This window comes from Chryseobacterium cupriresistens (assembly GCF_046614675.1).
Taxonomy (GTDB): Bacteria; Bacteroidota; Bacteroidia; order Flavobacteriales; family Weeksellaceae; genus Chryseobacterium; species Chryseobacterium cupriresistens.
Window position 1 is genome coordinate 519,045 of sequence record NZ_JBKKJT010000003.1, and the last position, 57,671, is coordinate 576,715.

A 57,671-nucleotide genomic window follows, 5' to 3' on the forward strand; every position below is an offset into this window, starting at 1 on the left:
AATCGTAAAACTAAAAAGATAACGGTTTCCTAGTGGCATCGGGTCTGTAAAGAGTGGTAAAAGAGTGTAGGTGGTCTTATCACCAAATTTAAAAGAACTCTGTTGCAGTCCGTCAAAATATACTACTTCAGGCATTGTACTCTGAGCTGTATATTGTTTTCCTTCTGCCTGTATTTTTAATGTATACGTTCTTCCGGGCGTACCTACAAAAGTAGTGGTCTTATACATTCCGTTTCCTGTATAGTGAAGTGTTTCAGTCTGGCCTGTATCATCGCTTAAAACCACCTGGGCTCCGGTTACTGCCGGATACTGATTAGGTTCTGAAAATCCAACGGACTTTGTGATTTTTACAGTATAAGGCCCTGACTGATTGGTTACATTGCCTTCAATAACAATATTCCCGCTCTGATCGTTCAGATCCAGGTTAATTTCCTTTTCACAGGAGGTTAAGGCGAAGAGGGAAACTATGATATAAAAAGTATTTTTCATGATTTAGAATTTGAAATTATAGGTGATATTAGGGACCCATCGGAATAAAGAGGTCTGCATGGCACGTGTTGTTCCCGGGCGGTCAGGATTGTCTTCAAAATTGATGGTATAAGCATTTTCTCTGCCGTACAGGTTGTAAATACCAAAGGTCCATGAACCGCGGAACCGCTTATTGGAACTTGGTTCGTAAGTAGCACTCAGATCCATTCTGTGATATGCAGGCATTCTGTCAGCATTTCTGTTGCTGTACTGGAAGACTGTTTGTCCGTTCAGCTCATATTTTCCGGTAGGGAAGGTAACTGCATTTCCGGTACTGTATACAAATAATCCTGAAAAACTCCATTTCGGATTAAGCTGATACGTTGCAACGACGGATAAATCGTGGGTTTTATCCATTCTGGCGTTATACCATTCATTATTATTGATTCCGTTGATCTTTCTTTCTGTTTTAGAAAGGGTATAGGAGATCCATCCTGTCAGTTTTCCGCTCTTCTTTTTGGCGATAAGTTCCAGACCGTAGGCTCTTCCTTTTCCGAACAGCAACTCGCTTTCTACATCAGCTCCTGTGTCAAAACCAATCTGAGCACCATTTTTGAAATCGATCTGGTTTTTCATGTCTTTATAATAGACCTCAGCGTTCAATTCGTAATTATTGTTGTTGAAGTTTCTGCTGTATCCTAAACTGATCTGATCTGCAATTTCCGGTTTTACCGTATAGCTGCTTCCTATCCACTGATCGGTAGGATTTCCACTGTTGCTGTTGCTTAAGAGGTGAAGATTCTGAGTGTTCCTGGAATAACCTGCTTTTACACTGCTCACTTCGTTGATGCGGTAGTTGGCGCTGATACGCGGTTCAATATTCACATAGGTTTTCCCGAATTTTCCTTTCTCTAAAAATTTACTGTCGGTTAGTACGCCATTCTCATAAGTATTGAATGTGTCACCTCCCAGTACACTGAACATGGAAAGCCTTGCTCCATAATTGATGGTCAGCTTTTCCGTTGCTTTATAATCATCATTAATGTAAACGGCATTTTCCCACGAGTATCTCGGATTTCTGGCAAAACTGCTCACGGTGGTACCGGAAGCACTGCTCGGAGTAAGGGTATGATAAATAGACTGCAGACCGAAACGTACAGAATGCTTATTTCCGGCAAACCAGGTAAAATCCTGCTTAAGATTCCAGTCACGGATTTTTGAATTTAAATCAAATACCGTATCATCATTTTTCAGACTGATCTTATAGTCATAATTACTGTAAATAAATGAAGTATTGGAGAATAGCTTACTGCTGATGATGCTGTTCCATCTCAAAGTGGCCGTCGTATTTCCCCAGTCTGTATTGAAAGTATCTCCCAATCCCAGAACATCTCTTCCAAAATACCCGGACAGGTAAATACGGTTGTTTTCGTTGATCTGATAATTGGCTTTCAGGTTCAGATCGTAAAAATATAATTTGTTGTCTTTATAATCTTTATTGGCTTTAAGAAAAAGATCCGCATACGTTCTTCTTCCCGAAACAATGAATGATGATTTTTCCTTTTGAATAGGCCCTTCCACACTCAGCCTGCTGCTGATAAGTCCGATTCCTCCGTTAACGTTATAATCTTTGTTGTTTCCGTCCTTCATTTTAACATCCAATACAGAAGAAAGACGTCCTCCGTATTGTGCGGGGCTGTTTCCTTTGATAATGCTGGCATCTTTCAGGGCATCACTGTTGAATGTACTGAAAAAACCAAGAAGGTGAGAGGCATTATAAACAGGAGCTTCATCCAGCAGGATCAGGTTTTGGTCGGTAGCACCTCCTCTTACACTGAACCCGCTGCTTCCTTCACCGTTACTTTTGATGCCGGGTAAAAGCTGTATGGTTTTCATGACATCTTTTTCACCAAAAAGTACAGGAAGTTTCTCTATATTTTTAATACTTAACGTCTCTGCTCCCATTTGAGCTGAGGTCAGGTTTTTATCCTTTTTGATACCGGTTATCACCACCTCATCAATGGCTTTTTCTACAGATTCTGATGGAAGCAGCGGAAGATCGAGTTTTATATTCTGATCTACATTGATCTTCTGCTCAAAATCCTGATATCCCGGGTAGGAAATAACCAGGGTATAATTTCCTTCGGGTAATGAAAGGGAATAAAATCCATATTCGTTGGCAACAACATTGATGCGGGGATCTTCGCTTACTTTTACAGAGACTCCGATGAGTAATTCTCCGTTTTTTTTGTCTTTCACGGTTCCACTTACGGAATACGTTTGTTGGGCCATTGCCAGTGTACTGAAGCAGAGCGCAGCGGTGGCAGCGGTAATTTTTAGAAAGGATGTTTGCATTAGTTTATTTTAAAGTAGTAGATCTCTTGTCTATGAGTTAATGTTTTGATGATGTTCAATGAGTTGGATGAATAGGGGATTTGTTACAGGTAACAAATTAATTATGAAATAAATCCATTGGAAAAGCAGACTTCAGGAAATGATAATGGCAAGGATAAAAGAGGACTGTCAGATAAAAAGCAGTATTATGCATTGGATATTAATTTATTGTTGTTTTTTTTGGTAGATTTTATTGAAAAACAAATTATTAACGACTGTTATTTAGTTTTTATTATTACCCGGAATTAAAAAAATACAAATAAGCTTTTACAAGACTGTACGATGCTATCTGCTTCTGAGCCGGCTTGGCAGGATATTGAATTTTCGTTTAAATGCTGATGAAAAATGTCTCGGATTTTTATAGCCGATATGATCAGAAATTTCACTGATATTCAGATCGCTGTCGAGAAGCATTTTTTTTGCCTGCTCCATTTTGAGATCATTCCAGAATCCGAAAACGGTAGTCCCGAAGAGCTCTTTGAATCCTTTCTTTAAAGTAAATTCGTTGGTTCCTACCAGATGGGCAAGATCATTCAGAGAACTATCTGCATTCAGGTTTTTTACAATATAATCCCTCACAGCGTACATTTTCTCTATATCTTTTTTCTGAAGAGAAGAAGATGAGGATTCACTGTCAAAAAACTGTTCAAGCTGCAACAGAAGAAGTTCATTTACTTTAGCTTCAAGATAAATTCGTTTGAAAGCCCCTTTTCTGTTGCAAAGAATGATGTCGTTCAGAATCTGATACATATCATGGGTGATGCGGTTATGCTCAGTCTGAATGAGAGATGAATTCTGCTTGTCAATCGAATTTCTGAATATTTCAAACAGTCCTGAATACTCAGGTAGAAATTTTTTAAAGAACTCAGGAGCAAGATTGATTTCGAATACATACATTTCCGGACCTTCGAATTCCATCCTGCCTTCCATATGATGGGCATAAATAATATTGTGCTGGTAGTTATCAAACACTATTGTTTTTTGAAAGTTACCCGAAATGGCTTTGCTTTTTCCTTTCAGGGTAAAATGCATTTCTACCGAATCAAAATCACTCTCAAGGTACAATTGAAGCGGTTTATTCAATACAATATTCCCAAAACTGATGTGGACATGGGTAAAGCTTATTTCGTGATAAAAACCATTTCCATAAGGAGGAGTCAGCTGGGTAATGGATTCCTGGATGCCTCCATCATCTAAGAAATAAGAGGAAGGATAATCCCGCTCCATAAGCATGTTTCCAAAGTTTTCATCATATAGCCGTACTGTCATTTCCTTTTGTTTGTTTGAATTTCCTTTTTACGGACTTTTTATTCCGTTTTACAGACCCTTTCTGTTGAATGTTTAGAGTAAGTTTGCACAAAGGTAATAATTATTTAGAATCATTCTTAATAATTAAATTGCTTTTAAATAAAAGAAAGAAATAATGAAACGATGTACATCTTATATACAATTAATTATTAAAAATTATGAAATATTCAGGTAAAATAAACTGGTCTTTTGCTGCAGCAATAGCAGTGTCAATATGTTGGATTATTGGTGATATTTACGTTGCCGGATTTGATCCGGATCCATCAGATTATCCTTTGTTTTCAAAAACCTATGCAGATCAGGTAAATCTGGAATTTGCAACTTTAATGCTGGAAGGTTCCACTCCGAGATTGATGTTTGGTGCTTTGATTGGTGCTCTTACGGGGCCTTTACTGCTTCCTGCTACGTGGCTGGTGTATCAGTTTTTCAAAGATACTCAAAAATGGTATGCAGTCTTTGTGTATTGGGTCTTACTGGCAGGAGCGGTTTTATCACCTTTAGGACATGCCGGATTCTTCTATGTTGGGGAGATTTATAAAGCAGTTTATCATACAGACTCTGCCTCTCACCCTTATCTTCTGGAGACGGGAAGAGGTTTTATGAAAATGCTTAACATTGCCTGGGGAACAGCTATTGGTGTACTGGCAGTCGGATGGATTTCCTTTGCTGTTTGTATTCTTTTCAATAAAACTCTGTTGCCGGGGTGGATGGCTCTGCTGACACCATTTGCCCTTACTTTGTTTATCATTCCTATAAAAAATCTTTTACCGCTTCCTTTTTCAGGATGGGTAGGAGGTGCCATATTCAATATTGCCTATCTGACATTTTTCAGTTCACTGCTTTTCTTTTTCAGAAAGAAATTGCTGAACAGGATTTAGCTATAAAAAATATGACTATGATCTTAACTTGAAATAAATGGAGAGGAAAGTCTTTTAAATCTTAGAATTTAAAGGCTTTTTTACATTAAAAACTATCTTTTTGGGAATATTGATCGGAATATTAACCTTATATTGGCTGGGAATTAAGCGGAAGAATATGGAGAATCTGAAAATTTGGTTAAGAAAAAATGCTTCTACGGCAGTACTTACCGTATTATTTATTATCGTTTTGGTGAATAAAGATGCAAAGGCATGGCTGATGAGGCAGGTGGCTTCCACCGGAATTCTCAATTCCAGCATATCAGAACCACAAAAAAAACAGAATAATGCAGCCAAAGTTTCCTATACCGGGCTGATGCTGAAAAATGAAGAAGGAAAGATTGTAGATACTTCTGCTTTACAGAATAAAGTGGTCTTTATTAACTTCTGGGCGTCATGGTGCCCTCCCTGCAGGGCTGAATTTCCATCTGTGCAGAAGCTGTATGATCAGTATAAAAATAATCCGGATATGGTATTTCTTACAGTAAATCTGGATGATAATGTCAGTCTGGGAAAATCTTATTTAAAAGAGAAAGGCTTTACGGTTCCTTTTCTTACACCGGCTGGAAATATTCCTGATATATTGTATAGCGGATCTTTACCAACCACTGTTGTACTGGATAAAAAAGGAGAAATCCGCATGCAGCATACAGGAGTGGCAGATTATAGCAAAGATTCCTTTTATAAGCAGATTGATGAACTGTTGAACGAAAAGCCATAATTTTTAATAATGATGATTCTCTTTATACTGCCTGTTCTTGCAGAAATAGAAACTGAAATCCTTAAAGAAAAAAGCACCGTGCAGAATTTTCCAAAGGTTATAGTATTTCCTTTCTCTGAAAGCTATAAAACGCTGGTTACTCAAATAAAAACAACAGAAATCTCTTCTGAGACCATTCTGTACAATTCAGTGGATGCAGTCAATGAAAATAAAGAATTTAACTTGCCGGAGTACTGGTGTTTTGCTGGCAACGGACAAGGTGACCGATGGTTTCTGGACAGGGATCAGAAGGTTTTTTTCTATGATCATGATGATGACGGGAAGCTGAAGCCGATGCATATTAATTTTGAAGAATGGCTGCAAATGGCAATCATTATCCGTCAGTTGGATCAATGTTTTGATCAATATGACCATATCACTGAGCCGGTTCGTCTGGAGTTCTATAAAACCCTGAATACGATTCATCCCACATTAAGTGATGTGTATCCGTTTACATTGTAACGCTGGTTTTATCAGCAATGAATGTAAATGTCTAAGTGAAAAAAGAATACTTTTACCATAAGAAACAGAATATGCTGCATCAGCTAAGAACCCATATTGAAAAAATAATTCCTCTTAATGATGATGAATTTGAATTCATATCATCCTGCTTTACTTATAAAAAATATAAGAAACATCAGTTTCTGGTACAGGAAGGGGAAACGGTTCCCTATAATTATTTTGTCCTGAAAGGCTTGCTGAAGCTGGTTTATTCTGACGAAACCGGAAAAGAACATATTGTTGGATTTGCCATGGAAGACTGGTGGGAAACAGATTTTCCCGCTTATTATCAGCAAACGGCAGCAACAATGTCTCTGGAATGTATTGAAGATACGGAAGTACTGTGTATTAAGCTGGACGATTACAGAAAACTTTGCGCTCAACTTCCAAAGCTGGAGCATTTCTTCCTTGAAAAAGCATATATGGGATTTATTACGGCTCAACAGCGTACCATTTCCATGATGACAACAGGAATAAAAGAACGCTATGAGCAGCTTTTGGAAAAATATCCTTCTCTTGTTCAGCGTGTTCCGAAATCTCTTTTGGCTGCTTATTTAGGGGTGTCCAGAGAAACCTTAAGCCGTCTGCCTCTGTAACGCTGTGATCAAACTCACACTATAATCGTGATCCGTATCACAGGAATTTGCTGTATTTGTTCTGCAATTTTGTACAGTAACAAATAACAAATTCAAGACAATGGAAAAAAAAACGGTTAATCCTTGGAAATGGCAGGATGAAAGAAGCTATTCACAGGCGGTAGAGGTAAAAAATGTGCAAAGTACTTTATATTGCTCGGGACAGGCAGCTATTGACCCCGATGGAACATCCAGTAATAAGGATATGAAATCGCAGCTGGAACAGGCTATTGCCAATCTGGAAGAAGTAATCAGTACTGCAGGATATGAATGTGGCGGTATTGTAAGATTAAATATTTATACAACTTCTACGGAAGAGCTTTGGCCACATTTTCCTATTCTTCAGGAGTGGATTGCCACACATGCAATTCAGCAGGCTGTAACGATGCTTGAAGTGAAAGGTTTGTTTGAAACTTTAAAAGTGGAGCTTGAAGCTACCGTCGTAAAATAAATGATCATTGAACTTAAAAATTAAACCTTCAAAATATAATCTGAAGGTTTTTTCTTACATTTATCTATACCAATTACAATATCCAAAAATCTTATGAATATCCAACTTTTTTCAAAAAATGCTTTAGTAGGAGGGGCAACCCAGGGAATCGGTGCCGGAATAGCTGTTGAACTGGCAAAATGCGGTGCTAATGTTACCGTTATGGCCCGTAATGAAGCCAAACTTAAAGACTTTGTTTCATCTCTGCCGGTTATCAATACTGATCAGAAACATGGGTATCTGGTAGCAGATTTTTCAGATTTTGAAAGTTATAAGAAAATTATAGGAGGATTTTTTTATGATCATTCGATAGATATTCTGGTGAATAATACCAATGGTCCTGAACCTGGTTTAGCACTGGATAAAAATGCCGATGATTATCAGAAAGCATTTGATTTGCTGTTTAAAACTGTTTGCGAAACAACATTATTGGCTTTGCCTCACATGATCCAACAGAAAAAAGGGCGTATTATTAATGTTTCATCACTTTCAGTAAAAGAACCGATCGGAAATCTGGCCTTGTCCAATTCTATCCGTTCAGCAGTAATTGCTTGGGCCAAAACGCTTTCCAACGAAATTGCACAACACAATATCACGATAAATAATGTCTTAACAGGATACTTTGATACTGAAAGAATTCAGAAACTGGTAGCTCATGAAGCTCAGCAAAGTGGCAATGCTGAAGAAGAAATAAAAAAGGCGAGGGAAAATAAGATTCCGATGAAAAGATTCGGACAGCCTGAGGAATATGGACATCTCGTGGCTTTTCTGGCTTCTGAATATTCAAATTATCTTACCGGAACAAGTATTCCTTTGGATGGAGGATTGAATAATACGTATTAAAACTTTACCATTTAGGAAATATAAATTCTTTTAAACCGCAAAAGTCACAAAAGTTTTTGAATTTGTTTCTAAGCTTTCTATTTTGAGTGTTAAAGTACACTTAAGTTATTTGAAATCTTTGCTTTACTTCTTCTTATATGAACTTTTTGCAGCATTGTTTTTTAACTTAATTAAACTACGCTAAGACTTTTATGACTTTTGTGGTTTGAGAATAAAATAAGGTAAATGTAATAAACCCTTTCCCCCAGTTGTCATATACATATTGGAAAATATGATATGAAAAACTGGTCTTTTAAAAAATGGAACACCGTACTGGGATGGTTCCTTTTCGCTATTGCGCTTATTACTTATCTTTCAACGATAGAACATTCTTTGAGTTTCTGGGACTGCGGGGAATATATTTCTTCAGCTGTAAAGCTGGAGGTAACTCATGCTCCGGGAGCCGCTTTATTCCAGATCGTGGGAGCGGCAGCGAGTATTTTTGCATTGGGAAATACTGAAAATTATTCTGTGGTGATCAATGCCATGTCAGCGTTATTCAGTGCATTTACCATTCTGTTGCTGTTCTGGACGATCACCCATTTTTTAAGACGGCTTTTGCATAGAGACTTTGAAGAGATTACAAAACATCAGGAAATCTCTATCCTTTTTGCAGGAGCTATCGGGGCCTTATGCTTTACCTTTTCAGATACCTTTTGGTTTTCGGCTGTAGAAGGTGAGGTGTATGCAATGGCTTCGCTGTTTATTGCGTTGCTGGTATGGCTCATTACAAAATGGGAAAACGAATATAAAGCGATTGACAGTGAGAGATGGATCATCCTTATTTTCTTTATCACAGGTCTTTCCGTAGGAGTACATATGATGTGTATGCTGGCTCTTCCGGCCATATGTCTGGTGTTTTACGCCCGGAATTATACCTTTTCGTGGAAAAGTTTTATCATAGCGAATCTTGTTACTTTGGGAACTCTTGCCTTCGTGTTCAAGATTATTTTCCCCTTGATTATGACCCTCTTTGGACAGCTTGAAATTTTCTTTGTGAACGGTTTAGGGCTTCCTTTCCATTCAGGGACAATTGCGGCGTTTGTTTTTATGGCCGCAATAAGTTATTTCTTAATTAAGTATGCTGGAAAAACAAAAAAGAAGGTATACCAGACTGTGGTTTTATCCCTTGTTTACATGATCATTGGTTTCTCCTGCTGGCTGGTGATTCCCATCAGAGCCAATGCGAATCCACCGATGAATCTTAATGATCCGGATACCGCGATCGGAATGAGAGATTATTATAACAGGGTTCAATATGGTGACTGGCCTACGATTTACGGGCAGAATTATACCGCTTTTCTCGACAAAAACGGGCTGGAAAAAGAGGATGACGGAAGTTATAAAAGAGACATCACCGGAGATATTTATGAAAAAGATGAAAAAACCGGAACTTACAGAAAAACCGGAGAAAGATTCAACTATGTTTTTAATAAATCTCACATAAGTTTTATGCCAAGGATGTTCAATGAAGATAAAGAAGTGATGGCTAATTATATCTCATTGTATGGAGCTCCTGATTTTACCTTCAATTACGATAATGAAGATGTGGCAGACAATCCTGAGGCTAAACGTATTTTTGAAGAACTGAGAGCAAAATATGAAGGAGATTCTATCACTGCAGAAGATTATCTGAAAGTAAAACCTTATGATCTGATTAAGGTACAGCGCCCTTCATTTGCTCAGAATATGGATTATTTTATTTCTTTCCAGAACGGATATTACTTTGTGCGATACCTGATGTGGAATTTTGTTGGAAGACAGAACGATCTTCAGGGACATATGGAAAATACCAACGGGAACTGGATTTCAGGATTTTCTTTTATTGATAATGCTCTGTTGGGTGATCAGGATCATATGCCTGCTCAATTTAAAAATGAAAGTACCGTAAAGTTTTTCTTTTTACCATTGATTCTGGGTTTGATTGGTTTCTTTTTCCAGCTGAACAGAGATTTTGGAAGATTTTATGCCATACTTTCACTGTTTATTCTGACCAGTGTGGGAATTGTTTTCTATACCGGAGTAAAACCGTTTGAAGTGCGGGAAAGAGACTATGCCATGGTAGGTTCATTCTATGCCTTTGCCTTGTGGATTGGTCTGGGAGCCGGAGCCATCCTTTGGCTGATTCAGTCCAAGATTAAATCCAATGCAGCCAACATTATACTGGGAGCTGTATTGCTGGGAATCCCTTTTATGATGGGATTCCAGAATTATACTTCCCATGACAGAAGCAAAAAAACGGCAGCCCGCGATTATGCCTATTCATTTTTACGTTCATTGCCTAAAGATGATATCATTTTTATTTATGGTGATAATGATACTTTTCCGGTGTGGGCTATTCAGGAAACAGAAAGATTCAGGGATGATGTGAAAACAGTCAACTTTACCCTTTTAGCCACTCCATGGAATATTGATCAGGTGAAAAGAAGAACCTACAATGCCATGGGAATTCCGGGTGAGCTGACCCATGAAGAATATAGAGACGGTGTCAATGATCAGGTGTATCTGATGAAAAAAGAAGATTGGGAAGGACTTTTCCAGATGCTGAAAGAACAGGGAGCGCCGGAAACGGCTTTCCAGGAGTTCAGAAAATATCTGACTCAGGATTCAATGATCCTGAAGGATGCTATAAAATTTCTGAAATTACAATCGTCCGAAAAAGATGAATTGCTGAAAATGTACTTCGGCGAACAACAATATGAAAAATACAATATTATTCCTGTCAGTAAATTTATTCTTCCTGTCAACAAAGAAAATGCCGTAAAAGCAGGAATTATTAAGCAGTCCGATCTTCCGGGTACTGTGGATCAGATTATAATCAATTATGAAGCGAATACCCTTTATAAAAGCAATCTGATGATGCTGGATATGCTGGCCAATTTCGACTGGAAGCGCCCGATAAGTTTCTCTTCAGGCGGAATGTATGAAAGCGAAAATATTTTTTATCTGGATGAATATCTGCAGTTTGACGGTTTCAGCTACAGATTGGTTCCCATTCATACGCCTCAGGGGCCTGATGGAGACAAAGGAAGGGTAGATGCCCAATCTCTTTATCAGGTGGTGAAAAATTTCAGATGGGGAAATTTTAAAGATCTGAGTATTTATTATGATGAAACAGCTACGTCAAATATTTTGGGCTACAGAATGTCGGTGAGTAGAGCTGTATCTGCACTTGTGGCAAGCGGGCAGAAAGCGAAAGCACTCGAGTTACTGGAACTTGCAGCAAAAGAAATTCCTGCTGAAAAATACAACGATCCACGTTCACTGAGCGCCATGGTTACCGGATATATTGTTGCAGGGCAGGAGCAAAAAGGTCTTCAGCTTGCAGAAATGCTCAAAAAAGGAATATTTGAAGAATATGATTATTACCAGAATCTTTCTCCTTCATTTAAAGCAATGGCGAAAAGACAGATGAGGTCCAAGCCGATGGAATATGCATTGGTGGTTTCTGCTGTTACTGAAGGCTACAAAAAGCTTGGGCAAAATGAAAAAGCACATGCGTATCTTTTAAAAGCAATGGAGCCTATCGACAAAAAATTCAATATCTTCATAAAAGGTCTGCAGCAGATGGGTAAAGAAAAAGCAATAAAAGAGTCTGAAAATGTACGCCAGATTGCTCCCTTTTATCAGTATCTGTTCAATGTTATGGAGCCCTTTGATTCCACCTATTCCAGGAAAAAAGAAATTGAGATTACCAATGTGATGATGAAAGTGACACAGTAATAATGAGTGATAAAGCCTTTAAGCATAATGTTTAAAGGCTTTTATTTAATTCAGGGTGTCCAATTTAATCTGTAAAATTCTGAATGGCTTTATTGCTCTTCCTTAAATCAGAAGGTCTGGATTGGGTAAACTCATGGAAGGTGTCGCTAAAGGCACTTATTGAGCTATATCCAACATCATCCGCTATTTCATTGATAGGTTTATCGGTATTTAAAAGCAGTTCGATGGCTTTAATGATTCTTAATGTTTTCAGGTACTGCAGAAAAGAAATGTCCATATCCGCTTTGAACAGGCGGGACAAAGAGCGTTCACTCAAACCAAATTTACTGCTTACATTAGTCAGAGTCAGTTTTTCTCCGATATTCCATTCCAGATAAGATACGATTTTCATCATCTGTTTGTTATGAGTGGCAGGAAGAATAATAGGTAATGGCTGTTGATGGGTTTTGGGAAGGATCTTTTTTAATGCTACCAGAAATTCAAAGTTTTCATCTCTTGCAGTTACATGCTTTTCATCCCATATTTCAGAATATTTGATCATCTGAATCAGCAGTTCGGATGCAGGGTATATTCCTAATCTGTTATAAAAAGGATCTGAAAAATCATCGTGGGCATAAAAATAAAGGGAACGCAGGACTGTGGCTGTATGTCCGATCTCTAAAATATGTTCCATTCCCTGCGGAATCCAGAAAAAGTGTCTTGCCGGTACCACATAGGTTCTGTTATCAATCGTTATATAGGCGATGCCGCCTTCCACATAGCTCAGCTGTCCTTTTGTATGCTTGTGAAAAGGAATCAGTTTTTCAGATTTTTCGTGCATGACAAATACACTTTTATCGTCTTTATCAATATCAGGAAGCGCAGCAATTAATCCCATAAAAATTTAAAATACCAATAAGAATACAAATATAATCATTTGGCCGGAATCATGTAAAAGTTGACTATTTTAGATAAATAAAATTTCCGGATTGCCAATAAATTTGCAGTGCAATAATTCAAAAATTCAAATGAAAATTTATGTCGCCGGATTGCTGATGTTTGGAGTTTTCTCCATCGTATCAGCGCAGACCGGCAGTCCAGCAAAGGATACCATACGACTCTCCCTGAAGGAAGCATGGCAGAAAGCGGAGGAAAACAGCCGCCATATCAGAATCAATACAATCAACGTAGACATTGCCGAAGCCGAAGTAAAAGACGCTAAAAGAGAGCGCCTCCCGGAAATAGAAATTAAAGGTTCTGCAGAAAAAGCTTCCAACATTCCTATCTATGAAAACGGAATCTTTTCCAAACCAACCCAGCATGAAGTGATTCATACGCTTTACAGAGCCGGAGCAGATTTTTACCTGAATATTTATAACGGAAACAAACTGAATCTTAAGATTAAGGAAAATCAAACGCTTCAGAAAATTAAGGATATCCGGAAAGAACAGTCCGTTTCAGATATTCACTACAAAACAGCATCACTTTATCTGGAATTACAGAAAACCTTAATTTTCAGAGATCTTATCAAGCAGGATATTGATGATCAGAAAACACAATTGAAAGAAATACAGACTCTTTATAAAAACGGAGTGGTTTTAAAAAGTGATGTTTTAAGGATTGAACTTGAACTTTCAAAACGAAAAATGGCACTGGTGACCATAGAAAATGATATCCTCATCGCCATGCAGAAACTGAATATTATTCTTGGAATTCCGGATGAACAGGTTGTTATTCCTGAAGCGCCGTTTAATCAATGGAATGAGAATACAACGTATGATGAATATCTGAAACAGGCATTGGATCATTCTTTTGATTACCATGTTTCTGAACAGCAGACAGCGCTGAGTATTATCAAATTGAAACAGGTAAAAGCGAATGTAAGACCTAAGGTAGGGATGTATGGCGAATTTTATTACGCCAATCCGCAGATTTTCCTTTATCCCTATAATCCTTATTGGTATTCGCTGGGAATCGTTGGAATTAAAGCATCATTTTCCATCTCTTCCCTTTACCACAATACCCACAAAGTAAAGGCAGCCCAGCTTGAATTTGAAAAAGAAGAGGAAGTGCACAGGGATACGGAGGATAAAGTAAGACAGCAGGTGAAAGAAGCTTATTTAAGGTACCAGGAAGCTTTGGAACAGATAAAAGTGGCAGAAGCCAATGTCGCTCAGGCAAAGGAAAATGCACGTATTATCAAAAATACTTACTTCAACCAGACTTCTCTTATTACAGAATTGCTGGATGCAGATATACAGCTGCTTCAGACAAAATTTGAACTGGAAGCGGCTAAAATTATGGCACAGAACAATTATTATTTATTACAAAATATTACAGGCGTTTTATAAAACAATGAAAAAAAAATACACTCCCACCGATAGAATGATCACGAAGATCACAGGATGGATTTCAGTTGTAATCGTTGCTGCACTTGCAGTGTGGGGCGGGTTTACCTTAAAAAATTATTATGCCTATGAGCAGACTAATGATGCGCAGGTTCAGGAATATGTAAATCCTATTATTTCAAGAGCCGGAGGATTTATTGTTGCCGTGAAATTTGAAGAAAATCAGGAAGTAAAAAAGGGCGATACTCTTTTAATTATTGATAACCGTGAATATGTCCTTCAGGAAAAACAGACTCAGGCAGCCCTTCAGAAAGCCCGTGCCCAGCTGAGAGTATTGGAAAGTACTACAGGAACTACAGAAAAGGAAGCTGCAGCAGCGATGGCCCAGGTGGATGCCAATAAAGCAAAAGTCTGGAAACAGCAGCTTGATTATAACAGGTATAAAAAGCTGTATGATGAAGAATCTGCTACCAGACAGCGACTTGAAGATGTGAAAGCAACACTGGATGTCAACGAAAGTGATTATAAATCTTCGCAGGATAATTATGCAGCTTCTGTATCCAAGATTAATGATATAAGGGCAGAAAAAGCCGTTGTTCTGGCAGAAATTGCAAGACTGGAAGCATTGCTGGACCGTCATAAACTAGACGTAAGCTATACCGCTGTTACTGCTGCTTATGATGGAAGAATGGGACGACGAACCGTAGAAGTAGGGCAGATGATTGATGCCGGAGAAACGCTGGCATTCATTGTCAATAATGAAACTGATAAATGGGTAGTGGCTAATTATAAAGAAACCCAGATCAGGGATATGCATATCGGCGATCATGTGAAAATTGTTGCTGATTCTTATCCGGACAAAGAATTCCAGGGAACGATTATTTCCCTTTCTCCTGCAACAGGTTCAAGTTTTTCTTTGCTTCCACCGGATAACTCTACCGGGAATTATGTCAAGATTGTACAGCGTATTCCTGTGAGAATAAGACTGGATGGGCAAAGAAGCCAGATTGATGTTCTGAAAGTGGGAATGAATGTAAATGTTTATGCTAATAAAAAGCATTCCAATGGCTAAAAGACAAATGCCCTATTTCAAAAAATGGGCTCCGGAATGGTTGGTGAAAATCATTCTTTTTTCAATGACACTTCCTGGAATTATTATCTTTTTTCTCCCTTTAGCCAATATAAATGCAGCAGCAGGATATTACGGAAGTGAGCCGGCAGACATTCAGTTTTCGGTAGCATTATTTTATGCCGGGTATGTAGGTTTTTATAGCCTGGAAAGACGATTTTTCAGTTTTCTGGCTGCAAAAGAATATTTTCTTCTTTTTACCACACTGCAAATTCTGGCCTGTCTGCTATGCTATTCTACCCGTGAAATTTATATCCTGTTTCCGGTGCGTTTTATGCAGGGAATGTTGTTTGCCGGGAATGTAAACCTGTCACTAACCCTTATTTTCACCCGGCTGAGCAGTGAAAGGGGCCGGGAGATCAGCTTTTCAGTGTTTTTCGGGATCTTAATTTGTGCTTTGCCGTTTAATAACCTTATAACCGCCGACCTCATAGATTCGTATAATTTTAATATTGTCTATAAAACAGCCATCTTCTCCTATCTTCCGGGACTTATTTTCCTCACCCTGGCGATGAGCAATTACAGAACCCATGCAAGATTTCATCTCTATAAACTCGACTGGCAGAGTTTTGGACTGTTCAGTACGATGCTGGTGCTCATAGGATATATAACCATTTTCGGGCAGGAATATTATTGGCTGGAGGATAACAGGATTTTGGGAAGTGTCATTGGAATTATTGTCCTGGGTGGAATATCAGTATTTCGCCAGCAGGCTATTAAAAGGCCTTATATTGATCTGCGTGTTTTCAGATACCGGAATTTTAAAGTAGGTCTGCTGATTCTTTTTGTGATGTATATATGCCGTTTTGCTTCAGGAATTGTCAATACCTATTTTGCATCGGAGCTGCATCTGGACCCATTTCATATTTCCTATATTAATATTTTCAATCTTACAGGGTTGGTTATGGGAGTCATTATTGCCTGCTGTATGGTTTTGCAGAAGAAAAATATACGGTATATCTGGGGACCGGGTTTTTTAATGCTGCTCATTTTTCATGCGGTCATGTATTATTCCTTTGATGTTCAGGCTGATGAGTTTAATTATTATATCCCGTTATTTATTCAGGGATTGGGTGTGGGATTGATTATGGTTCCGACGATTATCTTTATTATTTCGTCAGTTCCTGCAGCCATTGGCCCTTCTGCTGCGGCAACAGCATTAGCAATACGGTATCTTGGATTTTGTATCAGTATTGCCCTGATCAATTTTTTTGAACTGTTTGAGAAAAGCCGTCATTATAATGCCTTTCAGGATCATTTAAGTGCTGTCGATCCGGAAGTTAAAAGCTTTCTCCATCAGCAGACTGCTAAGCTTATTGCTCGCGGAATGCCGGAAGATAAGGCTGTTAAAGCTGCCAATAAGCTATTGATTGGCAGAATGAATGTTCAGGATCATGTCCGTTTTGCGATGGATTATTATGAAATGATGGTATGGCTTCTTGCCGCCTCACTGTTATTGATTTTCCTTTTCCCATATCTTAACCGCACTGCTCTTTATTTAAAATCACGCAGATTATCTCCTGCGTAAAGAGAATTTTAATGCTAATCATCGAAAAAGTATAGCTTGTAGCTAATTTTATAGTAGAGTGCTGAGACTGTCTGATAAGGCAGTCTCTTTTATTTTGATAAAGAATAGTAATTACTTCTGGCCGGAATTGTATGTTTTTTGTCATTGCAGACAAAATCCTTTCTTTCTACATTTGTACTCATACAGAACGAGATATGAAGAAAGAAGGGCGAAAAACAGGAATGAAAAATATAGTGCTTTTAGCATTGCCGGAGGTACAGCTGCTTGATATTGCCGGACCATGGGATGTTTTTACATCAGCAAACCGTTTTTTAAATGATAAACAGGATTCCGGTTATCATGTGTATCTGGTATCAGGAACTTCAAAAAAAATAATATATTCAGGTTCAGGAATGCCTTTATCATGCAGCCATACTATTTATGATATTGATTTTTCCGTAGACACTTTACTGGTAGCAGGTACCACGTTGAATGTGCTGGATGAGGTCAATCCGGATATTTATCATTACCTTCAAAATATAGCTCCCGACGTGAGACGAATGGGATCTGTCTGTGTAGGGGCGTTCATCCTTGCCAAAGCTGGTTTGCTGGATGGCAAACAGGTAACTACTCATTGGAAGTTCGCAGATACTTTACAGAAATCTTACCCAAAATTGGATGTGAATATTAATCCTTTCTTTATCCGTGACAGGCCATTTTATACTTCAGGAGGTGTTTCTTCAGGGATGGATCTTGCATTGGCTTTATTGGAAGAAGACTTTGGAAACCCTTTGGCGGCCGAAGTTGCCCGTCATCTCGTCCTGTATTTAAAAAGATCCGGAGCACAGTCTCAGTTTGGAAATGCATTGCCGGAATATGAAATAATGTCTCCTTTTACAAAACAAATCCGTGATTTATTGAAAGATAAGCTTGGAGAAGCTATTACGGTGGAGTATATGGCAGAGTTCCTGAACATGAGTGTCCGTAACTTTTCCAGGGTATTTGTAAAAGAGTCCGGAATGACTCCCGGCAGATTTCTCGAAAAAATGAGGCTGGATCAGGCTAAAAATATGCTGGAATATACTGATATGAGCATCGATATGATAGCGGATAAATGCGGCTTTAGTAATGCTGTTTCTCTCAGCCGCTTATTTCTTAAAAACATTTCCCTCTCTCCGGCACAGTACAGGAAGGCATTCAAGACTACAGGATAATAGCTTTTTCTTATTGATTTTACATAAAACTGGCAATCATCAATTGTCAGCAGGGAAGACCTGTGCCATGATCTGAAAATAATAATCTTAAATAATAAAATTATGAATCACGTACCAAACAGCAAGACAATGAATGTTGCATTTTTAATCTATGATCAGGTGGAAGCACTTGATTTAAATGGCCCTTTAGATGTTTTTGTTAAAGCGAATGTTCTGGAACCCGGCAGCTACAATTGCTTTACAGTAGGGAAAACAAAAGATCCGGTAAATATGGAGGCGGACACAATGGCTCTTATTCCTATCTACGATATCCATACATGCCCTCAACCGGATATGATTGTCGTTCCGGGAGCAAATCCTGAATACATTATGCAATATATTCAGGACAGGGACTTTCAGGAAACTGTTCTGAAATGGGTTGAAAATCATTATGATGCAGGAACAATAGTATTTACAGTATGTACCGGAAGTATGCTTCTGTCAGGGACAGAAATGCTTGCTGATTATGATGTTACTACGCATCATATGTTACTGGATGCCCTTGAACAGCATAATCCGGAAACCAATGTAATCCGGAATGTACGGTATATTGACCAGGGCAACCTGATAACTACGGCGGGAATCACAGCCGGGATAGATGCCGCTCTTTATCTGGTTGGTAAACATCTCGGACAGAAAACAATGAACACCATTATAGAGATTTTTGAATATCAGAATGTAAAATCTGGAAACTTAGCGTAAACGAGAATCTGTTGATTTGCAAATTTCGCCGATCAGAGATCGGCGAAATTTATATTTTAGATTGTGGTCTACTGACGAAAACTGAGTACTTTAATACAAAGAGGAATGAAACCAATTGATACCGCAATATAAACAGCAACCCGAATATAGTTAAGGGTTTTCCAAAGTGAAATTCTGGTTATGATTTCCTGTGAAACAGAAGTGGTGGATGCCAAGTTCTGAAACTGTATAATGTTCGGAGCAAAAAAAGCTAATGTCCAGGCTCTTACAGCTGCGTGAATAATGAGTAAAATCAAAAGCCAGTTCCTTACCGGATCAATTTTCCAGCAAAAAGCAATCGCAAGGATAAAGGTTATTTCATGCAAAGAGTGAAGGATGATCCAAAAAAACTTCAGGCTTACTCCATTTCCGTCCTGAAGCAGCTTCAATGTATCGGGTGGGGAAGAAGCCCATTTGGGTACAAAGAGGAGGGTTTCGAAAATCTGTGCCCCGTTCATAAGAAAATAAAGTAATGTTGTAATGCAAAGCCATATTTCTGCGCGGGTTATATAAGTAGCAGTTAAACTTTCCATGGTCGTGTATTGATTTATGGGTTATTTAAATGATCTGTTGTTTCTTTCATAAGAACTGTGGCTTCCCTGAAATAACGTTCAATAGTTTCTATTTCCTTTTTAGAAAAAGTGGAAACGAGTTTCATGGTTTTTTGCTGCAGCTCTTCAAAAATAGGACCGAGTAATTTCATGCTGTTTTCTGTATTCGGGATGATCATTACTTTTCTGCGGTCTTCTTTAATAAACTGTCTTTTAAGAAGTTCTTTTTTCTCCAGCCGGTCAATTAAACCCGTAACAGCGCCGGTTGTAAGACCTGTCAGCTTAGATATTTCACCTGCTGTTATGGATTCGTACTGCAGAATAAGTCCCAGATATTTATGATCTGTGCTGGAAAGCCCTGCTTTTCTGGCAATGGCCTCATGCATAAAGATTGAAGCGTCAGAATAGGCTCTGCTGGCTTCACGGAAATTTTGTATATTATTTTTAGTCATTAATTAAATTATTTTATAATTATCTTAGTTGCTAAGATATTATTGTTTTTTGATTTATCAAAATAAATTTTTTGCTCAAAAAATGATATTATCCGTCAGCTACTATTAATGCTGGGAATTTGAATTAAAAAAAATAACAGCGTAATTAATTTATAAACAGGTGTTTGACTTTTTTGTTGCAAATTTTATGATAAAAAAGCTTCAAATAATTTGGATTTAAAGAGGGTTTTCCTATCTTTGCAGTCCCTTAAATAAAGGGATTTACTTGAAAAAGTAAGTGGCCGACTCGGTAGCTCAGCTGGTAGAGCAATACACTTTTAATGTATGGGTCCTGGGTTCGAATCCCAGCCGGGTCACAATCTTAAAGATGCAAAAATAAAAGCATCAGAAAAACACAAAAAAACCTGCAAATTATTTTTGCAGGTTTTTTATTTATAGTGTTTGCTATAATGTTTCAAATGGCCGGTTATTATAAATTTGAATTAACTGACCCGTTTGATTGTTCTCGTTCTATTGCCATTGAAATCAGCAATATCTTTACTCTTCATTTTTGGGTTTAAAGTTTCTCCCTACTCCCTGACGGAGAAAAGTAATTTTTCCTTGTACTTTTTTTGCTTTTTCAAGGACCTCCAATGCTTTTGTTCTTTCGTTAACTTTGCCAGCATGTGTTATATTGTCCTGACGTTCATTTTTTTTCATGTATCAATATAGTGAATTTATTTGACAAAAACAAATTATTGATAATAAGGATGTTTCAAATTTTAAGAAAATAAGATTGTTTTGTTAATCGGACCACGAGTAACAAAGGGATTCACTGCAGTTCTCAATTTTTTATTGAAGCCTTTTTGATTCTTTTTTGAAATTTATAGTAAGAACCTCTTCAGGAATGTGAAATTTTTGTGTCTGATATTGTAAAAGTTAGCGAAAGCACAGATATAAAATGTCCGGGAAGTATTGTAAATAAAGAAAAAGTTTCTATCTTTGCAGTCCCTTACAGAAAGGGATTTACTTGAAAAAGTAAGGGCCGACTCGGTAGCTCAGCTGGTAGAGCAATACACTTTTAATGTATGGGTCCTGGGTTCGAATCCCAGCCGGGTCACTTATGAGGACAAATCATTTTATTAATGGTTTGTCCTTTTTATTTTTCCTTATTTGTTGTCTGCCAAATGTATGTTGCAATTCGAAGCTATTCAACGATATTTTAATAATAAAAGCATCCATAACGAACAATATACAACCGATATAAATAGCAATTTTTGTTTTTATATCGGTTGTATATTGTAATGCTATTGTGGTCCAATACCTACTTTTTTACATTGCCGGATCTTCCCTGTGTATTGTGCGCACTGTCTGAAACTGCTGCATTGATATTTCCCGTCCCATTACCTGTATTATTATTGCTCGTTTTTCTTCCTCCAACGTGATTTTTTGTATTAATACTGTCATTACCCGTTGTATTGTCTTGAGTATCCCTGACTGCAGATGCTGCTGTATCAGAATAATTTCTTTGCGTGTTGACTGAATCAGCAACGGGGGTACTACTTGTTGTGTCCTTCTTTTTACAGGCCAGAATCATAAAACTGGCTGCTGCTATTGATAAAACTAATTTTTTCATAGGATTTTATTTTGGTGTTTGTATTTAATCAAATTTCGATATTTAAGCCCGGCAGTGATATGAGCAGGATCATAATAATGCAGATCCAAAGGTGTATTAATAAACTGTGTATGATTTTCAGCCTGTCTTGAGACAGGTTTTTTTTATAAACTGTTGTCCTATTTCTATTATAGGCAGTCTGGAATGCCTTCTAATAGGTAAAGATTAAAAATAAAACAAAAATATGGTTTATTTATAAACTTATATAAGTATATTTGTATACTAATTTGTTTGATATGAATTTTGAACTTATAAAATCAGTGGTGGAACTCGTTCAGCAATTTATGGAACAAAATGAAGGTAAAGCTCAATACAGTAATGATCTTCATGGTTTTACAGAATGGATCAATGCTGCCAATCAGCATGACTTTGAAAATCCTGACTGGATAGGGAAGGAATCAGGAAGAAGTTCAGATAGTATTATTAATACTTTGCTGATCAGAATGAACAGATATGCAAAGTCTTATTCCAGATCGGCAGTAGGCAGTTCAGTTTTTTCCAGCCAGGATGACTTCATTTATCTTATCAGTTTGAAGAACATGGGAACGATGTCAAAAATGGAGCTGATAAAACATAATGTACATGAGAAATCTTCAGGTATACTTATTATTAACCGGCTGCTCCATAATGGCTGGATTGAACAGGCAGTTTCCCCAAAAGATAAAAGAATAAAAAATATACAGATAACAGAGAAAGGGCTGGCGATACTGGATGAACATATGGAGGAAATCCGCAGGGCTTCCAGGGCTGTTGTAGGAAATCTTACCCATGCTGAACAAATGCTCCTCATTGCAGTGCTTTCCAAATTAGATGAATTTCATGATTCTTTTTACCGTATGAATCTGGAAACAAGGGATCTGCTGAACACCGTATATAAAAAGTTAAACTGATTGCGTAGTGAAAATGTCTTTAAACAACTGTTAAAAAAATGACGATGAGTACTGAAAATTCAAGAAAGAGAATAGCGGTAATAGGTTCAGGGTTTTCCGGGCTCTCTGCGGCTGCTTATGCGGCAAAGGCCGGAAATGAAGTACATGTTTTTGAAAAACATAATCAACCGGGAGGACGTGCAAGGCAATTTAAAACGGAAGAAGGCTATGTGTTTGATATGGGGCCGAGCTGGTATTGGATGCCTGATATCATTGAAGGATTTTTCAATGATTTTGACTGTAAAGCAGCTGATTATTTTAAACTGGTATCCTTAGACCCTCAGTTTGAAATGGTTTTTTCAGAAGAAAAGATTTCAGTTCCTGAAAAAAATGAAGACATCCGTGAGTTATTTGAAAATACAGAGGCCGGATCAGGTAAAAAGTATGATCAATTTATGCAGTCTGCTCAGTTTAAGTATGAGGTCGGGATGAAAGACTTTGTGACAAAGCCCTGTTACAGCTGGCTGGAATTTGCTTCTTTAAAAATAGCGGGCAGTGCATTGAAGCTTGATCTTTTAAGTAATTTCAGGAAATATGTTTCAGGATATTTTTCTGATCCAAAACTCAGATCTCTGATGGAATTTCCGGTGATATTTCTGGGTGCTTCGCCCCGTGATATTCCGGCACTTTACAGCCTTATGAATTATGGAGGATATGTATTGGGAACAAAATATCCTATGGGAGGTTTTTATCAGCTTGTTATGGCTATGAAGGACGTAGCCGAAAAGCAGGGAGTGACCTTTCATTTTAATCATGATGTTCAGAAGCTGAATACAGAAGACGGGAAAGTGATGTCTTTAACAGTAGGGGATAAAGACTATGAATTTGATGCAGTTATTGCTTCATCAGATTACCATCATACGGAAACATTAATTCCTAAATCTCTGAGAAACTATAATGATGCCTACTGGAAGACAAAAACCTTTGCACCTTCATGTCTGATTTATTACCTCGGCATCAAAGGAAAAATCTCTCATTTAAAACACCATACGCTATTCTTTGAAAATGAGCTTGATAACCATATAGACTGTATTTATGTTAATAAAAAATGGCCTTCCAGACCTCTTTTTTATGCATGCTGTCCTTCAAAAACAGATCCCGATGTAGCTCCGGAAGGCTGTGAAAATCTCTTTTTACTGCTGCCGCTTGCACCTGGAATACATGATGAGGAGGCTATAAGAGAAAAATACCTGAAGGAAATGCTTGAAAGAATCGAAAAACATACAGGAGAAACCGACCTTATTTCCAGGATTGAATACAAAAGAAGCTACTGTGTGAGTGATTTTATTTCGGATTATAATGCTTATCAGGGGAATGCCTACGGACTGTCCAATACTTTATCGCAGACTGCTGTTCTAAAACCTAAAATAAGAAACAAAAAGGTAAGCAATCTTTTTTATACCGGGCAGTTAACGGTTCCGGGGCCCGGAGTTCCTCCATCCGTTATCTCCGGGAAGATAGTAGCGCAAGAGGTTAATAAACTAAAATAAAATAATATGAAAAAGTTGTTTGATGAATTGTCTTACGAGGTCAGTAAGTGCACTACTCAAAAATACAGTACCAGTTTTTCATTAGGGATATTGGCTCTGAAGCCTTCTATAAGACCTGCCATTTATGCTGTTTATGGGTATGTACGCCTTGCGGATGAAATTGTTGATAGCTTTCATGGATATGATAAAGAAAAGCTATTGAAAAGATTAAAAGCAGAAACGTATGATGCATTACAGCAGGGAATATCACTCAATCCTATTTTACATTCTTTTCAGGAAACCGTGCGTCAGTATGATATCAATATTCAATTGATCGATCAGTTCCTGCACAGCATGGAAATGGATCTGCAGAAAATAGACTACAATTCAGATCTCTATAATGAATATATCTACGGCTCTGCTGAAGTAGTGGGACTTATGTGTCTGCAGATATTTACAGGAGGTGATAAGCAGCAATTTGAAAAACTTAAACCATTCGCTATGAAACTGGGTTCCGCTTTTCAAAAGGTTAATTTTTTACGTGATCTGAAAGATGATTACCAGATTTTGGGCAGAACTTATTTTCCATCATTGAATATGTCTGTCTTTGATAATACCGTTAAAGCTCAGATCGAAAAAGAAATTGAAGAAGAATTTAAAGAAGCATTGCAGGGTATCAGGAAACTTCCGGGTTCTTCTAAGTTTGGAGTGTATCTCGCATACAGGTACTATCTGTCATTATTTGAAAAGATCAAGAAAACAAGTTCGCAGCATATTTTGCAGCAAAGAATCAGGATTGCCAATTCGCAGAAATTATTGGTTGCATTTAAAAGTTATATAAGATACAAATCTGCTTATTTCTGATCACTCATTTGTTTGGAAGATGGTTTAGAATTTATAAATCAATAAAAAATAACAATGTACAGATTATATAGAGAACAATATTTGAATTGTGATATGGAGACCGCATGGAAATTCTTTTCCTCTCCTCATAATTTATCTGAAATAACACCTAAAAGTATGAATTTTGTGGTGCTTTCAGATATACAGGACGAACCTATTTTTGAAGGAATGGAAATAGATTATACCGTCTCTCCGGTATTGGGAATCCCGATGAAATGGAAAACGATTATCAGCCAGGTAAAAGAAGGCAGAAGCTTTACAGACTTTCAGAAAGAAGGACCTTATAGGCACTGGAACCATTTTCATGAGTTCATTCCGGATGAGAATGGTGTATTAATGAAAGATACTGTATTTTATGAACTTCCTTTGGGAATTCTTGGAAGGGTTGCTCATCGCTTATTTGTTAAAGAAAAGCTCAAAAACATTTTCGATTTCAGATACAGCGTTCTGAATGATCTTTTTAACCGCAAACATCATTAAAATGAATTTTCTGATCGTTTTACTTGTTTTTATTTCCATGGAAGGAGCCACATGGCTTATTCACAGGTATATTATGCACGGTTTTCTATGGAATCTGCATAAGGATCATCATGATCATAGCAACGAAGGGAAACTTGAAAGAAATGACCTGTTCTTTTTCATTTTTGCCAGCCCTGCTATTGCTTTGTTATATGCAGGAGTAAGGCAGGAATTCAATTATCTGTTTTTTGTCGGTTTAGGCATAAGCCTTTATGGGATGGCCTATTTCTTTGTTCATGATATTTTTATTCATCAGAGAGCAAAAGTTTTTACCAAAACAAAGAATCCGTATTTTCTTGCCATCAGGCGTGCCCATAAACAGCACCACAAACATTTGGGGAAAGAAAAAGGAGAGTGCTTCGGATTTTTGTGGGTTCCTATGATTTATTTTAAAATGTATTTCAATAAAAAATGATGCAATACACTTACATACTGATCAATTTTTTCACCGTCATCATCTGCTTTTTGGCTTCTTTTGACCGTAGGATACAGTTTAATAAGCTTTTCCTGAAGTTTTTCCTGTCGTCCACTATTGTAGCAGTTCCTTTTATCCTATGGGATATATGGTTCACCACAAAAGGAGTGTGGTGGTTTGATTACCGTTACACATTAGGATTTAAAATGGCAGGCCTTCCCCTGGAAGAATGGCTGTTCTTTTACTGTATTCCTTTTGCCTGTGTCTTTACGTACTATTGTCTGGAAAAATTTTTTACATTCAATCGGGCAGACCTCTTTAATAATCTGATTGTTTTTACCTCAGTTATTGTTCTCAGTGTTGTGGGACTTCTTTACTACGACAGGATCTATACTTTGCTGACCGTTATTGTAACAGTGCTTACCCTTTCTTACCTGCATTTTATTGCCAAAAAAGAATGGATCGGTAAAGCAAGTTTTGTATATCTGGTTTTGTTGCCCGGATTTTTTGCAGTGAATGGAATCCTGACGGGATCTTTTATTCCGTCCCCTGTTGTGAACTACAATCCTGGTGACTTTTTAGGCGTCAGAATGGGGACTATTCCTGTTGAAGATGCTGTCTATGGTTACAGTCAGTTTTTACTCAATATTTACTTCTTTAAAAAAATAACTAAAAATGAAAAATAGAATCATTCTTACATTATTACTAAGCTTAGGGCTGTTAAACAGCTTGACTTCCTGTTCTTCCATGCCCGAAAAAGCGCAGCCTGTTGATCAGTTTGATGTGAACCGGTATTTGGGGACATGGTACGAGATTGCCAGATTTGATTATCGCTTTGAAAAAGACCTTGACAATGCAATCGCCCAGTATAGCCTTACTGAAGACGGAAATGTAAACGTAGTCAACAGCGGATATAATTTTAAAAAGGATAAATGGGTTTCCGCCAATGGTACTGCTAAATTCAGAGGAGAAAAAAATGTGGCAGCTCTGAAAGTGAGTTTTTTCGGACCTTTTTATGCCGGGTATAATGTAGTTGCTCTTGAAGAGTACAAATATGCACTGATTGCAGGAAAAAATCTGGATTATCTCTGGATTCTTTCCCGTGAAAAAACCATTCCTGAAAATATAAAGCAGAAATTTATCAGCAAGGCGCAGGAAATAGGGTATGATACCTCTAAGCTCATCTGGGTGAAGCAGGATAAGAAAAGTCCTTTTGATAAATAAATTCTCAAATTTAATTAAAATCGAAACGTATGCTTACAATACAGGCGCAATCAAAAATACCCACAGATTACGGACTATTCACTATATATGCATTCTCGGAAAATGAAAAAGACTGGAGTCCGCATTTGGTTCTGGTAGCAGAAAATACAGATTATGATAAGACTGTTAATGTCCGCTTTCATTCTGAGTGCATTACCGGAGAAGTTTTTCATTCTAAAAAATGTGAATGCGGTCAGCAGCTTGATGCAGCGATGAAATATATGTCTGAAAAAGGAGGAATGATTGTTTATCTCCGTCAGGAGGGAAGAAATATTGGGATCATCAATAAGCTGAAAGCATATGCACTTCAGGAACAAGGATTAGATACTGTTGAAGCTAATCTCAGACTTGGTTTGCCTGCTGACGGAAGAAATTTTGATGTTGCCGTGGAAATGCTGAATCTGCTGGATGTTAAGGAAATCAATCTGTTAACCAATAATCCTGATAAGATTAAATCTGTTGAGAACAGCAGAATCATTCTCAAAAGCAGGATTCCTTTAGAAATTGACTCCAATGAGATCAATGCAGGCTATCTTGTTAAAAAGAAAGACTATTTTGGTCATTTTTTAGAAAAAATATAATGGACTCAAACAGGCGGAATATTTATTGATCTGTTTAATGCAATAATTATGGAAAAAATACTGCTTACAGGAGCAACCGGCTATATCGGTAAAAGAATGATCAGTGTGATTGCCGCACAGGGATATAAAGTCGTTTGCTGCTGCAGGGATACAGGTCGTTTTACAAGAGATATGGATATCGACGACCAGCTCATTGAAGTTATTGAAGTTGATTTTCTAAAGCCGGAAACACTTAAAAATATTCCCGAAGATATTGCAGGTGCTTACTATCTGATGCATTCCATGAGCAATACTGCTGATTATGAAGACTCGGAAAAAAAATGTGCCGCCAACTTTTCTGATTATATTGAGAAGACGCAATGTAAACATATTGTCTATCTTTCGGGGCTGGTGAATGAAAAAGAACTGTCAAAACATTTGAATTCAAGGTACGAAGTTGAAAAAATTCTGATGGAATGCAGGGTTCCCGCAACAGTTCTTCGCGCAGGAATTATCATTGGGTCAGGAAGTGCATCATTTGAAATTATAAGGGATCTTGTTGAAAAACTGCCTGTCATGGTGGCTCCCAAATGGCTGTATACACAATGTCAGCCAATAGGAATTGCCAACGTGCTCGATTTCCTGATTTTTGTTTTGTTTAAAGAAGCTGCTTATCAGAAAAATTTTGACATTGGATGTGATGATGTACTGACTTACAAAGACATGCTGTTGCAGTTTGCACAAGTAAGAGGCCTTAAAAGAACGATTTTTACACTGCCTGTAATGACGCCCAGACTGTCTTCGTACTGGCTCTATTTTATTACTTCAACCTCCTATAATCTGGCCAAAGCATTGGTTGGAAGCATGAAGGTAGAGGTGGTCTGCCGTCCCGAAAGTCTTGCTGAGATCAAACTAATTACCGGTGTGCAGCCGTTTTCATATGACACAGCACTGAAGAGAACTCTTGCAAAAATTCAGGCCAATGAAATCATTTCCAGCTGGAAAGACAGTTTGATCAGCAGCCGTCATGATTCAACCTTGAAAGAATACCAGGATGTACCGAAATACGGTTGTTTTACGGACCTCCGGAGTGAAGAGTATGATGACAGGGATGCCTGTATGAGCCGGGTCTTTCAGTTGGGAGGCGATCATGGATGGTATGGGCAGAATCTTTGGAAAATAAGAGGACTTTTTGATAAACTTGTTGGTGGTCCGGGATTGAGAAGAGGGCGCAGGCATCCTTCAGACCTTAGAGATGGAGATGCATTAGACTTCTGGCGGGTTTTATATGCTGACCGTAAAGAAGGCAAGCTTATATTATTCGCTGAGATGAAACTGCCCGGAGAAGCCTGGCTGATGTTTAAAATTTACAGAAATAAGATCTGGCAAAAAGCTGTATTTCGTCCAAAAGGTCTTTGGGGAAGATTGTACTGGTTCATGGTGCTGCCATTTCATGGTTTTATATTCAAAGGAATGATCAGGACCCTCAGTGGAAAGAAAAAATAAAGTTCTTTCATTTTTAATTTTAAGAATATTTTAACATAATGTCTGTTTTTTAGGCATGAACATTGTTTATTTATATACCAAATACCTAAATATTATATTATGAATAATTCAGATTACAACAAAGCAGAAAATGCAGTAGACCAAACAGAAAACTCATTAAAGAATGCAGCTGATAATGCAAAATGGAAAATCAGTGAATTAGCGGATAAAGCTAAGGATTATATCAATGAAAAAAGAAATAATGATCAGGAAGCAACTCAGGAAGACTGGTTGGACAGAGTAAAATCAAACGTCTCAGATGCGTGGGAAGATATCAAGGATAAGGCAGATGAAGCATGGGAAAGCACGAAGGATGCCGCTGAAGATGTGAAGGCAGAATGGAGGAAAAAAACAAATTAAGGTTAGTTTAAAACAGATGGCCAGAATTTTTAAATTCCGGCCATCTGTTTTGTTTTATGGTTTATTTATAATCTATATTTAAAGAAATAAGATGAGTTTATGATAATGCAATCAATATACAGTTAGTATAAAATCCTGCGCCCCTCAAGTTTTATTATTTTATTATTCACCATTTTTTTTATCGTTCTGATGACGGTTTCAACCCTCAGCCCTGTAAGATCAGCAATTTGCTGACGGGTAAGTTCTATAGGAAAACAGTGCTGGCAGTCTCCGTCATGGTAGCTTTTCAGATAATCCATTACACCTTTCAGCCGTTGAATGGGATCTGCTAATGCCAGATTGCGGACCATTAAATTATTATAATACAGTCTTTGTGATAAACACATGTTCATATCCAGGGAAATATCCGGATTACTTTTAAGCATTTGCATAAAATTATCTTTAGGCATTCTTATAATTTCTGTGATCTGTAAGCTGATGGCATTGGTAGGATATACTTTTTCAATAAAAAGAAGCGGATCTCCAAAACTTTGATTTTTACCCAATATATTATGAATAAATTCTTTTCCATTTTCAGTAAAGGTGTTCAGCTTTACTTTTCCGCTGATAATCTGAAAATAATATTGTGAATAATCACCTTCTTTGAAAATAAACTCTTTAGCCTTATAGATGACTTTTTCACCCCCGAACGAGTAAAGGATCTCCTGATCGATATTCATACAGCTTATTGTTTTTTTCATAATTATGGTTTTTCTGAAAATTAGAGAGAATCTTTAAAAATATTGTAAATAATTTCAATCATTATGCCATTGCTGTTTTTCTTAAAAAATGTGGTACGAAATCCTTATGCATAAACCTTTAAAAATTACTGTTTTTTCAAATATTGTGAGTATTTTTGAAGCTAAAGTATCCGTAACTAATTATTGATTTTAACTTCTATGATTTTAATTGTTGATGACAACCAAAGTAATCTTTATTCGCTTCAAAAATTACTTGAATCTAAAGATTTCCAGGTTGAAACGGCCAGCTCCGGTGAAGAGGCTCTCGGCAAAGCATTGAAAAATGACTATGCCTTAATTATTTTAGATGTTCAGATGCCTGATATGGATGGCTTTGAAGTTGCAGAAACACTTGCAGACTACAGTAAAACCAAAGATGTTCCTATTATATTTTTATCCGCTGTTAATACCGATAAAAAATTCATTACCCAAGGTTACGCTTCTGGTGGTAAAGATTACGTAACCAAGCCCGTGGATCCTGAAATTCTTCTGCTTAAAGTGAAAACTTTTTATAATCTCCAGGAGCAGAATATTGCTATGAAAAAAACACAGCAGAATCTGGAACTGGAAGTAAAAGGAAGACGGGAATCTCAGGTGACCATGAAATCCCAGATAGACCATTTTCATCTTATGCTGGAGTCTCTTCCACAGATTGCATTTACTCTGAATGAAGAAGGTGCAGTTGATTTTGTTAATGGTAAGTGGTACCAATATTCAGACAATGAACAGGATTTTCCGGAAACACACCCTGATGATCATAAGATCAGCGAAGAACTGGAAAGATGCAGAAAAAAAGGAAAAGCTCTTGAATTGGAGATCAGAATTAAAAATGTTATTTCGGGCCATTACCGTTATCATTTGCTTAGGGTAACCCCTGTATATGATGAACACCGTATTAAAAACTGGGTAGGAACATTTACCGATATTGACGATCAGAAAAAAGTGGAAAAAGAAAAAGATGAATTCTTAAGTATTGCAAGCCACGAATTAAAAACCCCTTTAACCAGTATTAAAGCCTATGTTCAGCTATTGGAAAGAAAGCTGAAATTAGATAAAGACAGCTCCGAAGCAGGATTTGTTACAAAAGTCCAGAGCCAGATTGAAAAGCTGAATACACTCATCACGGATCTTCTTGATGTTTCAAAAATTGAAAACGGAAAACTGAAAATCAATAAAAAGCCGGTGAATCTGGAAAATGTGATCAGTAATGCGATTGAGACCATAAAACAAACCCATGAACGCCAGGTGAAAATTGAACGTCATGGGGTAAAACCTGATATTTTAATTCCCCTGGATGAAATCCGTATCGAGCAGGTGCTGATTAATTTTCTGACCAATGCGATCAAATATTCCCCTCATAATAACCAGGTAATTGTAACCACCTTTGTGGATGAAGAAGCTCAGGAAGTGAGAGTGAATGTTACAGATTTTGGAATCGGAATTCCTGACTTTAAGCAGGAGGCCGTATTCAAGAAGTTCTATCGTGTGGAAGAATCTTCACTGCAGTTTCAGGGAATGGGAATCGGACTGTTTATATGCTCTGAAATCATCAAACAGCACCACGGAAGTGTTGGTGTTTCCAGTATCGTAGATGAAGGTTCTACGTTTTATTTTACCTTACCATTAAATTAATTTTCATGCCGAAAAAAATTATACGAAATCTCCAGTTTGGAATAGGTCTTTCGCTTTTGATATTGATAGCCAGCTCGGTAGCCTCGTACTGGAGTATTCAAAATCAAATGAATCATCGTGAGAGTCTTTCCAAAAGCAGACGTTCTGTGACGGCTGTTAAGGATGTTCTGGTAGCTTTGCTGGATGCAGAAACAGGAAACAGGGGCTATCAGCTGACCGGAAGGGAAGATTTTCTCGAACCCTATAAACGCGGATTAAGAGAATATTCCAAAGCGCTGGTGCTTGCAGAATCGTTGGGGTTGAAGGATAAAAACCAACAGGAAAGACTTGCCGGATTAAAAGTAGCGGTGAGCCAGGTGATGGATAACCTGAAAAATCTGGTGGAAAACAGGCGGAAGGGTATTGTAATGACCCAGCAGCAAATCGTTACCGGTAAAGCTTACATGGACGAGTGCCGTAAAATTGTAAAAGATTTTGTGCAGTATGAAGAAAGCCAGGTTGAAATCAAAAACAAAGATTTAACACGCTCATCAGAAACGACCGTTCTTTTTATTGTTTTTTCTGCACTGGCTGCGGTAGTTGTGACCACATTTTTCTATTTTAAAATGAGGGCAGATCTCATCAGAAGAGATGAGCTGGAAAAAATGCTGAGGGATAAAGATCAGGAAATGACGCGCCGTGTAAGTGCCATTCAAAAAATTGCAAACAGAGTAGCCAATGGTGATTACAGTGAGAAAGCTGTGGATAATGCAGAGGATGATCTCGGAGATCTTGTAGAATCATTGAACCACATGACCGAATCTCTTAAAACATCTTTTGAAAAAATTAATAAAAGCGACTGGCGCCAGAAAGGTCTTGCTTTACTGAATGAGTCCCTTGTCGGAAATAAATCAGTAAAAGAAGTTGCCGGCAGGGCTTTACATCAGTTGATTGAATACGGAAACTGTATCAACGGTTCATTATATCTTTTTGACGAAGGTGTCCTGAAGCTCAACAAAGCATTTGGTCTGGAAGCCAATATGAAACAGACTTTTGAGCCGGGTGAAGGAATGGTGGGGCAGGCTTTTATGAATGCTAAAACACAGGTGTACAATAATCTTCATGAAGATGATTTTGTAGTAACCTTTGCGAGCAGTACCATTAAGATCTATGGCATCATTCTGATACCTGTTTTTGCAGACGGCCATGCCATAGGAGTCCTGGAATTAGGATCTACCTCTAATTTTGAAGAAGACAGAATCAGCTATTTTGAAGAGTGCTGCATCAATATAGGAATAGCCCTGAATGCGGCAAAAGGAAGAGAAAAAGAACAGCAGCTGCTGGAAGAAACCCAGGCACAGTCTGAAGAATTACAGGTACAGCATTCTGAGCTTGAAAACCTCAATACTGAACTGGAAGCACAAACGCAGAAGCTTCAGGCTTCAGAAGAAGAATTGAAGGTACAGCAGGAAGAGCTGATGCAGGCCAATGCCGAATTGGAGGAACGCTCACGATTGCTCGAAGAAAAGAATCATTTAATTGCTGAACGTAATAATGAGATTCAGAAAAAAGTAGAGGAACTGGCACTCAGCACCAAATACAAGTCTGAATTTTTAGCCAATATGTCTCATGAACTTCGTACACCGCTTAATTCAATCCTTCTGTTATCGCGGTTAATGGCAGAAAATCCGGATGAAAACCTTAACGAAGACCAGGTGGAATCTGCTAAAGTTATTCAAAGTTCAGGAACAAGCTTATTAACATTAATAGATGAGATTCTTGACCTGGCCAAAATAGAATCCGGTAAAATGACTCTGGAATATCAGGAAGTGGTTATTGAAGAAATTGTAAAAGATCTGAAGAGCCTGTTTAATCCTGTATTTCAGGAAAAAGCCCTTCCTTTCAATATCGAAATTGATTCGGACGTGAAGCCCGTTATTGAAAGCGACCGCCTCCGCATAGATCAGGTATTAAGAAACCTGCTGTCCAATGCTTTAAAGTTTACAACAAAAGGAAGCATCAGTTTATTGATTAAAAAACATTCTGAAAAACCTGATTTTATTATATTTTCAGTAAAAGATACCGGTGTCGGAATAGCTGAGGATAAGCAGAAAATTATCTTTGAAGCATTTCAGCAGGCTGACGGATCTACAAAAAGAAAATTTGGAGGTACAGGTCTGGGACTTTCAATAAGCCGTGAAATTGCAAGACTTTTAGGAGGTGAGCTTGTTCTGAAAAGTGAACTCAATAAAGGAAGTGAATTCAGCTTTATTATTCCTGTACATCAGGTTACTGAAATTGTTCATTCCGAAACGGATCAGGATCTGGTGGAAATTATACGGGAAGATGTTGAAGAAATTCAGAATATCCTTGATGAAGGGGAAACTGTTAAAACGAACACATTGGAAATTCCCGAAGATGTGGAGGACGACAGGGAGAATATTCAGGAAGGGGACAAAATCATCCTTATCATTGAAGATGATACCAATTTTGCAAAAGCTCTATTGAAATATGCCCGCTTACAGAACTATAAAGGGGTAGTGGTCGTAAGAGGAGATTACGGTCTTTCAGCGGCTCAGAAATATCATCCTCACGCCATTTTACTGGATATTCAGCTTCCTGTAAAAGATGGCTGGGAAGTCATGGATGAGTTGAAGTCTGATCCTCAGGTAAAACATATTCCGGTACATATGATGTCTGCCCTGCATGTGAAAAAAGAAAGCCTGTTGAAAGGAGCGGTAGACTTTATCAATAAGCCTGTGGCTCTGGATAAAATGACGGATGTATTCAGGAAAATTGAAGAAGCATTACAAAAAGGACCTCAAAAAGTTTTAATTGTTGAAGAAAATGCCAAACATGCCAGCGCATTGTCTTATTTCCTGAGTAATTTTAATATTTCCTTATCAGTGGAACATAATGTGGAGGATAGTGTAAAAGCACTTACTTCAGACCTTGTCGACTGTGTAATTCTGGATATCGGAAGCACGAAAGCCAATGATTATCACGTCATAGAATCAATCAAAAGCTATGAGGGACTGGAAAATCTACCGATCATTATTTTTACGGAACATCATTTATCCAAAGAAGAAGAACTGAAAATAAAGCAATATGCAGATTCTATTGTCGTAAAAACTGCACATTCCTATCAAAGAGTTTTAGATGAGGTTGGTTTATTCTTACATTTGGTGGAAGAAAAAAACAGTTCGGCCGAAGGTAATACAGGCAGAATGCTGGGTTCTTTAACAGAAGTGCTGAGTGGTAAAAAAGTACTCATTACTGATGATGATGTCCGCAATATTTTTTCTTTAACCAAAGCACTGGAAAAATATAAAGTTGAGGTCATTGTAGCGATGGATGGAAAACATGCTTTGGAGCAAATCAGCCACAATCCGGATGTAGATGTTATTCTGATGGATATGATGATGCCGGAAATGGATGGCTATGAAACAATTAAGGAAATAAGAAAAATGCCGGCATTTAAAAGACTGCCTATTATAGCTATTACCGCTAAATCAATGATTGGAGAAAGGGAGAAATGTATTACAGCAGGAGCTTCAGACTATATTTCAAAACCTGTCGATATAGATCAGCTATTATCACTCCTTCGTGTTTGGTTGTATGAAAGTTAAACAGATAAAATTCTGATGAATAAGAAAATTTTAATCGTGGATGATGACCCACGCAATATATTTGCTTTAAAACTAACCCTTAAAGCCCATGGATATACAGTGGAATCATGTACAATGGCACAGGATGCACTGGAAATGATCAAGTCTGATCCTCAGTTTTCCGTTGTTCTTATGGACATGATGATGCCTGGCATAGACGGATATGAAGCTGTAAGAATGATAAGGGATACTCAGGAAATCAAACATGTTCCGGTGATTGCTGTCACCGCACAGGCAATGCCCGAAGACCGCCAGAAATGTCTGGAAGCCGGAGCTGATGATTACGTAACAAAACCCATTGATGTGGATCTTTTAATAACGGCAATAGAAAAACTTTCATAGATGCTGGAACCAAGTATCATAAAAGATGAAGAAGTAGAATATCTCATCAGAGATGTATATGACAGGTATGGTTATGACTTTTCGGGTTATAGCAGGGCTTCATTTAAAAGAAGAGTTAACCGTATATGTCTTTTAGACAGGTTTACCAGTTTTGCAGAGCTCAGATACACTGTGATGAATGATACAGAGTACTTAAAACGTTTTGTAGAAGAAGTTACAGTAAATGTTACGGAAATGTTCCGGGATCCTTCCTTTTTTAAAGCACTGCGCGATAATATATTGCCTCAGTTGGGAACCTATCCGCTCATCAGGGTGTGGATTGCAGGATGTTCAACAGGAGAAGAGGCATATTCTATAGCCATTCTGCTGAAAGAAGCCGGTCTTTACAGTAAGTCTCTGATTTATGGAACCGATTTGAACCCCGCTGTTCTTGAAACAGCAAGAGCAGGTATTTTCCCTTTGCAGCAGATGAAGCTGTATTCGGAAAACTACATGCTTTCAGGCGGATTAAAAGACTTTTCAGATTATTATACTGCCAATTATGATAGTGTACGATTTGATAAAAGCTTACAGGAAAAACTGATTTTATCAACACATAACCTTGTGTCAGACAGCTCTTTCAATAGTTTTCAGCTGATTGTGTGCAGGAATGTACTGATTTATTTTGACAGAGAACTTCAGGAAAGGGTATTCAGACTTTTTGATAACAGCCTTGAAAATTTAGGTTTTCTCGCATTGGGAGCAAAAGAAACCCTTCGGTTTTCTGCTATCGATAAAAATTACCATCAGGTTGAAGATCAGAAAATCTGGAAAAAAATTGATCACCACTAGTAATGAGCGGAATGAAACCACAAACCAATACAGAATTAATCGTTATCGGCGGATCAGCAGGAAGTTTGCAGGTCATCATAGAAATGATCAAAAACCTGGGTAATACCATCCCTGCTCCCATTGTACTGGTGATGCATCGTAAAGCTCAATCGGGAGATATTCTGCGCACTTTACTGCAGCAGTTTACCAGAATACCTGTCATAGAGGTTGAAGATAAAACGGAGGTTGCTGGTAACACCATATATATTGTTCCCGCAGACTATCATTTGTTGTTTGAGAATATGCAATGGATGTCATTGGACAGCTCGGAAAAAATGAATTATTCCCGTCCCTCTATAGATGTTACTTTCAGGTCTGCAGCAGAAATTTATGGGGAAAATCTGATCGGTATCCTTTTATCGGGAGCTAATGCCGATGGAGTAGAAGGCTTAAGTTATATTAAAAAAAATAACGGGCAGGTATGGATTCAGGATCCGGAAACAGCAGAAGTGGAATTTATGCCGAAACATGCCATAGAAGAAATTGAATATGATTTAATTATCACGCCCGCCGGTTTAGCGGATTATATAAAACAATTATAATATTTCAGAATAGAATAATCTACATAATATGAGTAAAAAGAAGATTTTAATTTTTGATGATGAAGCGGCTATCTTAGAAGTGATCACCATCATATTTGAAGAAAACGGATATGATGTCAGAATCTCAGAAACTTCACACGATATCCTTGAGAAAGTGGCAGACTACAAGCCGGATGTTATTCTCATGGATAACTGGATTCCTAAAATAGGAGGGGTAGAAGCTACAAAACTTCTCAAAAGCACCGAAGAATTTAAACATATTCCGGTCATTTATGTTACAGCCAATAATGATATTGTTGCTTTGGCCTCAGAAGCAAAAGCTGATGATTATGTTTCAAAACCTTTTAATCTTGATGATCTGGAAGCAATGGTTGCGAAACATTTGAAAGAACAGGTATAATATCCGGTTACATTAAAAAATAAAAGATCTCTCAGGCTTTTGAGAGATCTTTATTCTTTTTCCAGTGCTCTGATGATCTGTCCCTTTGTTAAAGAGTGGGTATTGACATCATGAATGAGAGAAGCCAATAAAAGGTACAGCTCAGGATTTCCCATGACAGCATCTGAAAATGTTTTCACCAGAATTAATTTTCGGGAAACAATATTTTGTGCAGTAATATACTCACTGCTCACATTGATGTCTATATTCAATTCCTTTTTTATAGTTAAACTGAAGTATTTATCAACATAATCTTTATCTCTTACCAAATCTATTGGTTCGGTTTCTATATGATCCATACGCTTATTTTACTCCTGTCTATTTTCCAACAATTATTATACCGTGTTATATCGTAATACCACACAACAATTGATTGGAAAACTTTGATAACCAAAATGATCAGATTATCATTTCTTTTTATTCCAGATTTGGAGAAGATAAAAAACAAAGTATTATACAGGAAATACCCGTTCACCATTGTTCACAGAATCTATTCTATTTGCTTTAATCTTGCTTATGTATGAGGTAGATTTAGTATATTTGTAAACTATTTAATAGAAATGAATTACACGCTTATTAAAGATTATATAGACCTGCTGGAAGAGTTTGAAACAGAAGTCAGTAATAGCCCGGAGTCTTATCCGGTGACTATTCAGGGCTTTAAAGCATGGATTTCTGGTAAAGGGAATATTGAAGCACATCATCCTGAAGAGCCCTACTGGGAAGGCAAGGAGAATGGAAGAACGCCGGAGAGTGCCATCAGTACATTACTTGTTCATCTTAACCGGTATGCAAAAACCTATTCAAAGTCTGCCATCTCACATTCTGAATTTTCGACTCAGGAAGATTTTATTTATCTGATTAATCTTAAAGCTTTTGGGGAAATGTCAAAAATGGCGCTTATCAAAAAAAATATCCATGATAAGCCGGTGGGAATGCTTATTATCGCAAGACTTTTGCGTCAGGGACTTATAGAACAGACAGATTCTGATTTAGATAAACGCAGTAAATTAATCCGTATTACCGAAAGAGGATTACAGGTTCTGGAAAACCAGATGGAAAAGATCAGGCAGGCTACCAATATCGTTGCCGGAAATCTCAACCATTACGAGAAGATGGAACTGATCCGTATTCTTAATAAACTGGATCGCTTTCATTATCCTATTTTTTCACGGAATATCAATCCTGATGAGCTGATCAATACGGTGTATGATGAGTATGTATTTAAGGGTTCTTAATATTTAAAAATGATAATTAACCGAACCTTATTTTTATAATTAATTCCTTCAAAATTACCGGATCTGATGTGTGATTTGCAGGAAAATAAAGACTAAACAGACTGCAGGATGACTAATATATTTGAAAATTATCTGTCCTCAACAGGAGGGTTATCACCCGATGAAGTCAACTTTTCTTCACAGTTCTTCAAACCGGTTCACTTAAAAAAAGGTGATTTTTTTATTCATAAAGATGAAATCTGCCGTTATATCGGATTTATTGCCAGTGGCGCTGTAAAAGCATATGCTACCGATCAAGAAGGTAAGGAAAATATAACCTGCTTCAAGTTTGAAAATGAATTTGTCACCTCATTTCCCGGGTTTATAGCGCAGGAGAAATCCGGAAAAAGCTTCAGGGCTTTAGAAGACAGCATAATCTATAGAATAAGTTATCCAGACTATCAGCAGCTGCTGGAAAAGGTGGCTGCTCTGAACGGAGTTATAAAATCGGTGATTGAACAGGAGTATATTCAAAAGGAACGTTATCTTCTGAATTACAATAATAAATCCGCTGTAGACAAATACCGTCATGTCTTATTTGATGAACCGATGCTCGTAAAACGGATATCGACACAGGATCTGGCTTCATATCTTGGAATCACACAGCGATCGCTTACCAGGGCGAAGGGACAAATCCACAGACCCGGCATATTATAGGACAAATGTCCTTATACCATACTGATCGGCAATGTAGATTTGCAGAAAAAAATTATGCTACGTCAAATTGCTCCTGAAGTATTCCATATTCCACTCATGCCGCGAAACAGTATCAATTGCTATATTATTGAAGGTGTTCTGGTAGACTCGGGAATACGAAGTTCGTACACAACCATAAAGAAAGTCCTGCAGAAATTCCCCGTCCATCAACATGTACTAACCCATGCCCATGCAGACCACCAGGGCTGCAGCGATCATATATGTGCAGAGTTCAACATACCCCTGCTCTGCCATCCCAATGAAGTTTTCAGGACTGAAACAGGTCTCGTAACCAACGACTATCCGGCTCCGCAGCATTGGCTGGCAAAGCTTCAGCAAAAATATTGGGCAGGTCAGGGACATAAAGTAGGGCAGACCATCGTTGAAAACGATAAAATCGGAAATTTTCAGGTAATAGAAACCCCAGGACATGCGGGAGGTCATATTTCCTTGTTCCGTGAGCAGGATGGATTACTGATCATTGGGGATGCCGCTACCAATATGAACCTGCTTACGACAGTGCCGGGACTTCGGCTTCCTCCCAATATGTTCACCACAGATCAGCAGCGCAATATCAAATCGCTTCAGAAACTGGCAGAATTGAATCCGGCTACTATCTGCTTTGGCCACGGACCGGTCTTACGAAATACAGATCGACAGTTTGAGAAATTTGTAAAGACTTTAAAAAATGATCAGGGTTAAATGGTTTAAAGAAAACCGTTTAACTTTTCTACCACATTAGCCCAAAGCCTGTCTTTCATATTTTTTTTGAAAAAACCGAAATGATCAATTTTTTTCAATCCTAATTCCGAAGGAACTAATTTTGTGAAGGTGATCTCTTTTTTACTGTCAATATGCTGCCAGTACGTTTCTGTGTTTTTCTGGCTTGAAATAGTATCATCGGTAGTCCAGAATAAATGAATGGGGAATGTATAATTCTTGAAATGTCCTACAGGTACACTTGTACCATAAAATTGAGCATCGAAAAAATAATCTTTCTTTTCAAGCCAGGTACGCCATTCAAACACTACATTCCTGGGTAGGTTTTCCATTAATCCAAAGGTTTTGGCTTTCACATAGCCAGTCATGAAAACACTTATCGGCGCAAAAATGTAAAAATAGAAATAAGCCTTCATCCTGTAATAAGGCGGCATATTCCTGTAATAACCTGCTGATACCGCAAAATTGACCATTCCTTTTACATTCTCCAGGTTTTTCATAAATCCTATTTGCTGTCCGCCGGCACTGTGCCCGACAATCATAAACGGAAGATCAGGAAATCTGTTATTCAGAAAATTTTTGATGGCGGGCATATCTTTTACTCCATAATCTGAAAAAGTAAACTCGCAGGATCTCAGATTGCAGGAAGAAGAATCTCCGCTTCCTCTGTAGTCCCAAAGACAGCACAGAAAATCATGTTCAGCAAGAAAGGTGAGGAAAGACAGATAAAATTCTTTTCTAGTTGCGGTGCCGCAGTTAAACTGGATCACTGCCTTCGGATGCTCCGGAATAAGAAGAATGCCTTTAAGCTTTACACCGTCTTCACATACTGTTTCAAAATTTTCCGTTTTCATGTTTCAATTTAACTTAAAAAATTAATGATACGTTATAAATTAAACTGTATCCCTTTTCTCTGTTAAATTTAATAAATCCCCTGATTCCTTTATCATATTTAACTATGCAGTACCAGGTTTCTGTATCATGATTTTGAAAGTTATCCAGCTTTTATTCAGGTGTATATTTCATTACAATATAATTACTGGGATCTTTGGCAGAGGTATTTTTTACTTCCAGAAATCCTGTTTTTCTGTATAAATTGTACGCTTTGTCATTTCCGGGTGTAACTTCCAGGAAAATTTCAATATCATTAAACTGTCTGCCTGCTTCATGAATAACAGCTTCAATCAATCCCTGACCAATATTCTTTCCCTGGAACACTCTTTTTACATACATCTGGTAAAGGGTACCTGAGTTTTCGTTACTTTTAACAAAAGCACAGATTCCTATAAGCAGATCATCTGCGAATGCACCCACTACAAATTTTCCAAAAGTCTGTTCTTCAATGTCGTTTTCCATCTGAAATTTTTCAATTTTCCGGGCTTCCTGATAGGTTGCGCAAAATGACCCAGGAAACTGTTCCAGACTTTCCAGACGGATTGCCCGATATGCCTTACTTTCTTCAGGAAGAAGTTGGCGATAGCTGATATTATTCATGCTGATAAGATTTTTCATATGATCAATATACAAATATGGAGATAATTTTGTTTGTCAAAATAATTTATCAAAAATTATAAAACAACCTTATCTGCTTGTAACAAATATCGTTTCAGGTAGTCTTATTAAAATAAAGCATATACTTTTTGACAGAAAGTTCATAAAAGCAGTCTTTAAATGGTAAAAAGTGTTTGTTTAAATGAGAAATATTACAATATTTTATCTGAATGTTACATTTTTGCGAAATAACCTGTTTATTTCACAATGAACATGATAATTTATGTATATTTATAACACTGATTGGGGAATAATATTAGAATAACGATAGAAAATTATCAACTTATTTTTAAGTAAGTGAATAGGTAGATATGTAGATATACAGGGAAAAGTGGTGCTGATGGGAAAAATTAATGTAATCATTTTTAAAAATAAAACGATCCGCTCAAAGGCTATCAAAGAGATAATAGCCTTTACAATCTTCGTGGGGCTGCTTCTGGTTATGTTTTCATGTCATAAGGAAACTGATAATACAGACCGGGAAAATTTTGATATATCCCTGTTGACCCAAAGCTCTGAGCTTCAGCTGTCTGGTGAATATGAGGCTTTTGTTAAGCTTAATAAAGAATACCTGAAGAAAGCGGCAAAAATAAAATATACAGCAGGAAAAGGTCTCTGCTATCTGAATATGGCAGGCGTAAATGTTTCTGCAGGAAATTATGAAAAAGCCCGTTTTTTTTTCAATAAAGCAGAAAAAGATCTGATTAATTCAGGAAATGCTTACCATAAAGCAGTATTCTATGATGATTACAGTCTCTATTATTCTCATCTTAAATTAAACGATAAGGCTATAGAATGCAACAACAAGGCATTTTATTATCTCAAACAGGCCGGAAAAACGAAGCTTAGCCAAAAACTTCTACCCAGACTTTATGTAAACAAAGGAATTTACTATGCATGGAAAGGATGGCTGGGAACTTCTCTGAAATGCTTTACAAAGGCAAATGTATTGGAAAATTCGGCGTACACCAATTGTATGGTGTCACAATACTATTTATTTACCCATAAACCTGATTCTGCCGGTATATACATCAGCAAAGCAGATGAAAAAATGATCAGTCAGAAAACTACAGATGTGGAATCTCTTTGGGTGTATTATACAATGGGATACTACTATAATGAAATTGAAAATAGCGAACAGGCTGAAAAAGCACTAAAAAAAGCACTGGAAATCAATATTAAGACAAGACGGACCTATTCTTCACATATCAAAGAAGTTTATAAATCACTTGCAGAATTATATAAGAAAAAAAATGACGGAGGGAAGGCCTATTTTTATCTGAAGAAATATATGGAGGAGGAGGGAAGATTTGATGCAGAACGATTTGCCGTCATGAATAAAGCTACCGAAGATTTTATTTCGGAAATGAAGCAGGAATCGGACTGGCATAAAAACGATCTTCCGTTGTTTATTGCATTGTCTATCACAGTACTTACTGTTTCAGGAGTATATGTACGGAAAATGATTAACAGATTACAAAAGAAGAAGAATACTTTAAAAGAACAAACCGACGCACTTAAAAATCATGTCCAGACAAAACAGCTTCATGAGGTGACTGAACTTGCTAAAAGAAATGATTCTTCTTTCCTGCTGAAATTTAAAGAGCTCTTTCCTGAATTTATTAAATCGCTGCTGGCGATCAATCCGGATCTTGAAAATTCAGAACTGGCTTTCTGTGCAATGCTGAAATTACGTTTTTCATCCAAAGAGATTGCAGATTATACTTTTGTACAGCATAAATCTGTTCAACAAAAGAAATACAGGATCAGAAAAAGACTGAATATTCCCGGAGAAACAGATATTTACGATTTTTTTGATAACCTGGCAGAATAAAGAAATACATCACAATAAAAGCAGAATGATTCTGTTTTATGAAAAGATTTATTGTTGATCTCAGCAGAAATAACCATTGAGAATTTTAAAATTATACAGACTGTTTTTTCTCTGGAGAAATCATTATTTAATCATAATATATACATGAATTTAGCTTAATTAGAGAGACATATGATGCGTATTTTTCTTTTTGTGTTACTTTTTGTTTTAGTTTCGTGCCATTCCCATTCAAAGAAAGAGGCTGAAAAGAAATTTGACGTTGCTTTATTGAAACAGAATGAAAAGTTAAGGCTTGGTGGAGAATATGATTCACTCATTAGTCTTAATAAAAAATATTACAAACAGGCTGATAAAATGAATTATCCGGATGGGAAGGCACTGTGCTATATCAATCTGGCAGAACTTAATATATCGCTTGAAAACTTCCAGAAGGCGCAGATTCTTTTTGATAATGCAAAGGAAATTCTGGATGATTCGGAAGACAACCTGCACAAAGCAAGATTTTACAACGTGTATGGCCGCTTCAATGTAGAGCTCCGAAGGCTTGATAAAGCTTTTCAGTATAATAATGAAGCAATGAGTCTTATCAGGAAAAGTGATCATTCCCCACTTAAAGACGATATCCTTTTCAGTATTTATTTCAGACAGGCTATTTATCTTGTTCAAAAAAAGCAATACCAAAAAGCACTCGGGTATTTCCATAAAGCAAAACGGCTGGACGATACCGGTCTTGCAGATTGTGCAATAAGCGATTATGTCTATATGCATAAAGACAAAGATTCTGCATATAAGTATATAACCATTGCTTATAATAAAGCCAATCTAAGAGGTAAAGAAGATGGAATAGCCCTCTATGCCAATACCATTTTGGGGGAATATTTTCTTTATGATAAACAATATGATAAGGCGGAACAGGCTCTGATTAAAGCATTGAAAATCAATAATAAAACAAAACGTATCTATGTTTATTATGGTAAGTATATCTATAACGATCTCAGAATGTTATATGAACGTACCGGAGATAAAGAGAAGGCCTATTTTTATTTGAAAGCCTATACAGAGGCTTTCGACAGAACCAACACTTCTTTGCTGGCTACCATTAATCAGGATATGGAGTCTTTTATTACAGTCAGCCAACAGGATGCGGATCAGCATAAAAGCAAAATATACTGGATTGTTTCCCTGTCGTTTTTGGGGCTTTGCCTGCTGGGGGTATATGCCTGGAGAATTATTGTTACCTTGAGAAAACGAAAAAAAATTCTTGCCCGGGAAGCTGAAAATCTGAAAATAAGAATGAATGACAATAAGCAGGAGGAAATTATAGAACTTGGTAAAAAGAATGATCCTGAATTTCTGGATCGTTTTAAAGAAACTTACCCTGAATTTATCGCTCAGCTTTTTATGATTAACCCCAACCTTGAAAATTCCGAACTGGTTTTCTGTGCGATGCTTAAATTACATTTTTCTTCTAAAGAAATAGCAAACTATACGATGGTTCAGCATAGAAGTATTCAGCAGAAAAAATACAGGATCAGAAAAAAATTGAATATTCCCGGGGAAACAGATATTTATCATTTCTTTGATACCTTACAATAATCCAAAAAAAAACTGTCTGATTCATCAGGTCAGACAGTACTCGAAATATTCTCTTTTCACCACCCGGTCTTTTTTTAGTGGTCTCAGTGCTCAAATATGAAAATTTTTGACGGAAACATGAAAAAATACGATACTACACGGATACTACATGTTATATTTTGATTTTAAATATCTGATATTTAAATAATTATGATATTTTCTTAATTTGTTAATCCTTTTATGAAAAATAGCAGTAGTTCTTTGGACGTTTCTCCTTTTTTATACTGTATTTCTGATTATTTCTCTTTTTTACTTCTTCTTTTTTAGTTGATTTTCAATATGTTTTTTCATCCGTTTTTTAGGTTGGAATTATATTCATCCTTACTTATAAAAAACAGAATTTAGCAAGACAAAATTGAGTGTAAAATGTAATTGATTGATACTTAATAAATTGCAAGTCATGATGTATACGAGTAGTATCATTTATTTTTGTTTTTTATTGGGAATATACAAGTTTTGTGAAGCGATTTGTTGTGAAATTTTCATCATTGATTTCATTTTGTTGAACTTATGATAATGCTTAAGTGGATTGATCAGAATCCAAAATAATTTTTTGATAAAATGACCTACCTATAATCATACAACCAAAGTAATTTTAAATAAATCTATGAAAAAAAGAATTTTATTCGTTTGTGCATTAGCATCTTGTTTTACGGTTTTCAATGCTCAGAGATGGGAATCTGTCTCTCAGAAAACTTCACAGATAAGAGAAGGAGTAGAAGTACAACATTCTTATAGAGTGGATCTGAAATCTCTTCGCGAAATGCTGAGAAATGCTGAAGAAACCGGGAAAGGAGCAACACCAGTTATTATTTCTTTACCCACGGTTGAAGGGAAAATTGAAAAGTTTGCTGTCTATAGCAATCCTGTACTTGATAAATCCCTGGCCGAAAGATATCAGCTTGGGTCATATGTAGGAGTAGGCGTAGATGATCCGTCTAAATATTTGAGATTCAGTACCTCTTCCTATGATATGCAGTCTATGATCATCAAAAATGGTATATTTCAGTTTATAGAACCAATAAGTGCTGATAAACAAACTTACGGGGTATTCTATAAATCAAAGAATGAAGGAGAACACGGCTTTAAATGTGATACAGGAGAACATGATTTTAAGAGTATTAATAAATTGGTAGAGAATGGTAAAAAAATGCTTTCCGGAGTGGGGATTGCCAGCAGACCTACCAATACAAAATACAGAGATTTTAGAATGGCATTGTCCGTTACAGGAGAATACAGCCAATATCAGTTAACAGCGGCAGGAACTCCGGCCAATGCGACCGACGACGTAAAAAAAGGTGTTGTACTGGCCGCCATGAATAATACGATGACCCGCATAAACGGAGTTTTTGAACGTGATTTCGGAGCTCATCTGACCGTTCAGAATCTTCCGGATATCATCTATCTTGATCCGGCTACAGATCCTTATTCTAATAATTTAAATTTACAGTTGCAACAGACCCTTACTTCTGTAGTAGGAAATGCCAATTATGATATCGGGCATGTTCTTAATCAAAATGCAGAAAGAAGCGGAAACGCAGGAGGAATCGGAATTGTCTGTGTAGATCCGGCCACTAATACTGAAATAAAAAAAGGTTCAGCTTATACCCAGGGACCTGTTCCGGTGGGGGAAGTTTTTGATTTTACGGCAGCCCATGAGATGGGACATCAGTTGGGAGCTAACCACACATTTTCAAATACTTCTGTCACAGATGCCAATCAGGGAGCCAATGTAGAGCCTGGAGGAGGTACTACTATTATGGGCTATGCCGGAATTACCTATGATAATGTGCAGGCTAACGCTGATGGATACTTCCATTATAAATCCATTGATCAGGTATTAACTAATTTAGAAAGTAAAGTTAATTGCGGAGCCTCTCAAAATATTATCAACAATACTGCTCCAGCCATTAATCCTTTAGCTGCTTATAGTATTCCTAAAGGAACTGCTTATTATCTTGAAGCTTCAGCTACAGATGCTGAAAATGATTCTGTGAACTATACCTGGGAACAGAATGACAGTACTGATGAATTTTCTACCATTTCCGGCGACAGCGGATGGGGATACAATCCAAAAGGAGCTTTGGCAAGATCAGTTCCCGGAACAGCAAACGGAAGAAGGTATTTTCCCAACTTTGCAAGTGTGATGAATGGAATCCTGACAGACAAACAGAGATGGGAAACAGTATCATATATCCCGCGCACATTGAACTATGCGGTAACGGTACGGGATCTGAACGCTCAGCGTCCTATGGTTTCAAGCTCAACAACCACAGTGACTGTAGGGAATGACGGGCCATTCAAATTCAACGGACTGACCACATCTTCAGTATTGTATAATGATGCACTAAACACTATCTATTGGGAGGTTGCCAATACAAATGCAGCCCCTTATAATACAGCGAGCGTGAAAATAGATTATACTACAGATAACGGTGCAACCTGGACAAATCTTGTAGCTTCAACTCCAAACATCGGAAGCTATAGTGTACAAATGCCGGGTAATATAAGCGGAGCAGTAAAATTAAGAGTGTCAGCTATAGGGAATATCTTTTATGCAGTATCTCCTGCTGTTACTGTGGGAAGTGCACCTACTTCGACTGCATCAGCGCCTACAGGAGTTTCCACGATAGATACTGAGGTTTTTAAAACAACAGCAAGGGTATCCTGGAATAGTGTTCCCGGAGCTGCTTACTCTGTTAATTACAGAAAAGCAGGAACGGCCAGCTGGTCTAATGTTGCTAGCCAGGCAAATTCTGTAGTTCTGAATAATTTAGAAGATGAAACCAATTACGAAGTTCAGGTAGCAGCTGTGGTAAATTCAGTTCCCGGAACTTTCTCTAATAATTATACATTTAAAACAAAAGGATTAAAGACTGGAGCTGATTACTGCCTTTTAAATTCAGGTTCACCTTATGTAGGAGCCATCTTAAAAGTTACCGTTGCGAATCTTGATTATAGTGATCTTACAGCAAAATCCTATAAAGATTTAAGCGAAGATCTTACTAAAATTGTTAACTTGACACAAGGCAGTAGCTATACGCTTACACCTAGAATAGGGAATTTGTTGCAAAACGGACTTCCGGTAAATGTATCTGCCTGGATTGATTACAATAGAAACGGAGTATTTGAATCTACAGAAAGGGTAGGACAGACTTCAGCGACAGCAAATGCAGGTAATATAGGATTACCAGGTTTTAACTTCACCGTTCCTGCTACCACTTACTCCGGAGATAAGACATTAAGAATGAGAGTCGTTGGTAAATTCGCAACGAGTGCCTTGAATAGCGTATGTGGTGAGTTGGCAAGCCAGGCTGGAGGTATTATGGATCTTCCTGTGAAAATTACTGCGAGTACACTTGCTGTGAGAGAAACGGTAGATACAAAATCATCAGAGGTTTCTGTTTATCCTAATCCTGCAGATACATTTGTAGAAGTGAAAAACCTTAAAGGTAAAGGTGACTATAAAATCTACAGTGCAGATGGAAGACTGGTTCAGGAAGGTAAGATTGATGGAAAAATCAATGTAGCTTCTCTGGTCAAAGGAATGTATGTAATGACAATAAAAGAAGATAAAAATACTTATAATACCAAATTGATCAAGAAATAACACATATGAACCTCCGCACCCGGATCTAAAAGCGGAGAGAAAAAGAATTTATTAAACCTAAAAAGGCTGTCTCTGGATGAGGCAGCCTTTTGTTTTGCTTATGAAGTCAGGTGGCCGTTGAAAAAATCAAGCATGGCGGTTAATGATTTGTCAGAATGCATCCGTTCTCCGTTTTCAAGGGATTCCTTTGTGGCTCCGGCGGCTCTCTTACGCATGTTATTTTCGTAGGCGGAAATAGCTTCCTTTACAGTAGTATAATTATTACCTGTTAAATGCTCGCTCAGTTCCAGGGCATCCAGCATCGCCATATTGGCACCTTCTCCTGCAAAAGGAGGCATCACATGTGCTGCGTCACCAATCAGAGTCAGGTTAGGCTGTGTTTCCCAGGTCTGATCCAAGGGCATAGAGTAAATCAGACGTGGAATAAAAGGAGTCATTGCATTTTCAAACAATTCTTCCCAGATAGAAGCCCATTCGGAATATTCTGTTTTGAACCATTTCAGCATCTGTGCCTGATCAGAGAAATCAAGACCGCTGGTGGCAGGCCAGTTTTCATCAGCTTTAAAGCTTGCATAAAATCCGAGATCCCCATTGCCTTTTTGCCCCATTAAAATATTTTGAGAATTTCCGAATGCCATTATTTTTCCACCTTTAATCAATGCATCAATCTGAGGTGCATTTTCTTTTGAAACATTTCCTTCCAGCATAATGATTCCGGAGTAAACAGGTTTATGGGTATGGAGATACGGACGGATTTTAGAATTGGCACCATCTGAAGCAATCACAATATCAGCATACACTGATTTCCCGTTTTTAAAATGCAGAAGCCATCCTTCATTCTGGCGTTCCATAGAAAGAAAATGACTGTTCCAGATTACCGTTTCAGGATGCAAAGATTCTAACAGCATATTTCGTAACGGGCCGCGGTCTATTTCAGGGCGGAAATGTTCATGACCAAAATCCTCTTCAGGTTTCGTCTCGTGATCATTAAAAAATATTTCTGCCTTTTCATTCATGATCAGCGTTCTGTCTGCGCCGGGACGGAAAGCCTGTTTAAACTCTTCCAGAAGTTCCGCTTTACGGATGGCTGCCAAACCTGAATCTTCATGCATATCGAGTGGAGAACCCTGTACGCGTGCATTTTTGTTGAAGTCTCTTTCATATACTTTTACATCTGCGCCTTTCAATTGTAAAAGTCTTGCCAGTGTAAGTCCTGCCGGACCGCCACCAACGATTGCTATTGATTTATTGTCTATCAGCATTGTTGATTTAAATTTTACAAGGCAAATTTACCTTCCTTTCAACACGGATAATAGTACAAATCGGTCGTTTTCATTTTTGGATAATTCTTTGGGAGCAACCCCGGAAAACTTCTTTACTTCTTTGATGAAATGGTTCTGGTCTGTATAATTGAGTTCCGGGAAAAGCCTCCCTTGGGCAATATGTTCCAATGATGCTCTGAAACGCAAAATAGTAGAGTAGGCTTTTAATGACAGGCCAAGTTGTTTGGTAAAGTACCGGTTAATTTGTCTGCTGCTCCAGCCTGTTTTTTCAGAAAGTTCCTGCACGCTCATTTCTCCTTTTGAGGCATATACCAGCTCAAAAAGTTTCCGTTTTCTTTCATCTACTTTCAGTGGAAGCAGTTCTTTTATTTTTTGGGTTGCTTTCGTACAGCAATGGCTGAAATCCTTTATATCATCAGCTTTAAAATTCCAGAAATCAGGAGAAAGCTCTTTTCCGATATTCAATAAATCAGCAATGGAGGTATTCAGAATGTATTCAACTGCAAGAGGTTTGAAGCTTACAACAAAAGCGTTCGTATGCGGAGCAATAAATCTTTGTTCAGGATAAGTTTCCAATCCGAGAAGGGTAATATGAAAAGATTCTGAAGCCGACTGTGAGAAAAATAAATCAATTCTTCCGTCAGGAATAATCACAACCTCTTTAGCTTCATCCGAAAGATTCTGAAAAGTGCCCAGATTTTCAACGAAATCTGCAATCTCTTTATCAGGTTCTATGAAAACGTAAGTGAAGTCATTCTCCATAGTAATGCCTTGTGTTTTTTAAAGAAGAAAATTACAAAATACATCTGATCTATTAAAAAAGATATAGTTTATTTTAATAGGTTATAAATGCTATTTTTGTCAGGAGAGATTTAAAAACAAATATGCTGCAGCTTTTACTTTATGGACAAATCATCACTTAACACCTATTTCCATTCTTTATTCAGTATCCAAGCTGAAGTAGTTGAAAAAATTACTGAAAAATTCAGTCATTTTGAGGTAAAAGCAAATACTGTTTTGCTGGATAAAGATACGATCAGTACCAAAACCTACTTCCTGGAAAAAGGCTATGTGCGGTCTTATATCCTGAATGAAGATAATGAGGAGATTACCACCAATATTTATACAGCTCCCTGCTTCGTTAATGATTTTCTGTCCTTTTTCAGACAGCAGCCTACCAAAGAAATATATCAGACGATCACCGAATGTGTCTTTTGGGAGACCGGATTGGAAAATGTCCAGCATAATTTTCATAATATTCCTGAATTCAGAGAGTTCAGCAGGCTTCTTTTTGTTCTTAATTATTATACGATCCATGACCGGCTCATCGAAATGGCGAGTCAGAAGGCTTCCACGAGATATTTTAACCTGATGAAAAAAGATCCGGATATTTTTCAACATGTTCCTTTGAAGGTGATTGCTTCTTACCTTGGTATCAAGGACAGTTCCCTGAGCAGGATCAGAAGGGATATTCATAAATTGTAATTTCTTTTCATTTGTCAAGTGATAGTTCAGGAATCATCGCTCATCTTTGCTTAAAAATAATTTCATGAACAAAAAACATATTGTTGTAGTAGGATTAGGTGGTGTAGGCGGTTATTTTGGATTTAAAATAAATCAGAATAATGAAACCACGGAAAAATATACCATTTCTTTTGTTGCCCGTGGAGAAACGTATGAGAAAGTGAAAGAAAACGGCTTGACTTTATTATCTCCCGAGCATTCCAATCCTCAGACCCGTCCTGATGTTATCGTGCAGACTATCAGTGAGATCAAAAATCCTGATCTGGTTTTGATCTGTGTAAAAGAGTACGATCTTGAAAATGTCTGTAAGCAGTTGCAGGAAGTTATTAATAAAGATACTGTATTGCTTCCGATGATGAACGGAGCAGATATTTATGACAGAATCCGTAAAATAATTCCGGAACACACTATTCTTCCAACCTGTATCTACGTAGCTTCCCATATTAAAGAAAGAGGAGTAGTGGAACATAAAGGAAAAGCCGGAAAAATGATTGTGGGAAGAGATCCTGAGCATTTTTCTGCCCCGGTAGAATGGATTACAGAGCTATTGAGTGAAAGTAAAATCGATTTTGATTTTAAAGATAATTCATTATCAGATATCTGGACGAAATTTATTTTTATTGCCAGCTTCGGATTGGTAACAGCAAAGCATAATTCATCTATTGGAACTGTATGTACCGATGAACAGCAGCAGAAAGAAGCGGCTGAAATTATGAAAGAAATCAAACAGATTGCTGATAAGAAAGGAATCTATCTTCAGGAAGATATCATCGCTAAAACATTTGAAAAAGCCTCAACATTTCCTTTTGAGACTCCAACTTCCTTACAGCTTGATATTAATTCCGGAAAAAAGGATAATGAGCTGGAATTGTTTGCAGGTGCTGTATTGAAATATGGCACTGAAACAGCTGTAGAAACTCCTTTTACTCAAAAAATTTACACTGAGATTAAAGCAAAATAAGTGTACGTGAAAGCTGATGGGAAAGAAAATATAAGAAGGCGGGCTTTAGCCCGCCTCCATTGAAAATTAAATATAAAAGATAGAAGCTGATTAAGCACTGTGCATGAATTTTTGTCTGTCCAATAGTACTTCTTCCGTTTCCCTGTGATCAGGATCATCCACACAGCAGTCTACAGGGCATACAGCCTTACATTGAGGCTCTTCGTGAAAGCCTTTACATTCCGTACATTTTCCGGATACGATATAATACACTTCATCTGAGACAGCAGGATGGTAAGCCTCAGCATCACCTTTTGTGCCGTCGGGGAATGTAATATGTCCTGAAAGCTTGGTTTTGTCTTTCCAGCGCCAGTCGATAGCACCTTCGTAAATGGCTGAGTTGGGGCATTCAGGTTCACAGGCTCCACAGTTGATACAGGCATCTGTTATTTTTATAGCCATATTGTTTGAATTTAAAGGGTTTAAAAAAGGGATTCCGTCAACGTTGAACGATTCTGAAATCCCTGCTAAACTTAAATGACAGCAGTTTAACACTGTTCTTTGAAAATAAGCAGCATAAAGTGTGCTATTTTTTATTTAAATCATTAATATGCAGTAATTTCTGCCGGTACTTAGTCACTAATGGCAATTTTTTTAGAAGATGCAATGCTGATAAGCTTGTCAAATTTACTGGAATACAGATCCGAAATTTGGGTGGATTGCTCATCCGTAAATAATGATGACCTGACAATCGGAACGCTGAATGGCAATGGCCAGGCACGCAATGATTTGGCTATAGAATCCATGGCGTTAATTCCCTGCATGGCCTGAAGACCATCAGCCCAGCATACCAGCCCTACAGTTTTATCCGTGAGATAAGGCTCGTACCAGTTGGCGGTTACTTCAAGCCAATCCAGACAGTTTTTCATTACTCCCGGAATGCTGCCGTGATAAAGAGGAGCCAGCCAGATATGCAGATCAGCATCAGTAAACATTTGAGCCATACGCTCTACGGCCAAAGGAGTTTTGGTAAGCGTGACATCGAATAGAGGAATGCCGGAGTCAGCAAGTGTAAAAATATCAGTCTGAATTCCCAACATTTTCAGGCGCTCAGAAAAATAATCCGAAATCAGTCCGGAAGTAGATAAAGTTCTTCTTTCCAGCGATCCGTTGAATATGATTGCTTTCATTTTTTAATGTTTAAAAATTACTTTGGGTAACCCTATTTCACCATACATCAGTGTTTTCACCAGCGGTTTCAGTAATCCTGCTGCTAATAAATACAATGAAGGATCATGATGAGTACTTGCGCGGACAACCACTTTCTGATTTTTATACTGTTTCAGATCAGCATAGATGAGACGGCGTTTCCATAGATCCAGCAGAACAGTTTCTGCATTGTTTAAATCAGCATAAGAAGCGTAAGGAGACAATTTTTCCATAATCAGCATATAAGCCCAGGGTGGAATAATAGCATCCGTAGAACAGATGATCGCTACTGCTTTTTCATTGTAAACAGAAAAATCCACCGCAGCAATTGATTCTTTAAATTCTTTCTCCTTAACAATCATTCCCATAAAAAGATGTTCTTTGATATCCAGTTCTACAATTTCCGTAGTCGGTTTGTAATCTGAAAGGTCAAGAGCAATAATACCTGAAGCCTTTGCTTTATTGATAAAATTTTCCTCATTCATAATTCGTTTACTTTCAGTATTATTTATCTTACTTTTGACAAAGCTTCTTCATATTTTCTTTCAACAGCAGACCAATCCAGTACAGACCAGAAAGCATCCAAATAATCTGCGCGTTTATTTTGATAATTCAGATAATAGGCATGTTCCCAGACATCTATTCCAAGAATCGGAAAACCTCTGTTGGTGGAGAGAATATCCATCATCGGATTATCCTGATTAGGAGTAGAACTGATGGCCAGTGAGCCGTTGAATTTTACAAAAAGCCATACCCATCCTGAACCAAATTGCGACAAACCTGTCTTCTTCATTTCTGCTTTTAGATTGTCGAGGCTTCCGAAAGTGGCTGTGATATCGTCATGAAGCATGCCTTCAGGATTCAGCTTGGGTTGTGGAGAAATAATTTCCCAGAATAAAGAATGGTTATAGTGGCCGCCACCATTATTTCTGACAGCAGGACTGTATTCACTTATTCTTTGCAGTAATGAATCAAGGTCAGGATTGGTTTCATTGGTTTGTGCCAGTGCTGCATTCAGATTATCTACATAAGCCTGATGATGTTTCTGATGGTGAATGGTCATCGTTTCTTTATCTATAAAAGGCGCCAAAGCATCGTAAGCATAAGGTAACTGTGGTAATGTAAATGGAGTCATTGTATTTATTTTTTTTGATTAATGTCTCACAAAGGTAGAAATATATTTAAATAAAACAACTTTATGGTTGTTTTATTTATTTTCTGATGAATATAAGTAAAATGTTGTAAATCTTTATTTTATCCTTGATTTTATATGGTTATAGAAAATGACTATATTTGTTGTTGAAAAATAAAACAACCTAAATATTGTCAAATGAAGAAGCCGGCTGCGGATCGTATTCTGATGTTTTTAAAGATGAGAGGCGAGGCTACCTCCCTTCTTATTGCTGAAGAATTGTCGATCACCAAAGAAGGGGCAAGAAAGCATTTACTGAATCTTGCTCAGGAAGGATTGATCCGGTCTTCGGTGAAGAGCGAAGGGGTTGGGCGTCCATCTATATACTATACTCTTACAGAGAAAGGACTGGCTCAATTTCCGGATACCCATGCAGATGTTACAGTTCAGATTTTGAAATCCGTGAAAAATCTTTTGGGTGAAAATGCATTGGATTTATTAATCAGCGACCGGGAGAAAAATACCCATGAGCGTTATGAAAAAGTACTTTCAAAGGCAGAATCACTGGAACAGCGCCTCGAATCTCTTTCAAAAGTTCGTAGTGATGAAGGCTATATGGCGGAATGGAAAAAAGAAGGGGAAGTGTATTATCTGATTGAAAATCATTGTCCGATATGCGCTGCAGCAACAGAATGCCAGGGTTTCTGCCGCGCGGAGCTATCCAATTTTCAATCCCTGATAGGAAAGGAGTATACAGTGGAAAGAATAGATCATATTATTTCCGGAGGGCAGCGTTGTGTGTATAAAATCAGCCAATAACTTATCATTTATCATTAAAAAAATGGTTGTAAAAGCAGTAATATTTGACATGGATGGTGTTCTGGTAGACTCAGAAAAATTCTGGACCCAGGCAGAACTGGATGTATTTTCATCTTATGGAGTGCAGGTTACGGATGATCTGGCGGAACAAACCAAATATATGACCACTCAGGAAGTTACTGAATTCTGGTATAAAAGATTTCCCTGGGAAAATTTTGATGCCTCTGATCTGGAAAATAAAGTGGTTACAAGAGTAATCGAAATGATACAGACCGAAAACTGTACCATGTCTGGTGTAGAGAAGTTTATTAAAAATCTTAAGAACAAGGACTACAAAATAGGGCTGGCTACCAATGCTCCTTTACGTGTAGCACATGCGGTGCTTGAAAAGCTTCAGATTCATGACCTGTTTGATACCATTCACTCATCAGAGTTTGAAAATCAGGGAAAACCTCATCCTGCCGTATATCTTACTTCTGCAAAAAATCTCGGAGTTTCCCCGGAAGACTGTATAGCTATTGAAGACAGCCAGTCAGGATTAAAAGCGGCAAAAGAAGCCGGAATGCAGACTATAATTTTCACCAATAATGACGAAAATATAGATTCAAACCTTGCCGATTTTAAAATCCTGAATTTTAATACAGTTTTTCTGCCGTTATTTGTTGAATAGTGAATAGTGAATCCGCTCCGCTGTGAATGTTAAATGATGTTACAAAATGGACTATTGACTGCGCAGCAAATTGACCATTGACATTTCCTCGCATCTCGCATCCCGAATCCCAAAATCAATACTTCGTCAACACCTCCATCAACAACAAAATAGAAACCAGCTTTTTAGACGACTTATACTCCGGACTAAGCTGTTCACGGATTTCTCCCAAAGCTTTGCTTAGCTTATTACTTACTGTTTTATTGCTGAGCCCCAGCGCTTCTGCTGTTTCATTCACAGACATATTTTTCCTGATTCTCATATTGTATACCTGCTGTTCCGTTGAGGGAAGATGGGAAACTACTTCATCAATCATAGTCAATAAAGCACTGATCTCATTTTCTTCAAGGATTTCGAAATACTCGGAATCTGCAATTTCTATTTCATTCGCAATATCAAACTCATCAATACTCAGCGTAGGAGGCGCTTTTTTGTAGCTGTTATAAAAATCAATAATCCGGTAATGAAGATGACGGAGAAGGTAGCCTTTGGCACTTTCTGTATCATCGGTTTGTATGGCATCCGTATTCTCAAGAATCTTCATCCACAGATTCTGGAGGATTTCTTCAGAAACGTCCTTATCCCGTGTCCGTACATAAACAAAGCGATACAGACTATCCCAATACCGGTCATACAGCAGCATAAATGCAGGGCGGTCGCCTGATTTTATTTTCTTTAATAATATATAGTCTGTTGGGCTCATATTGTGATACAAAATTACCTAAAGGAAAATTAACTTTTTGTGAACTTTGGGTGTGATAAGATTAAATATTTCTGAAAAACAGGCCGAAAATTGAACGTTAATGTTGAGTAAATGTGAAATATG

57 protein-coding genes and 2 tRNA genes (1 of these 59 only partly in view) are annotated in these 57,671 nt (G+C 37.6%); 40 read left to right on the forward strand and 19 right to left on the reverse strand.

From position 1 onward, the window contains the following. The 3 genes from ACLI50_RS11250 to ACLI50_RS11260 all read right to left on the reverse strand — a co-directional run. Positions 1-489: the 5' portion of a DUF4249 domain-containing protein gene (locus ACLI50_RS11250; RefSeq protein ID WP_411413798.1), read on the reverse strand. It extends 327 nt beyond the left edge of the window; 489 of the gene's 816 nt are visible here — the first part of the coding sequence; its start codon is at positions 487-489; its stop codon lies off the left edge, out of view. Positions 490-492: 3 nt separating this feature from the next. Beyond that, complete coding sequence (locus ACLI50_RS11255; RefSeq protein ID WP_411413799.1) at positions 493-2,823, reverse strand: TonB-dependent receptor; 2,331 nt, start codon at positions 2,821-2,823, stop codon at positions 493-495. A gap of 324 nt (positions 2,824-3,147) precedes the next feature. Next, positions 3,148-4,131, reverse strand: coding sequence for a helix-turn-helix transcriptional regulator (locus ACLI50_RS11260; RefSeq protein WP_411413800.1), 984 nt, complete (start codon positions 4,129-4,131; stop codon positions 3,148-3,150). Positions 4,132-4,328: 197 nt separating this feature from the next. Between ACLI50_RS11260 and ACLI50_RS11265 the strand changes: the two genes are divergently transcribed. The 7 genes from ACLI50_RS11265 (at position 4,329) to ACLI50_RS11295 (ending at position 12,078) form a co-directional block, all read left to right on the forward strand. Beyond that, positions 4,329-5,048, forward strand: a complete 720-nt coding sequence (locus ACLI50_RS11265; protein WP_411413801.1) for a DUF6796 family protein — start codon at positions 4,329-4,331, stop codon at positions 5,046-5,048. A 157-nt stretch (positions 5,049-5,205) separates the two neighbouring features. After that, positions 5,206-5,808: a TlpA family protein disulfide reductase gene (locus tag ACLI50_RS11270; RefSeq protein ID WP_343642984.1), complete on the forward strand. Its 603-nt coding sequence runs from the start codon at positions 5,206-5,208 to the stop codon at positions 5,806-5,808. 9 nt (positions 5,809-5,817) lie between these two features. Continuing rightward, a complete protein-coding gene (locus tag ACLI50_RS11275; RefSeq protein ID WP_202843139.1) occupies positions 5,818-6,309 on the forward strand; it encodes an SMI1/KNR4 family protein in 492 nt (163 codons plus the stop codon). 71 nt (positions 6,310-6,380) lie between these two features. Continuing rightward, complete coding sequence (locus tag ACLI50_RS11280; protein WP_110009809.1) at positions 6,381-6,944, forward strand: Crp/Fnr family transcriptional regulator; 564 nt, start codon at positions 6,381-6,383, stop codon at positions 6,942-6,944. 100 nt (positions 6,945-7,044) lie between these two features. Then, a complete protein-coding gene (locus ACLI50_RS11285; RefSeq protein ID WP_110009693.1) occupies positions 7,045-7,434 on the forward strand; it encodes a RidA family protein in 390 nt (129 codons plus the stop codon). A gap of 93 nt (positions 7,435-7,527) precedes the next feature. After that, entirely contained in the window at positions 7,528-8,316 is a 789-nt protein-coding gene (locus ACLI50_RS11290; RefSeq protein WP_202843137.1) for an SDR family oxidoreductase, read from the forward strand. Positions 8,317-8,592: 276 nt separating this feature from the next. Continuing rightward, positions 8,593-12,078, forward strand: a complete 3,486-nt coding sequence (locus ACLI50_RS11295; protein ID WP_411413802.1) for a glycosyltransferase family 117 protein — start codon at positions 8,593-8,595, stop codon at positions 12,076-12,078. Positions 12,079-12,142: 64 nt separating this feature from the next. Here ACLI50_RS11295 and ACLI50_RS11300 read toward each other — a convergent pair whose 3' ends face one another. Further along, on the reverse strand, positions 12,143-12,955 hold the full coding sequence (locus ACLI50_RS11300) for a helix-turn-helix transcriptional regulator (RefSeq protein WP_411413803.1): 813 nt from the start codon (positions 12,953-12,955) through the stop codon (positions 12,143-12,145). A 130-nt stretch (positions 12,956-13,085) separates the two neighbouring features. Here ACLI50_RS11300 and ACLI50_RS11305 point away from each other — a divergent pair, with 130 nt between their 5' ends. The 5 genes from ACLI50_RS11305 (at position 13,086) to ACLI50_RS11325 (ending at position 18,996) form a co-directional block, all read left to right on the forward strand. Continuing rightward, positions 13,086-14,408, forward strand: coding sequence for a TolC family protein (locus ACLI50_RS11305; protein WP_411413804.1), 1,323 nt, complete (start codon positions 13,086-13,088; stop codon positions 14,406-14,408). Positions 14,409-14,412: 4 nt separating this feature from the next. Next, the gene (locus ACLI50_RS11310; protein WP_202843129.1) at positions 14,413-15,477 is read left to right on the forward strand and encodes an HlyD family secretion protein; all 1,065 of its coding nucleotides are present in this window, start codon (positions 14,413-14,415) and stop codon (positions 15,475-15,477) included. Next, a complete protein-coding gene (locus ACLI50_RS11315) occupies positions 15,470-17,062 on the forward strand; it encodes an efflux MFS transporter permease (RefSeq protein ID WP_238349694.1) in 1,593 nt (530 codons plus the stop codon). The genes ACLI50_RS11310 and ACLI50_RS11315 overlap by 8 nt, the downstream gene beginning before the upstream one ends. A 194-nt stretch (positions 17,063-17,256) precedes the next feature. After that, complete coding sequence (locus tag ACLI50_RS11320) at positions 17,257-18,255, forward strand: GlxA family transcriptional regulator (protein WP_411413805.1); 999 nt, start codon at positions 17,257-17,259, stop codon at positions 18,253-18,255. A 102-nt stretch (positions 18,256-18,357) separates the two neighbouring features. Further along, complete coding sequence (locus ACLI50_RS11325) at positions 18,358-18,996, forward strand: DJ-1/PfpI family protein (RefSeq protein ID WP_411413806.1); 639 nt, start codon at positions 18,358-18,360, stop codon at positions 18,994-18,996. 68 nt (positions 18,997-19,064) lie between these two features. Here the strand turns inward: ACLI50_RS11325 and ACLI50_RS11330 are convergent, their stop codons facing one another. Together ACLI50_RS11330 and ACLI50_RS11335 are read right to left on the reverse strand one after the other, a co-directional pair. After that, positions 19,065-19,568: a transposase gene (locus ACLI50_RS11330; protein ID WP_343642954.1), complete on the reverse strand. Its 504-nt coding sequence runs from the start codon at positions 19,566-19,568 to the stop codon at positions 19,065-19,067. A gap of 14 nt (positions 19,569-19,582) precedes the next feature. Next, on the reverse strand, positions 19,583-20,038 hold the full coding sequence (locus ACLI50_RS11335) for a MarR family winged helix-turn-helix transcriptional regulator (protein ID WP_343642952.1): 456 nt from the start codon (positions 20,036-20,038) through the stop codon (positions 19,583-19,585). 283 nt (positions 20,039-20,321) lie between these two features. Between ACLI50_RS11335 and ACLI50_RS11340 the strand changes: the two genes are divergently transcribed. Next, positions 20,322-20,394: transfer RNA gene (locus tag ACLI50_RS11340), tRNA-Lys, on the forward strand. 181 nt (positions 20,395-20,575) lie between these two features. On the opposite strand, the gene ACLI50_RS11345 is transcribed toward ACLI50_RS11340, so the two are convergent. After that, complete coding sequence (locus ACLI50_RS11345; protein WP_171006229.1) at positions 20,576-20,737, reverse strand: hypothetical protein; 162 nt, start codon at positions 20,735-20,737, stop codon at positions 20,576-20,578. Between the two features lie 327 nt (positions 20,738-21,064). Between ACLI50_RS11345 and ACLI50_RS11350 the strand changes: the two genes are divergently transcribed. Beyond that, positions 21,065-21,137 (forward strand) — tRNA-Lys (locus ACLI50_RS11350). Between the two features lie 204 nt (positions 21,138-21,341). Here the strand turns inward: ACLI50_RS11350 and ACLI50_RS11355 are convergent. Then, positions 21,342-21,653 carry a hypothetical protein gene (locus ACLI50_RS11355; protein WP_411413807.1) on the reverse strand — a complete coding sequence of 104 codons (312 nt, stop codon included), beginning with the start codon at positions 21,651-21,653 and terminating at the stop codon, positions 21,342-21,344. Positions 21,654-21,928: 275 nt separating this feature from the next. On the opposite strand from ACLI50_RS11355, the gene ACLI50_RS11360 reads away from it, so the two are divergent. The 10 genes from ACLI50_RS11360 (at position 21,929) to ACLI50_RS11405 (ending at position 29,655) form a co-directional block, all read left to right on the forward strand. Further along, a complete protein-coding gene (locus ACLI50_RS11360; RefSeq protein WP_411413808.1) occupies positions 21,929-22,582 on the forward strand; it encodes a MarR family winged helix-turn-helix transcriptional regulator in 654 nt (217 codons plus the stop codon). 44 nt (positions 22,583-22,626) lie between these two features. Beyond that, on the forward strand, positions 22,627-24,111 hold the full coding sequence (locus tag ACLI50_RS11365) for a phytoene desaturase family protein (RefSeq protein ID WP_411413809.1): 1,485 nt from the start codon (positions 22,627-22,629) through the stop codon (positions 24,109-24,111). Positions 24,112-24,117: 6 nt separating this feature from the next. Beyond that, positions 24,118-24,954, forward strand: a complete 837-nt coding sequence (locus ACLI50_RS11370) for a phytoene/squalene synthase family protein (RefSeq protein WP_110009706.1) — start codon at positions 24,118-24,120, stop codon at positions 24,952-24,954. A 54-nt stretch (positions 24,955-25,008) separates the two neighbouring features. Beyond that, positions 25,009-25,473 carry an SRPBCC family protein gene (locus ACLI50_RS11375; RefSeq protein WP_411413810.1) on the forward strand — a complete coding sequence of 155 codons (465 nt, stop codon included), beginning with the start codon at positions 25,009-25,011 and terminating at the stop codon, positions 25,471-25,473. A gap of 1 nt (position 25,474) precedes the next feature. Further along, positions 25,475-25,927, forward strand: coding sequence for a sterol desaturase family protein (locus ACLI50_RS11380; protein ID WP_202843109.1), 453 nt, complete (start codon positions 25,475-25,477; stop codon positions 25,925-25,927). Continuing rightward, positions 25,924-26,613 carry a lycopene cyclase domain-containing protein gene (locus tag ACLI50_RS11385; RefSeq protein WP_411413811.1) on the forward strand — a complete coding sequence of 230 codons (690 nt, stop codon included), beginning with the start codon at positions 25,924-25,926 and terminating at the stop codon, positions 26,611-26,613. Before ACLI50_RS11380 ends, ACLI50_RS11385 begins: the two co-directional genes overlap by 4 nt. After that, positions 26,603-27,151, forward strand: coding sequence for a lipocalin family protein (locus tag ACLI50_RS11390; RefSeq protein ID WP_202843099.1), 549 nt, complete (start codon positions 26,603-26,605; stop codon positions 27,149-27,151). Before ACLI50_RS11385 ends, ACLI50_RS11390 begins: the two co-directional genes overlap by 11 nt. 29 nt (positions 27,152-27,180) lie before the next feature. Continuing rightward, complete coding sequence (ribA, locus tag ACLI50_RS11395; protein WP_343640478.1) at positions 27,181-27,771, forward strand: GTP cyclohydrolase II; 591 nt, start codon at positions 27,181-27,183, stop codon at positions 27,769-27,771. A 48-nt stretch (positions 27,772-27,819) separates the two neighbouring features. Then, entirely contained in the window at positions 27,820-29,256 is a 1,437-nt protein-coding gene (locus tag ACLI50_RS11400; RefSeq protein WP_411413812.1) for an SDR family oxidoreductase, read from the forward strand. Between the two features lie 99 nt (positions 29,257-29,355). After that, the gene (locus tag ACLI50_RS11405) at positions 29,356-29,655 is read left to right on the forward strand and encodes a hypothetical protein (protein WP_202843093.1); all 300 of its coding nucleotides are present in this window, start codon (positions 29,356-29,358) and stop codon (positions 29,653-29,655) included. Between the two features lie 122 nt (positions 29,656-29,777). On the opposite strand, the gene ACLI50_RS11410 is transcribed toward ACLI50_RS11405, so the two are convergent. Further along, positions 29,778-30,395 carry a Crp/Fnr family transcriptional regulator gene (locus tag ACLI50_RS11410; protein ID WP_228406490.1) on the reverse strand — a complete coding sequence of 206 codons (618 nt, stop codon included), beginning with the start codon at positions 30,393-30,395 and terminating at the stop codon, positions 29,778-29,780. Positions 30,396-30,593: 198 nt separating this feature from the next. Between ACLI50_RS11410 and ACLI50_RS11415 the strand changes: the two genes are divergently transcribed. From ACLI50_RS11415 to ACLI50_RS11440, 6 genes are read left to right on the forward strand one after another with little or no spacing between them, the layout of a single operon-like run. Further along, positions 30,594-32,066, forward strand: coding sequence for a hybrid sensor histidine kinase/response regulator (locus ACLI50_RS11415; RefSeq protein ID WP_202843091.1), 1,473 nt, complete (start codon positions 30,594-30,596; stop codon positions 32,064-32,066). 5 nt (positions 32,067-32,071) lie between these two features. Next, positions 32,072-35,674: a response regulator gene (locus tag ACLI50_RS11420; protein WP_411413813.1), complete on the forward strand. Its 3,603-nt coding sequence runs from the start codon at positions 32,072-32,074 to the stop codon at positions 35,672-35,674. Between the two features lie 15 nt (positions 35,675-35,689). Beyond that, entirely contained in the window at positions 35,690-36,055 is a 366-nt protein-coding gene (locus ACLI50_RS11425) for a response regulator (protein WP_411413814.1), read from the forward strand. Beyond that, positions 36,056-36,886, forward strand: a complete 831-nt coding sequence (locus tag ACLI50_RS11430) for a CheR family methyltransferase (protein WP_110009717.1) — start codon at positions 36,056-36,058, stop codon at positions 36,884-36,886. A 2-nt stretch (positions 36,887-36,888) separates the two neighbouring features. Further along, the gene (locus tag ACLI50_RS11435; RefSeq protein ID WP_411413815.1) at positions 36,889-37,467 is read left to right on the forward strand and encodes a chemotaxis protein CheB; all 579 of its coding nucleotides are present in this window, start codon (positions 36,889-36,891) and stop codon (positions 37,465-37,467) included. 28 nt (positions 37,468-37,495) lie between these two features. Next, positions 37,496-37,867 (forward strand): response regulator, encoded by a 372-nt coding sequence (locus ACLI50_RS11440; protein ID WP_343640463.1) that lies wholly within the window; start codon positions 37,496-37,498, stop codon positions 37,865-37,867. 50 nt (positions 37,868-37,917) lie between these two features. On the opposite strand, the gene ACLI50_RS11445 is transcribed toward ACLI50_RS11440, so the two are convergent. Beyond that, positions 37,918-38,205, reverse strand: a complete 288-nt coding sequence (locus ACLI50_RS11445) for a hypothetical protein (protein WP_202843078.1) — start codon at positions 38,203-38,205, stop codon at positions 37,918-37,920. A 261-nt stretch (positions 38,206-38,466) separates the two neighbouring features. Between ACLI50_RS11445 and ACLI50_RS11450 the strand changes: the two genes are divergently transcribed. From ACLI50_RS11450 to ACLI50_RS11460, 3 genes are all read left to right on the forward strand, one after another. Beyond that, positions 38,467-39,144 carry a MarR family winged helix-turn-helix transcriptional regulator gene (locus tag ACLI50_RS11450; protein ID WP_202843076.1) on the forward strand — a complete coding sequence of 226 codons (678 nt, stop codon included), beginning with the start codon at positions 38,467-38,469 and terminating at the stop codon, positions 39,142-39,144. Between the two features lie 108 nt (positions 39,145-39,252). Further along, positions 39,253-39,840, forward strand: coding sequence for a Crp/Fnr family transcriptional regulator (locus ACLI50_RS11455; protein WP_411413816.1), 588 nt, complete (start codon positions 39,253-39,255; stop codon positions 39,838-39,840). Between the two features lie 54 nt (positions 39,841-39,894). Continuing rightward, positions 39,895-40,581, forward strand: a complete 687-nt coding sequence (locus ACLI50_RS11460; protein WP_202843072.1) for an MBL fold metallo-hydrolase — start codon at positions 39,895-39,897, stop codon at positions 40,579-40,581. A gap of 5 nt (positions 40,582-40,586) precedes the next feature. On the opposite strand, the gene ACLI50_RS11465 is transcribed toward ACLI50_RS11460, so the two are convergent. Then, positions 40,587-41,453, reverse strand: a complete 867-nt coding sequence (locus ACLI50_RS11465) for an alpha/beta hydrolase family protein (protein ID WP_343640457.1) — start codon at positions 41,451-41,453, stop codon at positions 40,587-40,589. Positions 41,454-41,604: 151 nt separating this feature from the next. Continuing rightward, positions 41,605-42,111: a GNAT family N-acetyltransferase gene (locus tag ACLI50_RS11470; protein WP_343640455.1), complete on the reverse strand. Its 507-nt coding sequence runs from the start codon at positions 42,109-42,111 to the stop codon at positions 41,605-41,607. A 379-nt stretch (positions 42,112-42,490) separates the two neighbouring features. On the opposite strand from ACLI50_RS11470, the gene ACLI50_RS11475 reads away from it, so the two are divergent. The 3 genes from ACLI50_RS11475 to ACLI50_RS11485 all read left to right on the forward strand — a co-directional run bounded on the left by ACLI50_RS11475 (position 42,491) and on the right by ACLI50_RS11485 (position 49,229). Continuing rightward, positions 42,491-43,984: a tetratricopeptide repeat protein gene (locus tag ACLI50_RS11475; RefSeq protein WP_411413817.1), complete on the forward strand. Its 1,494-nt coding sequence runs from the start codon at positions 42,491-42,493 to the stop codon at positions 43,982-43,984. Positions 43,985-44,155: 171 nt separating this feature from the next. Further along, positions 44,156-45,580 carry a tetratricopeptide repeat protein gene (locus tag ACLI50_RS11480; protein WP_411413818.1) on the forward strand — a complete coding sequence of 475 codons (1,425 nt, stop codon included), beginning with the start codon at positions 44,156-44,158 and terminating at the stop codon, positions 45,578-45,580. A 646-nt stretch (positions 45,581-46,226) separates the two neighbouring features. Beyond that, positions 46,227-49,229 carry a reprolysin-like metallopeptidase gene (locus ACLI50_RS11485; protein WP_411413819.1) on the forward strand — a complete coding sequence of 1,001 codons (3,003 nt, stop codon included), beginning with the start codon at positions 46,227-46,229 and terminating at the stop codon, positions 49,227-49,229. Positions 49,230-49,327: 98 nt separating this feature from the next. Here the strand turns inward: ACLI50_RS11485 and ACLI50_RS11490 are convergent, their stop codons facing one another. Then, positions 49,328-50,491: an FAD-dependent oxidoreductase gene (locus tag ACLI50_RS11490; protein ID WP_411413820.1), complete on the reverse strand. Its 1,164-nt coding sequence runs from the start codon at positions 50,489-50,491 to the stop codon at positions 49,328-49,330. 27 nt (positions 50,492-50,518) lie between these two features. Further along, positions 50,519-51,274 (reverse strand): helix-turn-helix domain-containing protein, encoded by a 756-nt coding sequence (locus ACLI50_RS11495; RefSeq protein WP_411413821.1) that lies wholly within the window; start codon positions 51,272-51,274, stop codon positions 50,519-50,521. A gap of 141 nt (positions 51,275-51,415) precedes the next feature. Between ACLI50_RS11495 and ACLI50_RS11500 the strand changes: the two genes are divergently transcribed. Together ACLI50_RS11500 and ACLI50_RS11505 are read left to right on the forward strand one after the other, a co-directional pair. Further along, on the forward strand, positions 51,416-51,997 hold the full coding sequence (locus ACLI50_RS11500; RefSeq protein ID WP_343640444.1) for a Crp/Fnr family transcriptional regulator: 582 nt from the start codon (positions 51,416-51,418) through the stop codon (positions 51,995-51,997). Between the two features lie 64 nt (positions 51,998-52,061). Beyond that, positions 52,062-52,997 carry a ketopantoate reductase family protein gene (locus tag ACLI50_RS11505; RefSeq protein ID WP_411413822.1) on the forward strand — a complete coding sequence of 312 codons (936 nt, stop codon included), beginning with the start codon at positions 52,062-52,064 and terminating at the stop codon, positions 52,995-52,997. 90 nt (positions 52,998-53,087) lie between these two features. Here ACLI50_RS11505 and ACLI50_RS11510 read toward each other — a convergent pair whose 3' ends face one another. The 4 genes from ACLI50_RS11510 to ACLI50_RS11525 form a co-directional block, all read right to left on the reverse strand. Then, a complete protein-coding gene (locus ACLI50_RS11510) occupies positions 53,088-53,438 on the reverse strand; it encodes a 4Fe-4S dicluster domain-containing protein (RefSeq protein ID WP_062670462.1) in 351 nt (116 codons plus the stop codon). Between the two features lie 170 nt (positions 53,439-53,608). After that, complete coding sequence (locus ACLI50_RS11515; RefSeq protein ID WP_411413823.1) at positions 53,609-54,166, reverse strand: NADPH-dependent FMN reductase; 558 nt, start codon at positions 54,164-54,166, stop codon at positions 53,609-53,611. 3 nt (positions 54,167-54,169) lie between these two features. Beyond that, the gene (locus ACLI50_RS11520) at positions 54,170-54,670 is read right to left on the reverse strand and encodes a DUF2480 family protein (protein ID WP_411413824.1); all 501 of its coding nucleotides are present in this window, start codon (positions 54,668-54,670) and stop codon (positions 54,170-54,172) included. A 23-nt stretch (positions 54,671-54,693) separates the two neighbouring features. Then, entirely contained in the window at positions 54,694-55,320 is a 627-nt protein-coding gene (locus ACLI50_RS11525) for a superoxide dismutase (protein ID WP_202843040.1), read from the reverse strand. A gap of 195 nt (positions 55,321-55,515) precedes the next feature. Here ACLI50_RS11525 and ACLI50_RS11530 point away from each other — a divergent pair, with 195 nt between their 5' ends. Continuing rightward, the gene (locus ACLI50_RS11530) at positions 55,516-56,136 is read left to right on the forward strand and encodes a helix-turn-helix transcriptional regulator (protein WP_411413825.1); all 621 of its coding nucleotides are present in this window, start codon (positions 55,516-55,518) and stop codon (positions 56,134-56,136) included. A gap of 22 nt (positions 56,137-56,158) precedes the next feature. Beyond that, positions 56,159-56,806 carry a hexitol phosphatase HxpB gene (hxpB, locus tag ACLI50_RS11535; RefSeq protein WP_411413826.1) on the forward strand — a complete coding sequence of 216 codons (648 nt, stop codon included), beginning with the start codon at positions 56,159-56,161 and terminating at the stop codon, positions 56,804-56,806. Positions 56,807-56,921: 115 nt separating this feature from the next. Here hxpB and ACLI50_RS11540 read toward each other — a convergent pair whose 3' ends face one another. Then, on the reverse strand, positions 56,922-57,548 hold the full coding sequence (locus ACLI50_RS11540) for an RNA polymerase sigma factor (RefSeq protein ID WP_411413827.1): 627 nt from the start codon (positions 57,546-57,548) through the stop codon (positions 56,922-56,924). Between the last annotated feature and the right edge of the window lie 123 nt (positions 57,549-57,671).

Bases quoted from the DNA above. Each gene is read 5' to 3' on its own strand.
- ACLI50_RS11405 (WP_202843093.1), top strand. From the start codon at position 29,356: ATGAATAATTCAGATTACAACAAAGCAGAAAATGCAGTAGACCAAACA.
- ACLI50_RS11375 (WP_411413810.1), top strand. From the start codon at position 25,009: ATGTACAGATTATATAGAGAACAATATTTGAATTGTGATATGGAGACC.
- ACLI50_RS11270 (WP_343642984.1), top strand. From the start codon at position 5,206: ATGGAGAATCTGAAAATTTGGTTAAGAAAAAATGCTTCTACGGCAGTA.
- ACLI50_RS11385 (WP_411413811.1), top strand. From the start codon at position 25,924: ATGATGCAATACACTTACATACTGATCAATTTTTTCACCGTCATCATC.
- ACLI50_RS11345 (WP_171006229.1), bottom strand. From the start codon at position 20,737: ATGAAAAAAAATGAACGTCAGGACAATATAACACATGCTGGCAAAGTT.
- ACLI50_RS11300 (WP_411413803.1), bottom strand. From the start codon at position 12,955: ATGGGATTAATTGCTGCGCTTCCTGATATTGATAAAGACGATAAAAGT.
- ACLI50_RS11480 (WP_411413818.1), top strand. From the start codon at position 44,156: ATGATGCGTATTTTTCTTTTTGTGTTACTTTTTGTTTTAGTTTCGTGC.
- ACLI50_RS11465 (WP_343640457.1), bottom strand. From the start codon at position 41,453: ATGAAAACGGAAAATTTTGAAACAGTATGTGAAGACGGTGTAAAGCTT.
- ACLI50_RS11255 (WP_411413799.1), bottom strand. From the start codon at position 2,823: ATGCAAACATCCTTTCTAAAAATTACCGCTGCCACCGCTGCGCTCTGC.
- ACLI50_RS11495 (WP_411413821.1), bottom strand. From the start codon at position 51,274: ATGGAGAATGACTTCACTTACGTTTTCATAGAACCTGATAAAGAGATT.
- ACLI50_RS11485 (WP_411413819.1), top strand. From the start codon at position 46,227: ATGAAAAAAAGAATTTTATTCGTTTGTGCATTAGCATCTTGTTTTACG.
- ACLI50_RS11295 (WP_411413802.1), top strand. From the start codon at position 8,593: ATGAAAAACTGGTCTTTTAAAAAATGGAACACCGTACTGGGATGGTTC.
- hxpB (WP_411413826.1), top strand. From the start codon at position 56,159: ATGGTTGTAAAAGCAGTAATATTTGACATGGATGGTGTTCTGGTAGAC.
- ACLI50_RS11380 (WP_202843109.1), top strand. From the start codon at position 25,475: ATGAATTTTCTGATCGTTTTACTTGTTTTTATTTCCATGGAAGGAGCC.
- ACLI50_RS11490 (WP_411413820.1), bottom strand. From the start codon at position 50,491: ATGCTGATAGACAATAAATCAATAGCAATCGTTGGTGGCGGTCCGGCA.
- ACLI50_RS11355 (WP_411413807.1), bottom strand. From the start codon at position 21,653: ATGAAAAAATTAGTTTTATCAATAGCAGCAGCCAGTTTTATGATTCTG.
- ACLI50_RS11460 (WP_202843072.1), top strand. From the start codon at position 39,895: ATGCTACGTCAAATTGCTCCTGAAGTATTCCATATTCCACTCATGCCG.
- ACLI50_RS11515 (WP_411413823.1), bottom strand. From the start codon at position 54,166: ATGAAAGCAATCATATTCAACGGATCGCTGGAAAGAAGAACTTTATCT.
- ACLI50_RS11445 (WP_202843078.1), bottom strand. From the start codon at position 38,205: ATGGATCATATAGAAACCGAACCAATAGATTTGGTAAGAGATAAAGAT.
- ACLI50_RS11390 (WP_202843099.1), top strand. From the start codon at position 26,603: ATGAAAAATAGAATCATTCTTACATTATTACTAAGCTTAGGGCTGTTA.
- ACLI50_RS11275 (WP_202843139.1), top strand. From the start codon at position 5,818: ATGATGATTCTCTTTATACTGCCTGTTCTTGCAGAAATAGAAACTGAA.
- ACLI50_RS11500 (WP_343640444.1), top strand. From the start codon at position 51,416: ATGGACAAATCATCACTTAACACCTATTTCCATTCTTTATTCAGTATC.
- ACLI50_RS11435 (WP_411413815.1), top strand. From the start codon at position 36,889: ATGAGCGGAATGAAACCACAAACCAATACAGAATTAATCGTTATCGGC.
- ribA (WP_343640478.1), top strand. From the start codon at position 27,181: ATGCTTACAATACAGGCGCAATCAAAAATACCCACAGATTACGGACTA.
- ACLI50_RS11475 (WP_411413817.1), top strand. From the start codon at position 42,491: ATGGGAAAAATTAATGTAATCATTTTTAAAAATAAAACGATCCGCTCA.
- ACLI50_RS11400 (WP_411413812.1), top strand. From the start codon at position 27,820: ATGGAAAAAATACTGCTTACAGGAGCAACCGGCTATATCGGTAAAAGA.
- ACLI50_RS11290 (WP_202843137.1), top strand. From the start codon at position 7,528: ATGAATATCCAACTTTTTTCAAAAAATGCTTTAGTAGGAGGGGCAACC.
- ACLI50_RS11325 (WP_411413806.1), top strand. From the start codon at position 18,358: ATGAATCACGTACCAAACAGCAAGACAATGAATGTTGCATTTTTAATC.
- ACLI50_RS11285 (WP_110009693.1), top strand. From the start codon at position 7,045: ATGGAAAAAAAAACGGTTAATCCTTGGAAATGGCAGGATGAAAGAAGC.
- ACLI50_RS11330 (WP_343642954.1), bottom strand. From the start codon at position 19,568: ATGGAAAGTTTAACTGCTACTTATATAACCCGCGCAGAAATATGGCTT.
- ACLI50_RS11265 (WP_411413801.1), top strand. From the start codon at position 4,329: ATGAAATATTCAGGTAAAATAAACTGGTCTTTTGCTGCAGCAATAGCA.
- ACLI50_RS11415 (WP_202843091.1), top strand. From the start codon at position 30,594: ATGATTTTAATTGTTGATGACAACCAAAGTAATCTTTATTCGCTTCAA.
- ACLI50_RS11470 (WP_343640455.1), bottom strand. From the start codon at position 42,111: ATGAAAAATCTTATCAGCATGAATAATATCAGCTATCGCCAACTTCTT.
- ACLI50_RS11510 (WP_062670462.1), bottom strand. From the start codon at position 53,438: ATGGCTATAAAAATAACAGATGCCTGTATCAACTGTGGAGCCTGTGAA.
- ACLI50_RS11540 (WP_411413827.1), bottom strand. From the start codon at position 57,548: ATGAGCCCAACAGACTATATATTATTAAAGAAAATAAAATCAGGCGAC.
- ACLI50_RS11525 (WP_202843040.1), bottom strand. From the start codon at position 55,320: ATGACTCCATTTACATTACCACAGTTACCTTATGCTTACGATGCTTTG.
- ACLI50_RS11320 (WP_411413805.1), top strand. From the start codon at position 17,257: ATGAAGAAAGAAGGGCGAAAAACAGGAATGAAAAATATAGTGCTTTTA.
- ACLI50_RS11420 (WP_411413813.1), top strand. From the start codon at position 32,072: ATGCCGAAAAAAATTATACGAAATCTCCAGTTTGGAATAGGTCTTTCG.
- ACLI50_RS11450 (WP_202843076.1), top strand. From the start codon at position 38,467: ATGAATTACACGCTTATTAAAGATTATATAGACCTGCTGGAAGAGTTT.
- ACLI50_RS11370 (WP_110009706.1), top strand. From the start codon at position 24,118: ATGAAAAAGTTGTTTGATGAATTGTCTTACGAGGTCAGTAAGTGCACT.
- ACLI50_RS11430 (WP_110009717.1), top strand. From the start codon at position 36,056: ATGCTGGAACCAAGTATCATAAAAGATGAAGAAGTAGAATATCTCATC.
- ACLI50_RS11305 (WP_411413804.1), top strand. From the start codon at position 13,086: ATGAAAATTTATGTCGCCGGATTGCTGATGTTTGGAGTTTTCTCCATC.
- ACLI50_RS11455 (WP_411413816.1), top strand. From the start codon at position 39,253: ATGACTAATATATTTGAAAATTATCTGTCCTCAACAGGAGGGTTATCA.
- ACLI50_RS11410 (WP_228406490.1), bottom strand. From the start codon at position 30,395: ATGAAAAAAACAATAAGCTGTATGAATATCGATCAGGAGATCCTTTAC.
- ACLI50_RS11280 (WP_110009809.1), top strand. From the start codon at position 6,381: ATGCTGCATCAGCTAAGAACCCATATTGAAAAAATAATTCCTCTTAAT.
- ACLI50_RS11310 (WP_202843129.1), top strand. From the start codon at position 14,413: ATGAAAAAAAAATACACTCCCACCGATAGAATGATCACGAAGATCACA.
- ACLI50_RS11530 (WP_411413825.1), top strand. From the start codon at position 55,516: ATGAAGAAGCCGGCTGCGGATCGTATTCTGATGTTTTTAAAGATGAGA.
- ACLI50_RS11425 (WP_411413814.1), top strand. From the start codon at position 35,690: ATGAATAAGAAAATTTTAATCGTGGATGATGACCCACGCAATATATTT.
- ACLI50_RS11315 (WP_238349694.1), top strand. From the start codon at position 15,470: ATGGCTAAAAGACAAATGCCCTATTTCAAAAAATGGGCTCCGGAATGG.
- ACLI50_RS11260 (WP_411413800.1), bottom strand. From the start codon at position 4,131: ATGACAGTACGGCTATATGATGAAAACTTTGGAAACATGCTTATGGAG.
- ACLI50_RS11360 (WP_411413808.1), top strand. From the start codon at position 21,929: ATGAATTTTGAACTTATAAAATCAGTGGTGGAACTCGTTCAGCAATTT.
- ACLI50_RS11520 (WP_411413824.1), bottom strand. From the start codon at position 54,670: ATGAATGAGGAAAATTTTATCAATAAAGCAAAGGCTTCAGGTATTATT.
- ACLI50_RS11365 (WP_411413809.1), top strand. From the start codon at position 22,627: ATGAGTACTGAAAATTCAAGAAAGAGAATAGCGGTAATAGGTTCAGGG.
- ACLI50_RS11440 (WP_343640463.1), top strand. From the start codon at position 37,496: ATGAGTAAAAAGAAGATTTTAATTTTTGATGATGAAGCGGCTATCTTA.
- ACLI50_RS11505 (WP_411413822.1), top strand. From the start codon at position 52,062: ATGAACAAAAAACATATTGTTGTAGTAGGATTAGGTGGTGTAGGCGGT.
- ACLI50_RS11335 (WP_343642952.1), bottom strand. From the start codon at position 20,038: ATGACTAAAAATAATATACAAAATTTCCGTGAAGCCAGCAGAGCCTAT.